The organism is Gordonia oryzae (genome assembly GCF_003797185.1).
GTDB lineage: Bacteria > Actinomycetota > Actinomycetes > Mycobacteriales > Mycobacteriaceae > Gordonia > Gordonia oryzae.
The window spans coordinates 340,404-398,074 of the sequence record NZ_RKMH01000002.1; the positions used below are offsets into that span (position 1 = coordinate 340,404).

Here is a 57,671-nt window from a genome sequence, read left to right on the forward strand (position 1 = left end):
AGACCGCACTGTTCGCCGAGCATCCGGACATCACCGAAGACGTTGCGCCGTACGCGCTTGGATTCCGCTGAGCGCCAGAAGATTTCCCTCATCACCGAGTCCGGCACGTCGAATTCGTGACGGAAACTGCGCGGCGGCACCATGATCGCGCCCAGTAGCAGACGCATCGTGATCGGTAGCGCCAGTGACAGCACGAAGCGCTGGAGACGGTTCTTCTTCGGGATCGTCTCGCGCAGGTGGTGATGGGCGAAGGAGATGTGACGCGCCTCCTCGGCGACGTGCAGCTGCATTACGGCGGCCATCGCCGGGTGCAGGGTGTCGGTGGTACGCAGGAAGTCTTTCTGCAGGTGATCGATCGGCTCCTCGCCGCCGAGAACGCCGAAGAAGAAGACCGTCGGGAAGATCGTCGACACGAGGGGAACGAACATCGAGATTCGGCGGTAGAACCTATTGGCTCCGGGAACATCCATCCCGATACGGTTCACCAGCTCCTGGAACATCAGGGTGTGGTTGCACTCTTCCTTGGATTCGTGCGTGGTGTAGCGAAACCGCTTGTCGCGGTTGTTGAGTGCGAAGCTGTACTGCATCAGTCCGCGGATCAGGATGGACTCGAACTGCAGGCCGACCTTGGCCACGTTGGCCTGGCGCCACATGCCGATCGCGATCTGCTTGTCCTGCGGCAGTGCCTGATACCAGGGGTGGCGCCCGATCGGGTCGACGTCGTAGGACAGGATCCAGCGCGGGTCGTCGGGGACGACCGCCATCTCGGGGGCGTCCCAGTCGATGTCGATGTACGGGTCGAAGTTGCGGTGCACCGACGCGGCCGATAGGTCTTCGAGGACCTGGTTGTAGTCGTTGTCCGTGTCGGACTTGTCGTGTTCGGGCACGTACTTGAGAGCCTGGGTCATCGTCGGTCTCCTCCGAGATCGGTAGGGCGTCGTACGCCGGTGGCGGCGGGCGTCACGAGACAACAATCGTTGTCATAGACGGTAAGTGCGCCGACCCGCTTGTGTCAACAGCCAATGTCACAGTCAGTGGTGTGCCACGTGTCCTCATGTTTGCCGGATGCCCGTACGGGTATTGCGCCGTTCGCCCCTGACGCAGTTCGACCCCGACGCCGGTCGACGTCTCGCCCCCGTTTGAGCCCGCCGCCGGTCGACCCCGCCTGGCTCGATCGCCGGCGTGCGGAGACGATGTGGGGCATGGAGAAGATCCTGATCGTCGTCGGAGCGATTCTGCTCATCGTGGCCGTCACCGAGATCGCTCCGCGTATTCGTGTGCCCGCGGCGCTGGCGCTGGTGGTGATCGGTGCTGCCATCGGCATCATGCCGATCGTTCCGGCGCTGCACCTGGACCCGGAGTGGATTCTCGTCGGCGTGCTCCCACCGTTGCTCTACGCGGCGGCCGTGCAGATGCCGGCGATGGAGTTCCGTCGCGACTTCGGGACGATCAGCGCGCTGTCGGTGCTGCTCGTGCTGGTCAGTGCGCTGGCCCTGGGTTTCTTCTTCTGGGCGGTGGTTCCCGGGATCGGATTGGCCACCGGGGTGGCGCTCGGGGCCATCGTCAGCCCCACCGACGCGGTGGCCACCTCGATCGCCAAGAAACTCGGCGTGCCGTCGCGGGTGACCGCGGTGCTCGAGGGCGAGAGCATGCTCAACGACGCCACCTCGCTGGTGCTGTTGCGGGCAGCGATCGCGGCCACGGCCGCGACCATCTCCTTCTGGGGAGTGCTGGTCAACTTCGTCTACGCGGTGGTGCCGGCCGTAGCGATCGGCGCGGTCGTCGGGATGCTCAATCTGCGTGTGCGGGCCCGCGTCCACGACCCGGCGGTCAACACGGCGATCTCGTTCACGGTGCCGTTCCTGGCCTATCTGCCCACCGAGGAACTGGGTGCGTCGGGGTTGGTCGCGGCCGTCACGGCCGGGCTGATCACCGGCGCGGGGGCCACCCGATTCCTCACCCCGCGCCACCGCATCTCCGACACCCAGAATTGGCGGATGGTCGCGATGCTCGCCGAGGGTGGCGTCTTCTTCCTCATGGGCCTGGAGTTGTTCGGCCTCATGGGAGACGTCGTCAACGAGCACAACGGGGTGCAGCACGCGGTGTGGCTCGGTCTGGCCGCTCTCGGGGTGGCGCTGGCGATCCGGGCCGTCTACATCGTGCCGCTGGTGTGGTGGGTCGATCGCCGACGCCAACGCGGCGAGGCGATGCGGCCGATCCTGGAGAACTACACCGCCACCGCCACCGCAGGGGCGTCGAAACACGACGACGCCCGGGTCCGCCGCCGCTTCACGCGGTGGCGGCGCCGGTTCCACCTCCGGCGCCATCCCGACCCGCACAACACGTCTCCGACGACGATGTCGCCGGAGACCGCGGGTCGGATCAACGCGCGGATCACCAGGGCGCTGGCCGACATCGACTACTACGACGACGCGCCTTTGGGGCGCAAGGAGGGCGTCATCATGGTGTGGGCAGGGCTGCGCGGCGTCGTCACCGTCGCCGCCGCCCAGACCCTGCCCGACGACACCCACTCCCGCTCACTGCTGGTGCTGACCGCGTTCGTGGTGGCGGCCGCGTCATTGCTCCTCCAAGGTGGGACGCTGTCGTGGCTAATCCGCAGACTGCGACTGCCCGACACCGTCGAGGACAAACGCGCCGAACGCCTGCGACTGCGCGCCGACATGGACGCCACCATGCAGGCCGCGATGGCGCACTCCGAGGTGGTCCGTGAGATCCCTTGGCTGCGTGCGCGTATCGAGCAGGCCACTCGTGAGGCCGAAGACGTCGGTGCGGAAGATGCCGGCGACGAAGATGTGAGCGACGGAGACAGAAGCGAGGGGGACAGAAGCGAGGGGGCCAACCCCGGGTCGGTCATCGGAACGGGCGCCACCTATGGCCTGAACCTCGCCGAGCGCGCACAGATGCGGGCGGTGCGCCGGGAGATCATCGCGGTCCAGCGTGCACGCCTGTTGAGTCTGCGCCGCGAGGGCAGCTACTCGTCGGAGGCGTTGTCGCGAGTCCTCACTCAGCTCGACGCCGAGGAGATCAGCCTCGAGCTCCAGGGCGGCTGAACCCGGCGTCAGCGTCGGGAGTCGAACGGCAACAACGCCATTTCTCGCGCATTGCGGATCGCGGTGGCGACCTGACGCTGCTGCTGTGGGGTCAGGCCGGTGACCCGACGCGGGCGGATCTTGCCGCGATCAGAGATGAACTGCCGGAGTGTTTCGATGTCCTTGTAGTCCACCGGATCCCGACCGGTCGGGTGTATGCCCATGGCGGTCAGCTTGTTTCGTGCTCGTTGCGGGGTTTCGTCGCGGCGCTTGCCGCGCTTGGTGTTCGACGGGGGCATGGATGTCCTCCTGAAGGGGTGGATGGATGTAGAAGGTGTCGGTGCGAGGTCACCAGCTGGATTTTGCGATCCCGGGCAGCTCGCCGCGATGTGTCAACTCGCGGAAGCGGACTCGGGAAAGGCCGGCCTTGCCGATGTATCCCCGGGGGCGGCCATCGACGGCGTCGCGGTTACGGATGCGCACCGGGCTGGCGTCGCGGGGCAGTGCCTGCAGGCGGCGACGGGCGTCGTCGCGCGCCTGCGGGCTCGCGGTCGGATCGGCGATGACACCCTTGAGGTGCACACGCCGCTCGGCGTAGCGGGCGACGATCTCCTTGCGCTTCTCGTTTTTGATGATCTTCGACTTCTTGGCCATCAGCGGTCCTCCTTGAAGTCGACGTGCCGACGGGCGATCGGGTCGTATTTCTTCAGGACCATGCGATCGGGATCGTTGCGGCGGTTCTTGCGGGTCACGTAGGTGTAGCCGGTGCCGGCCGTCGAGCGGAGTTTGACGATCGGGCGGATTTCGTTGCGGGCCATCAGATTTTCTCTCCGCGAGCGCGGATCTCGGCAACGACGGCCTCGATGCCGCGCCGATCGACGGTCTTGATGCCGCGGGCACTGACCCGCAGCGTGACGTGGCGGTCCTCGCTGGGTAGATAGAACCGGCGTCGTTGGATGTTGGGATTCCAGCGGCGGTTGGTCCGCTTGTGTGAGTGCGACACCGACTTACCAAAACCGGGTGTTGCGCCGGTGACCTGGCAACGCGCAGACATGCATACCTCCTTATTGAAAACGATTGGCGTTAGAACCCGTAGAAGGCTACCGTGAGAGCCCTGTAAATGAAAATTGTTACCAACAATGGAAGGGGTGATCGAGATCGACCCGCACTCGCACGGGACCGGTGGCCCGACGCGCCGCCGGACGCCGGTCACACTCGTCACCGGACTCGATTCCGCCGCGGTCGGGCGCGCAACCCACGCACTCGTGATGGCCGGCACGGTGCTGGTGCACCACGATCTCGGTGCCATCGCGTCGGGCCGGGTGATCCGCACCGTCACCTCGGTCAGCCCCGACGGCTGCGCCGTCGAGCAGATCACCGAAGTCGTTCTCGAGCACGGCTGCGTCTCCTGCACGCTGCGTGAGGACCTGCTGCCGCTGCTGCGTCGGCTGCATCAACGTGATTCGGTCGAAGAGATCGTGCTGCGTCTCGACCCACTCGTCGAGCCGGAAGCCTTGAGCTGGGCCATCGACAACGTCATCGTCGCCGACATGCCGGGTTTCGTCGACGGTCCGGCCGGGCGGGACGTGCAGATCACCGCGACGATCTCCTGCGTCTCGGAGATGGGCTGGCTTGAGGACGCCACCGGTGACGTCACCCTGGCCGAGGCGGGGATGGGTGTCGACGACGACGATCGCACCCTGGCCCAACTCGCGGTGGGACAGGTCGCCTTCGCCGACGCCCTGATCATCGCGGCCGCCGACCCGGTCATGCGTGACGCATGGCAATCGGCCCGGCTGATGGCGGTGCTGCGTCGGGTTGCACCGCGCGCACCGATCCTCATGGAACTGCCGCAGCGCCGGTTGACCGCGGTCACCGTCATGCAACTGCTGCGCGCGATCCCCGACGATGCGCGTCGCGGCCGGATCGACGGCCCGCACGATCCGCTGCTGCGCCACCAACCGCCGCTGGTGGACGAATGTGGGGTCGGCATCGTCGAATTCAACGCCGATCGTCCGTTCCATCCCGAGCGGCTACACGAGGCGCTCGACGCCCTCCTCGACGGCGTCGTGTGTGCACGCGGCCGACTGTGGCTGGCGACCCGCCCCGACCAGGCGTTCTGGTTGGAGTCGGCGGGGGAGGCGCTGAAGGTGGCCGAGGGTGGCCGGTGGCTGGCCGCGATGGACGCCGACGAACAGGACGAGCAGGACCCGGAACGACGGGCGATGGCCGCCCTTCGCTGGCATCCCGGGCACGGCGACCGGCACAGCGCACTCGTCGTGATCACCCATCGCGCCGACCCCGACCACATTCGGCACGCGCTCAACGGCGCCTGCCTGGACGACCACGAGATGGCCGCCGGGCCCCGGGCGTGGGCGCACTTCCCCGACCCCTTCGGCACCGAACACACCGATCCGTGCGACGACCTGACCCTCGGTGACCCCGCACTCGCCGACCACACCGACATCCCTCGAGAGGACCACCCATGAAACCCGGCATTCACCCCGACTACCACCCGGTCGTCTTCCGCGACGCCGCCACCGGCGCCGCGTTCCTCACCCGCTCGACAATGACGGCGGAGACCACCGTGGAGTGGTCCGACGGCAACAGCTATCCGCTGGTGGTCGTCGACGTGACCAGCGACTCGCACCCCTTCTGGACCGGGGCGAACCGTCTGGTCGACACCCAGGGTCGTGTGGAGCGTTTCCGCCGCCGGTACGGCGATCGGGCTAATCGGACGAAAGGTATGCCCGCTCCCGCGCCCGAATAGGTTCTCACCAGCGGCGACGGCGTCGTCCCCTGTTCGATTGGTTAACTCCGCTGCCACCGGCGGTCACGGGTTAGAGTGGCTGCGTCATGCAGTCGAACCCACCGGAGGACACCATGCTCCCGCGACCGGCCCGAACGTTGCGAGGCCACGCCGTCGGGGTCCTGCTGGTGACGGCGGCGTTGCTGGTGGTGGTCCTCGCGACGGGCACGCCGGCGTCCGCCGAACCCCCGGGCGGTGCGCCGTCGGCGCCGGTGGTCGACGATCCCGCCAGCGTGACCCCGTCGCCCTCCGACACGCCCTCCGACACGCCCTCGGAGACCACCGTGCCGACCACCTCTGAGCCGCCCGTGTCCGCGACACCGCCGTCCGAGCTGTCGTCGACACCGCCGTCCACCCCGAGCCGGACACCATCGACGATTTTCGTGCCGACCACGGAGCGAGAAGTCCCGCAGCAGCGTATTCCGCTGCCGCGTCGCACCGCATCGCCGGCGCCGTCGGTGATCACCCAGGACGTCATCCCGGTGGCGCAGAAGAAGTCGACGACCTCGCGGACCGGCCTTATCGCGGTCTCGGTGGTCTCGATCGTCGGTGCCGCCGCGATCCTGGCCTATCTGTTGGTCGGCCGAACGCGGAGCCGGCGATGACACCGCGGAGTCGACGATGACCGTGCAGGGCCCCGGCTACCGGCCCGGGCCGGGAGGGCCGCCTCATCAGCCCGGCGTGCGTCCGCCGGCGCCGCCGGCGAACCCGACCCGCCACGTTCCGGCGCCAGGTGCGCCCGGCCCGGTGGGGCCGTCGCCGGGTGTCGCACCGCGCCCCGGGCCTCCGGGCCACCATCCGGGCGCGCCGCAGCCCGGCCCGTACCAGCCCGGCCCGTACCTGCCCGGCCCGGCAAGTCCCGCGTATCCCGGTCCGCCGCAACCCCGCCGACCGCAACCTGCACCGCCCGCCCGGCTGGTGCCGGGTCCGCAATCGCGGGGTTTCGGCGATGCTGAACGCCGAACACGCTCGGGCCGAGGCGATCTCACGCCGGAGCTGATCGAGACCGACGTATGGACCGACGTCATGGTCGAGCAGGCCGGTATCCCGGTCGTCGACGTGCCGTTCGTGACCGTGGGGTCGGGGATAGGTTCGTTCGTCACCGTCGACTACTTGCGGATCTGCGGTGTGCCACTCGACCGGATCGTCGTGCTCGGCCCGCAGGATGTGCCGTGGCATTCCTACGAATACCTGACGCGGGTTTCGCAGATCCCGCGTGGGGAGCGGCTGCGATCGGACTCGGCGTCCACGCCGGACAACATCTGGGGCTTCCCGTCCTACGCGGTCCGGGAGGCGTGGGCGACCAGGTCGATCAAGCCGCTCTGGAATGTCGCCGTGGAACCGATCTTCGCCAACTACTACACGCCCAAGGCGGGCCACGCCTTTGAGTCGATGGAGAAGGAATGCCATCGCATCGGGTATCTGCAGTGCCTGCGGCAGGGCCAGGTGCGGATGATCCGACGCCGAGCCGGCGGCGGGTACTTCACGATCCTCACGCCGCCGAGCGGGCCCGAGGCGGGTGTGGGGGCGCCGACGAAGCGAATCGCGTTTCGTAGCCAGTGGGTGCACGTGGCGATCGGCTATCCCGGCATCAAATTGCTGCCCGACCTGCAGGCGTTCCGGGAGACCTATCGGGATGCGAGCAAGGTGGTCAATGCGTATGAGCCGCACGAGCATATCTATCAGGCGTTGCAGCGGCGGCCGGGGACGGTGATGATCCGTGGCGCGGGGATCGTCGCCTCGCGGGTGTTGCAGCGGCTGATCGACGACCGCGACGCACTCGGTCTGCAGACGCAGATCGTGCATCTGTTTCGCACCTATGTCGACAAGTCGCACGGCCCCCATATCTTCATGCGACGAAGGGGAAAAGACGGCTGGGCCTATCAGGGCTTCAACTATCCGAAGTCGGTGTGGGGTGGCCAGCTCAAGGCACGGATGCGCACACTCGAGGGTCACGAACGCGCTGAGGCGTACAAACAGATGGGCGGCACCAACACGCCGGTACGCGACTCCTGGCAGGAACAGCTCAAGCGCGGCCGTCGCGAGGGCTGGTACCGGGTGGCGGTCGGCAAGGCGGAGTCGCTGGTACCCGCCGCTGGTGGACAAGGCGTGGTGGCGACAGTTCGCGTCGACCCGCACGCCTCGATCACGCAGGAGTCCCGACCCGACGGAACCTTCGAGCTGTACGCCGACTACGTGATCGATTGCACGGGACTCGAAGCCGATGTGCGCGAACATCGGTTGCTCGCTGACCTGCTTGATCACACTGGCGCGGGTATTAATCCGGTCGGCCGGATGGACGTGGACCGCAACTTCGAGCTGATCGGTACCCGCAACGGCAACGGCCGGATTTATGCGTCCGGGTCGGCTACTCTCGGTGGCTATTTCCCCGGCGTCGACACCTTTCTCGGTTTGCAGATCGCGGCGTTGGAGATCGTCGACGACCTGGCCAAGCAGGGCTTCTGCTCACGGTTGTCGCCCTGGCGCTCGACGGCACAGTGGTGGCGCTGGGCGCGCGGGAAGGGCGTGGACTGAGATGTTGCCGACCCTGTGGGGAAGAATTCAGACGCGAATCCTGGTGCTGGGCATCGTCGGTGGGATCTGGACGCTGATCATCGGTCCGTTCCTGCCCGACGGCGCCGGGCTCGGCGCGACCTATGCGGTGGCGTTCGGTGTGCTCGCGGTGGTCATCGTACTCGGCGTCGCGTGGGAGTTCCTGTATCACCTTCTGCAGCAATTCCGTTGGGAGAAGGACTGGCCGACGTTGTTCGGGTTGCTCACCGGGATCAACGAGGGTGTCGTCGTGTGGTTCGTCGTGCAGTACGTGCCGATCGTCCCGGGCGGTCTCGGCCCGCCCCCGGCTGGTGCCTATGCGCTGCAGTTCGTGACGACCTGGCTGGTCGTGTGGGTGGTCCTCAACGGACCGTTGCGGGTGATCTTCCCGCACTGGAGGTTTCAGGGAGGGCGGTTCGTGTGAGCGTTCCTGTGCCGAACCTGGGCGTGACGCCGCTGGTGACGTTGGTGCCCGGCTCAGGGATCGTCATCCGCAAGCCCGCGTTCCTGTGTGTGCTCGGGGACAATACTCGTGCACTGCTGTCCGACATCCTCGCCATCGAGGACGCGGTGGCCACCGCCGACCGGATGCCGCGCCGCGGCCGGCACCTGGTGCGCGCGGTGGCGCAACTCGCGGCGACCGCCGATCTCGATCAGGTCGCCGACATCGGCTTTGCCGCCCCCGACAGTGTGGGGATCGCGATCTATCTGAGCGGCAATGCCTTCGGTGAAGCCGACGGTCGTCGCCTGCGCGTCGACGGGTCCCAGCCGTTCGACCGGGCGATCCCCTGGCCGTATGAGGGGCTCGGGCTCTACCTTGCCGATGCTGTTCCCGCCGAGCCCGGTGAGGAAACCTACGATCTCGTCGAGGGTTTCGTCCCGGCCGCCGGTGCCCTGCTGCACACCCCACTGGGTATGCGCGGCACGGAGGTCTTCGATCTGGGCTCGGTGGCCCCCGAGCCGCGCTCCGCGACACCCCTGCCCCCAGAACCCCAGTCCTGCGCGCCGGAACCCGAAGCACCACAACCGGGTCCCGCCCACACCGGCTCCGCGTATCCCGATCAGCCCGATCAGCCCGATCAGCCCGATCCGGCCCGGCCCGGGGCCGCGCACCCGGTGTCGATCGCCAAGACCCCGGAGCCGCCACGGGAGTTCCAGTCGTCCGCGCTCGCCCCGGACGACGCCGATGAGCCGCCACGTCCCGGTCTCGCCCGCGCCGATCGACCCGCGCCCGCGGCCCCGCAACGTGCATCGGCGCAGCGTGAGCCGGAGCAACAGCGTGAGCCGGAGCAACAGCGTGATCCCGCATCGCGTGACCGGTTGCCGCGCCGCGACCCGTCGCCACCACCGTTGCCGAATCACGATTTCCGGCTCGACTCCCTGCAGGACGCCGTGCCCGAACAACGCGAACCGTTGCCGGTGCAGAAAAAGCAGAAACCCGCCACCGAAGTCGTCAAGCTCGTCGAGTCACGCGCTCACGTCCACGGGATCCGATGCAGCCGGGGTCATCTGAATCATCCACGATCCTGGCTGTGCGGGGTCTGCGGGATTCGCATGGATCAGCTGACGGGCATTCTCGTTGAAGGGGAGCGCCCGCCACTGGGGTGGCTGCTGCTCGACAACGGCTCCACCTACCTGCTCGACGAAGACCTGGTGATCGGACGTGAGCCGGGAGCGCCGACACGTCCGGGCCGAGGCGCGCCGAAACCCATTCGGGTGCAGGACGAGTCGGGTCAGCTCTCCCGCAGGCACATCGAAATCCGGTTGGTCGAGTGGGATGTGCACCTGATCGACCTCGGCTCGGCCAACGGCACCTTCGTCAGTGACCCCGCGATGGGCAACCGGGAGATCCGGCTGACGCCTCGGCAACCCCACCTGCTGACGCCCGGATCGCACGTGCGCATCGGGGGACGGCACTTCATCTTCGAGTCCCCCCACGCCCGGGCCTGATCCGGGGAGCCAGAACGGTGACGGGATCGGACTGATGGATGCACACTCGGTAGCCTTCCTACTGATCGACGTGGCGGTGGTGATCGCTGCCGCGCGGATCGCCGGTCGTATCGCGCAGGCCTTCCGGCAGCCTGCGGTCGTCGGTGAGATCGCGGCTGGAATCGCGTTGGGCCCCAGCCTGCTCGGGCTGTTTCCGGGAAACCCGACCGAGGCGTTGTTCCCCACCGAGGTGCGACCGCTGCTCGGCGCGCTCGCCCAGATCGGGCTCGTGCTGTTCATGTTCATCGTCGGACTCGAACTCGACATGCGCTTGGTTGCCGGACGGGAACGGGCGGCCGCAACCATCTCGGTGTGCTCGATCGTGGTGCCGTTCGCGCTCGGTGTCGGTCTCGCGGTGGCGCTCTACCCGACCAACAAGGTGGTGGGCGGCAAGGAGATCGGCCTGACCGGGATGGCCTTGTTCCTGGGCATCGCGATGTCGATCACGGCGTTTCCCGTGCTGGCCCGCATTCTCACCGATCGAGGCATGCAGCGCACCCCGCCGGGTGTGTTCAGTCTGGCTGCCGCCGCCGTCGACGACATCATCGCCTGGACCGCATTGGCTTTCGTCATCGCCGTCATCGCTGGCGGCAGTCCGCTCGCGGTCGCGCGCATCGTCGGTCTGACAGCGGTCTACGTGGCCGTGATGTTTCTGATCGTGCGGCCGCTGTTGCGTGCGCTCGTCACCTGGCGTGAGGGGACCGGCCGCATGACACCCGACATCCTCGCCGTCATCCTGATCGGGTTGTTCTGCTCGGCCGCCGCGACCGACGTCATCGGCATCCACCAGATCTTCGGTGCCTTCGTGTTTGGCGCGATCATGCCCAAGGCGGGCGGCGAAGCGCTCACCCGCGAGATCCTCGAACGACTCGAGCAGGTCAGCGTTTTGCTGTTGCTCCCGATGTTCTTCGTGGTCACCGGACTCGGTGTGAATCTCGCGGGGATGGGTCCGCACGCCTGGTGGCAGCTACTCGCGGTCCTCGCGGTCGCGATCGTCGGCAAGTTCGCCGGGGCCTTCACCGGCGCGAGACTCTCGCGGATACCGTCGCGGCAGGCGTCGGCGATCGCGGTGCTGATGAACACCCGTGGACTCACCGAACTGGTGATCCTCAGCGCCGGAAAGCAACTCGGGGTCCTCTCCGACGAACTGTTCGCGATGATGGTGGTCATGGCCCTGGTCACCACGATCCTCGCCGAGCCGTTGCTGCGGGTGATCTATCCGGATTCGGTCATCGCCCGCGACATCGCCGCCGCCGAGCGGCGGGCACTGGCCGCGGGTACGGCGTCGCGCACCATGATCGTCCTGGGGGACCTCGATGCCGAGGTCACCGAACTCCTCACCCGGCACCACCGGCTACTCGCCGCCGGAGCGGGTACCGACGTGGTGATTGCCGGCGTGTTGCCCGCCGTCGGGCCCGCACAGCGTCTGGAACTCGGTGTGCCGTTGGTACCCGACCTCTCGGCGATGGCGTCGGCGGTGGAGAAGCTGACCGCGCTGGGCAACCGGCTGGAGGGCGTGTGTTCGGTATCTGTGTTGTGCCGCTTCAGTTCCGATCCCGGCGCGGATCTGGAGGAGATGGCCGCCAACTGCGCCGCCGACGTCGTCGTCATCGACACGAGCCGGCGCGAGATGGCCGCCGAGGTGACGAGTGCACCGGTGCTCGTCGTCGACGAGTCACCGGCCGCCGGCGCACTGCCGGGGACCGTGCCGCTGGTGTGCCCGGCCACCGACAGCAGATCTGGGCGCACCGCGGTGCTCTTGGCCGCTGCGTTGTCCCAACCGGCCGGCGGCGCGTTGACGGTGATCACCGCCTCGTCCCGTCGGCGCGTGGCCGCCGACCTTGCGCCGGTCGGCGACCTCGGGGTGCGCGTGACGGTGACCGGTGACGCCGACCTGCTGGTGATCCCCGGCACGCTCGTTCTCCTCGCCGACGACGCCACGACACCGGGCGCCGGACCCCCCACCCGCACGGTGGCCCCGGCGTATACCGTGATCGATCGCACCGGCACGAGCGAGCAGTCGCTCGCCGAGCGCATCGGGATTCGGTTCGCCGGACGTGGCCCGGGAGCGGCCGTGGCCGCATCACCAGACCTGCAATCAGCACAATCCTCGTCCTCGCAATCGCCGCCACCATCCACCGCATTACCGGAGAGGCACTGACATGGCAGAAGTCGATGTCCCAGAACAGCTCGCGGATTTCACTGTGCTGCGCCGACTCGGTGAGGGCGGTAACGGCACTTTCTATCTCGCGGTGCCGCCGCAACGACTCGGGCTCGCCACCGACCGCGTAGTGCTCAAGGTGTTCAGCGGTGTGTGCAGCGACGACGCCTACCGGCGCGGGGTGCGCGAGCTACGCGCTTTCGCCGCGGTGCGCTCGCCCTATCTCTCGTCTCTCTACGACGCGGTGCTGCAGGGCCAGTTCATGTATGCAATGGAGTTCTTCCCGCTCGGTTCGCTGCAGGCGCCCGCGGAGGCACTGACCCGGGAGGTGGCGCTCGCCGCGCTCGCCGACGCCGCCCGTGGCGTCGACGCGTTGCACGAGGCGGGGATCGCACACGCCAACATCACCCCGTCGAGTGTGATGCTCACCGGGGGCGAGGGGCCGAAGGTACACGGCGGCAAGATCTCCGACCTCGGTCTGGCCCGGGTGCTCGCCGCCGACGAGCCGATTACCAGCTTCGCCCAGCCCGGCGCCGTGCAATACATGGATCCCGCGCTGCTCGCCGGTGATGTACCGTCGCGGGCCACCGACATCTGGTCGCTCGGCGCAGTGCTGCATCGCGCGCTGACCGGCAAGGGCGTCTACGGTGAGGTCCCCGACGCCCAGCCATTGCTGGCGATCCGCGCGGCCCTGTCGACCCCGCCCGCGCTGTCGGAGAACCTCGAACGCGCCGAACGTGCGCTGATCGCCAATTGCCTTGCGCTGTCCGGGGAGCGGCCGGCGACCGCGGGTGAGGTGGCCGAACGGATCGACCGGCTCGCGCACGCCTGACCGGCGGCGTCAGGCGATGCCATTCGGACTGGCCGAGGGCCGGGCGCCCTATGAGCCGAAAGGTGCGTTGCGCCACCACTCGTCGAGTACCTGCTCACCGGTGTGCCCGGCCCAGGTGGCCACCACCGTGTAGGGTTCGCGGGCGGAATCGTTGAAATTGGTGATCACCCACCCGTTGGCAACGGTGGTGCGCGACACCCGAACCGGGCCCTGCGCCCACGTCCGGGGCGTGCCCGGCTGGGAACCGACAAGATCGTCGACGGTGGCGCGGTCGTCTGCGGTCGGAGTGTGCCACACCGTGTACTGCACCCCCGAGGACGCGGTGCAGCTGATCGCGTCGAGTCCGTTGCCGGTGGCCGCCGAGCACGTCGCGTCGCCGAAGCCTTGTGCCCTGGGTCCGGCCGGCAGCAACTGCGGGAACTGTTCGGCGATCGATCTGCTTGCCGCCGACCATGTTCCGGTATCGGGACGATCGAGGAAGGCCAGTGCGCCGGCGATCACGCCGATCAGCGCGAGTACCGTCGCCAGCGATACCAGGATCGTCGTCTTGCGACGTTCGTCGCGTCCGGTGGGTGGCGGCGCGACCGGCCGTCGGCCTCGGGTCTGGACCACCTGGGTTGCGCTGTCCGGGTTTCCGGCGGGGGAGAACACCCGGCCCGACATTCCACCGGTCCGGGGGTCGGAGCGCCTCGCATCGGAGAAACGCGGATCGGAGAAGCGTGGATCGGAGGACACCGACGTCGGCGCCCGCCGAGCACCGGTGTGGGCGCCGGGATTCGACGTCTGCCCGGTGATCAGGGCGGTGTGCATTCCCGACGGCAGCGGTGAGTTCGGTGACGGCGCCACCCCGACGGCGGTGGCGGCGGCATAGCAGAACTCCGCGCACGTGCGGTATCGCTGGTCGGGTTCCTTGGCCAGTGCGATCGAGAGGACCGTATCGAGTTCCGGCGGCAGCGTCGGTATCCGGTCTCGGACCGATGGCGGCGTGTCGTGTAGGTGTGCGCTCATCGCGGCGAGTCGATTGTCACGGGGGAACGGTGGTGCGCCGGTGAGTAATTCGACAAAGGTGCAGGCGAGCGCGTAGATGTCGGCGCGCCCGTCGAGATCGTAGCCGTGCAACTGCTCGGGGGAGGCGTAGGGCACCGAGGCGACAGTCAGCCCGGTGTCGGTGAGGTGCATGGCGTCGTCGACGGCGCGAGCGATACCGAAGTCGGTCAACATGATCGCGCCGGTGGTGCCGTCGTCGTCGGACTCGATCAGGATGTTGGCCGGTTTGACGTCACGATGCACCATTGCGCGCCGGTGCGCGTGATCGAGGGCGATCCCGATCTCGGAGATGATGTGCACGGCGAAGGCCGGGTCGATGCCCGTCGGGCGGCTACGGATCAGCGATGCGGCGTCGAAGCCGCGGACGTATCGCATCGCGATCCACAGCTGGCCGTTCTCGACGCCACGGTCGTAGACCGAGACGATGTTGCGGTGCTCGAGACTGCCGGCGAGGTCGGCTTCGCGTTCGAAGCGGGCACGAAAGCTCGGATCATTGGAGACCGACGGATTGAGCAACTTGATGACGTCGCGACGTGGCAGCCGCGGATGTGCCGCCACGTACACGGTGCCCATTCCGCCGTGACCCAGAACCCGATCGATGCGGTAGCCGGCGAAGACGGTTCCTGGGCTGAGTTGGCCGTAGGGTGCCGGTGCCTGCGGATGCGTGGGGGCAGACTCGGGCGGCGCGTGCAGTTCCGGCGGCGTGGTGGGGTCCTGCCCCTCCGGCACAACCTCACCCTGCGTCACGTTCTCGCTCCCGGTTGCGCTCCTGGCCCTCTGCGGTACGAGTGTAGCCGGTGCATCTGCGCCGATCCGCCGGTTGTGGGCCGATCAGCCGACCCGCGCGCGAGCCGCTCTGAACAGGACGACCACCAAGCCGGTGAGCAGAAACCACGCCGCACCCTGCCACACCTGCCGGCGCCCACCCGCGCGCCAGACGGTGTAGGTCCGCCGCAGCCCGCCGAGTGCGCCAACGCCGACGACGATCGAGGCGGCGACCACGAGTGCGGTGCGCAGTCCGTCCGAGGACGCCAACGCGACGATCAGTATCGCCGGACCGAGACGATGACCACGATCCCCGTAGGTGACGGCGGAACGCAGAGTCGACGGCGCCTCCGGTCCCGGGGGGAGGACCGGACGGGCGAGAATCCGGTGGCGCGCAAGGAGCTGCCGGAAGAACCGGGCAAGGCCGTGTTGTCGGCGGCCGAGAGCCACCACGTCGGTCTCGTCGTCGGTAGCCGGGGGCCGGGCCGGCGTCACGGGTCTGCTCCTCGGTTCGACCAGCCAGAAGACCTTTCACCAGGCGAATCTCACCGGTGGTGATCGTCGTCCGCGGATGAACCGAGCACTCTCCGGCACGGTTGCGGTGGTGATCGCCGCTCGGTGGGGCATCATCGGGTGCCATGGGCCTGAAGAAGATCGAGCTCTCCGTCGGGGAACTAGCCCTGCGAGCCGGGATCGCGACGTCTGCGGTGCGCTACTACGAGGAGCAAGGTCTCATCTTCTCCCGCCGCACCGCGGGCAACCAGCGCCGCTATCACCGCGCGATGCTGCGCCGGGTGGCCTTCATCAAAGCATCCCAGACCGCCGGAATCCCTCTCGCAGTGATCGCCGAGGTACTCGGAGAACTCGGTGACTCCGAATCACCGTCGACGGCCATGTGGGAAGCGGCGTCGAAACGCTGGATCGATGACCTCGATCACCGCATCGCGCTGCTGGAGAAGATGCGCGACATGATCGGTTCCTGCGTCGGATGCGGCTGCCTGTCGTTGAGTGCGTGTCATCTGCTCAATCCCGGCGACGAACTCCACCGGCAGGGGTCCGGGCCGCGTCGGTTGCTCGCGGAATGAGACCACTCCCCGGCAGACCGCGAGGCGCCCGGCCTAGGGTGGACACATGGCCGGAGGTTCACGGGTGGCCCTTGCCCTGGGTAGTGGAGGTGCGCGCGGGTACGCCCATATCGGAGCGATCGCCGAACTCGAGGCCCGCGGCTTCTCCCTGGTCAGCGTCGCCGGCTCGTCGATGGGCGCCCTGGTTGGCGGATTGTATTGTGCCGGTGGACTCGCCGAGTACGTCGAGTGGATCAGCGGCCTCAGCCAACTCGACGTCATGCGACTGCTCGACGTGTCGCTGACCAAGTCGGGTGGGGTCATCGGAGCCGAACGCATCATCGCGCGCGTACAGGACATCCTCGGCGACGTAGCGATCGAGGACCTGTCCATCCCGTTCACCGCAGTGGCCACGGACCTCGGTGCCGGCCGGTCGGTGTGGTTTCAGCGCGGGCGACTCGTCGACGCGATCCGTGCGTCGATCGCGATCCCCGGAGTCATCGCACCCCATCTGCTAGACGGTCGGCTGCTCGCCGACGGCGGCATCCTCGACCCGTTGCCGGTGGCGCCGACCTCCGCGGTCGCCAGCGACGTCACCATCGGCGTGGTCCTCGACGGGGAGGGCGGCTCCGTGGCACGCGCGGCCCGGGAGACCAAGGTCAAGGGCGTCATCCGACGCAATGTCGACCCCATCCTGTCAAGCGAATTCGTGCGCTCGGTACGCGACCGCATCGGTCTCGACCCGCACGCCGACACCCCGGATTCCGCCGAGACAGTTGCGTCGGGGACCGCGGACATCGGGTCGGCGGGCGAGGAGCCGGGCAGTGTACCCACGACCGGTGAGCCCAAGGCCATGGGCCGCATCGAGGTACTCAGCCGGTCCCTCGACATCATGTCGATCGCGCTGACCCGACATCAGATCGCCGGGTATCCGCCCGACATCCTCATCGAGATCCCGCGGAAGTCGGTGCGCGCGATGGACTTTCATAAGGCCTCGGAGATGATCGAACTCGGCCGATCGAAGACCGCCGAGGCACTCGACCGGCTTCCCGAACTCCCATGAGCGACCGCAGATGAAACAGATCCCCCGCGGAATCTGGGTGTTGCTGAGCGCGAATGTGGTCATCGCTCTCGGCTTCGGCCTGATCGCCCCAGCGCTACCGAGTTTCGCGCGTAGCTTCGACGTCGGCTACACGGCGGTGTCGGCGGTGGTGTCGGCATTCGCGGTGATGCGTCTGCTGTTCGCCCCGGCGACCGGACGGTTGGTCACACTGCTCGGCGCACGCCGAATCTATTTGTCCGGCCTGCTGATCGTCGCCGCGAGTACCTTCGCGTGTGCCTTCGCGCGGAGTTACGTGCAGCTGCTGATCTTCCGGGGTCTCGGTGGGATTGGGTCGACGATGTTCACCGTATCGGCGTTGGCTTTGCTGATCCGATTGTCGCCCAACGATATCCGTGGCCGGGTGGCCGGGTTCTTCTCCGCGGGTTTCTTGATGGGCAACATCACCGGCCCGCTGGTGGGTGCGGCGCTGGTCGGGTTCGGGTTGCGGATGCCGTTCGTCGTGTACGCGGTCGCTTTGGTGATCGCGTCACTGGTGGTGGCCACCCAGCTCCGCGACAGTGGTGCCCCGCCCACCGAGACCGGCGCACATCCAGTGATGACGCTGCGGACGGCGCTGCGCGACAGCGCCTATCGGGCGATCTTGGCGTCCAACTTCACCCAGGGCTGGGCGTCGATGGGCGTGCGGGTGGCGGTGGTGCCGCTGTTCATCACCGATGGTTTGGGCCAGGAACCCGCCATGGCCGGTGTGGTGCTGGCGGTATACGCCGTCGGCAACGTCGCCGCGATCCTGGCGGCCGGCCGCTTCTCCGACCGCCACGGACGCCGCAAGGTGATGCTGCCCGGCCTGCTCATCATGGCGGTCTCGACCGCAGTGCTCGGCTTCGCGCCGAATATCTGGGTGGCCTTGGGGCTCTCGGTGCTCGCCGGCGTCGGCTCCGGGTTGTTCGCGCCGACCCATCAGGCCGCGCTGGCCGACGTACTCGGTGCCCGTCAACAGGGTGGATCGGCGCTGGCCGCCTACGGCATGTCGTCTGATCTGGGCGCCATCGGCGGGCCGGTGATCGTCGGATACGTTGCCGACAGAGTCGGATTCGGGCCGGCCTTCGTCTTCACCGCCGCGGTCGCGGCGTTCGCCTTCGTGATATGGCTCTTCGCCCGGGAAACCGCCCCGGAGGTGCTCGGCGCACCGGCCACCCCGACCGACCCGAAGACACCGACCACTCCCGACTAACGTATGAGGGCATGGCGAGGAACCCCGAATCCGCCGCGCACAGTGATACCTCCGCACAGCCCGGCCCGTTCGTCCTGGGATGCACCACCGAGGTGGGCCGACTGCGTGCGGTGATGATGCATCGCCCCGGCCCGGAGCTGGCGCGGCTGACCACCGCAAACGACACCGACGACTACCTCTTTGCCCGGGTTCCCGACCTCGCACGCGCCCGCGACGAGCACGATGCCTTCGCCGACGCGCTGCGCGACCGGGGGGTCGAGGTCTTGTTACTCGGTGATCTGCTGACCGAGGCGATCGAACACAGTGGGGCGGCACGCATCCAGGGCATCTCGGCAGCCGTCGGGGTGCGCAGGCTCGGCCGGCACCTCGCCGATGAGCTCAGCCGATACTTGCGGGCCCTGCCGTCCGCCGACCTCGCCCGCGTCCTCACCGCCGGGATCACCTTCGGCGAACTGCCCGACATCAACGTCTCGACGTCGTCGTCGCTGGTGCGGCAGATGCATCGCGGCGACGAGTTCGCGATCGAACCGCTACCCAATGCGCTCTACAGCCGCGACAGTTCGTTCTGGGTGGGTTCGCGGTTCGCGATCTCGTCGCTGGCGCGTCGGGCGCGGGCCCGCGAGGCGTCGCTCGTCGACCTGATCTACGCCCATCACCCGCGATTCCTCGGGGCGCGGCGGGCCTACGAGTCCCGGGTGGCACCGGTGGAGGGCGGCGACGTCTTGCTGCTCGCACCCGGTGTCGTCGCGGTCGGCGTGGGGGAGCGCACCACCCCCGCCGGTGCGGAGGCACTCGCCCAGAGTCTGTTCGCCGATGCCCTCGCCCATACCGTCCTCGCGATCCCGATCGATCGGAACGGGGTGTTCATGCACCTGGGGACGATGTGCACCATGGTCGACGCCGAGCAGTTCCTGGTGCACCCGGTGATGGCAGAAGGCATGTCCGCCTTTGCTGTTCGTGGTGACGGCACGGGTGGGGTGAGTGTGTCGCAGGCGCGTCCGTTCGCCGAGGCCGCGGCCGAGGCGATGGGCCGGGACGCCATCACGCTGATCGAGCCCGACCTCGCGAGCGGGGTGGCCGACCCGGGCCGCTGGAACGACAGCAGCAACACTCTCGCTGTTGAGCCCGGCGTCGTCGTGTCCTACCGCCATAACTCCGACACCAACCGACGGCTGCGGGAGTCGGGCATCGAGGTCATCGAGATTGACGGTTCCGAACTCGACGCGGGGCGTGGTGGTCCACGCTGCATGGCCTGCCCGCTCGCACGTGACGAGATCTGAGGCATCGTGACCACCGACCCCAACCTCCCCATCCACCTCGCCGGGCTGCTGCGCATCGATCCCGCCGCGGCGCGCCCGCCGTACGAGCAGATCCGGCTGGGCGTGATCGAGCTGATCGGGTCGGGGAAGATCTTGGTGGGGGCGCGGATTCCGACGGTCCGGGCACTGGCGTCGGATCTGCGGCTCGCGCCCAACACGGTTGCACGCAGCTACCGCGAACTCGAGGCGGGCGGCATCATCGAGACCCGCGGACGTCACGGATCGTTTATCAAGGCCGGCCCCGACACCCGGCTCGCGGCCGCCCAGAACACCACCATCGAGCATGTGAAAAGCCTGCGTGCGCTGGGGTTCGACGACGCGGCGATCCTCGACCTGCTGCGGCGCGCTCTCGGTGGGAGATGACGTTCATTCACCACGAGTGGTGTTTGTGTGAGGTGGTGCCTGAAGGGGGCGGGTGTCGGACCGCACCGAGGAGCCCGGCACCTACCGTCGATCGGGTGCCCTCTCACGTCGATCGGGTATCAGCCCCAGCTGGGCAACCAGATCTCCTGCCGCCACATCGTCGGCGAGATGGGAGATGCGGTCAGGATCGGCCACAGCCAGACGGCGTTGGCGACGACGAGCCCCACATAGAGGGCGACGACGATGACCGCGAGCGCCTGTCTCTCCGGTCTGGTGCCCGGCACGGCGCGTCGCGATCCGCGCAGGATGTCGCCGCAGGCCAGGGCCAATCCCATCACCAGGAACGGCGCGAGCACCGTCGCGTAGAAGAAGTACATCTGACGGTCGAGTTCGATGAACCACGGCAGATAGCCGGCGGCGTAGGCGGTGACGACCGCGGCGTAGCGCCAGTCGCGTCGCACGAACCACGACCACACGCCCCAGAGGAGCATCGGTATCGACAACCACCACATCGCCGGTGAGCCGATGAGCATCTGCGCGCGAACACATTCCCCGCCGCCACATTGGTCGGGTCCGTTCTCCAGGGCATAGAGCATGGGCCGCAGGCTCATCGGCCACGTCCACGGTTTGGATTCCCACGGGTGGTGGTTGCCTGCCGAGTTGGTGAGATGCTCGTGGAAGTTCAGGACACCGGCCTCGTAGTACCAGAGTGAGCGCCACGCGCCGGGCAACCACGACCACGTGCCGCCGGTGCCGATGGTGTTGCCGACCTGATAGCGGTACACCGACGTCTCGCTGGAGAACCACGGGATGAACGTCGCCAGATAGATCGCGATCGGCATCACCGCAAGGCTCATACCCGCCGGGACGACGTCGCGACGCAGCGTGCCCAGCCACGGGCGCTGCACGTGATAGGCCTTGCGGGCGGCGACGTCGAAGCCCACCGAGAGCAGCCCGAAGAAGATGATGTAGTAGATCCCCGACCACTTGGTGCCGCAGGTCAGCCCGAGCATGACGCCCGCGGTGAAGCGATACCAGCGAAATCCCAGGCGCGGGCCGAACACCGAATCGTGAATGCGGCCTTCCAGATACACCTTGTGGATGCGGGCCCGCACCTGGTCGCGGTCGGCGATCAGCGCGGCGAAGGTCGCCACGACGAACAGTGCCTGGAAGATGTCGAGCATGCCCAGCCGTGACTGCACGACGAGTACGCCGTCGCAGATCGCGAAGATCCCGGCGATCGCGCCGATCAGGGTGGACCGGGTCAGGCGTCGTACGACGAGGTAGATCATCACCACGATCGCGATGCCCGACAGCGCCGAGATCACCCGCCACCCGAGGGGGGTGTAGCCGAACATGGCCTCGCCGGCGGCGAGCAGCCATTTGCCGACCGGTGGATGCACGACCAGCCCGTAGGCCGGGTTGTCCTCGATCCAATTGCCGCCAGTGAGGACTTGCCAGCCCTGCGGGACGTAGTGCTTCTCGTCGAAGATCGGGGTGCCGTCGTCGGTCGGCGTGTTCAGCGACCAGAAGCGTGTGATCGTCGCGAGCAACGTGACGACGAGGCCGACGATCAGTCCGCGAACCCGATCGGGAGCGCCGAATACCGGCGTCGGGATCTCCGGACCCGGCCGTGGCGCGGTCGGGTGCGCCGACGCCGTGATCTCGGCGCTGAGGTGTCGGTCGCGCTGGGCGACGTCGCCGGCGGTGAGGGTCACTCGTCCGATCGTAATGGTCGCCGGACGGCGACCGGCCGGGCCGTAGGCTTGCGGGATGACTTCGCCGTCGCCGGCGGGTGCCCTGGTGCTCGCGGCCACCCCGATGGGCCGATACGACGACGCGTCACCTCGCCTGGTCGAGGCCCTGCGCACCGCCGACATCGTCGCCGCCGAGGACACCCGCCGCGCCCGCGCGCTCGCCGCCGGGCTGGAGGTGACCATCACCGGTGAACTCATCAGCTACTACGACCAGGTCGAGGCCGCCCGCACCCCGCGCCTCGTGGAGGCCATCGCCGCCGGTTCCACGGTGCTGCTGATCACCGACGCCGGCATGCCGTCGGTCAGCGACCCCGGTTATCGCATCGTCGCGGCCTGCGCCGACGCCGGACTGAGGGTGACCGCACTGCCCGGGCCGTCGGCGGTCACCACAGCGCTGGCGGTGTCGGGGATGCCGTCGGAACGGTTCTGCTTCGAGGGGTTCGCGCCCCGCAAGCCCGGAGCGCGCCGCGACTGGCTGGGCGCGTTGTGCGACGAATCTCGCAGCGCCGTGTTCTTCGAATCGCCGCATCGACTCGCCGATTGTCTCGCCGACGCCGTCGAGGTTCTCGGCCCGCAGCGTCGGGCGGCGGTGTGCCGTGAGCTGACCAAGACCTACGAGGAGGTCCGGCGCGGAACGCTCGCCGAATTGGCCGCGTGGGCCGCCGACGGGGTCAGAGGGGAGATCACCGTGGTGGTCGCAGGCGCCGTCGCCGGCGAACCCGACCTCGACGAACTTGTCGCCCGCGCCACTGCTCTCACCGACGACGGAATGCGTTTGAAAGATGCGTGCGCGCAGGTCGTCAAGGGCACCAACGCCTCTCGACGCGATGTGTACGAGGCGGTGCTGGCGGCGCGGTCACCGGACTGACCGCGAGGTCGGACGTCCCGACTGTCTGGAGATGATACTGGCCGCCTTGTCGAGGCACTCCTGCCATTCACGTTCGGGATCGGAGTCGATGGTGATGCCGCCGCCGACGCCGAGCCCAAGCGTGCCGTCGGGGGAGATCTCGACGGTGCGGATGGCTACGTTGAGATCCAGGAGCGAATCCGGCCCGGCGAGACCTACTGCGCCGCAATACACTCCACGCGCCGACGATTCCCATTCCGCGAGCAGCTCGCGTGCCCGTAGTTTCGGGGTGCCGGTGACCGACGCCGGTGGCCAGGTGGCGTCGAGGAGCCGCGAAGTGCCGACCTCGGGTGCCACGATCGCCTCTACCCGCGACACCAGATGCCACACACCGGGTGCCGGGACTACGGTGAGCAGGTCGGCGACCCGCACTGATCCGGTGGCCGCGACGCGACCGAGATCGTTGCGGACGAGGTCGACGATCATGATGTTCTCGGCGATGTCCTTCGTCGACGCCGACAACACGCTCGGATCGGCGTGGGCGGCGATGGTGCCCTTGATCGGCGACGACGAGACGGTGGTGCCCCTCCGGCGCAGAAACGTCTCCGGCGAGAAGCTCGCGACCGCGCCCCACTCACCTTGTAGGAAGGCCGATTTAGCCGGACGGGTCGCGCCGGTGAGGTCGAGATAGAACTCCAGTGCCGACCCCTCCAGGTGGCCGGTGAAGCGGGTGCATACGCACGCCTGATAGATGTCGCCGGCGCGGATCGCCTCCAGGCACTTCACGATGGCCTCGACGTGGTGGGCGTGGTCCGGTGGCAGCCATCGTGCCGACCAGTGCGACTCCGAGCGTATCGACCCCGAACACGGCGGGTTCCCGCCGACCCGACCCAGCGCGGCGTCGTCCATCGCCCGGGTTACCCAGGCGGGCTGCGGTGAGCCGTCCACCGACACGTGTCGCCACTGCCCGCTGCGCAGCACCAGCAGGCGCTCGGTGAGTCCGCCCGCACACGCCGGCAGCGTCGCCGCGGGCGCATGTGAACCGTCGAAACCGCAGTAGCCCAACCAGAATCGATCGGTGCCATCGGGTGGAGCCGACCCGGCGCGAATCTCGATCGACGGCGCGATCACCGCGTCGGCATCCCACCAGTCGCCGATGAGTGCCGCCGGCCCTGGGACACCCGCTTTCGTCGAAGCGTGCCGCAACGACCGCAGGACGTCGAGCGCGGTGGCCGTCATGCCGGAACGATCATGCCTCGTAACGCGGGAAAACCGGTGCGGGCTTGGGAAGTTCGGTTCCCGGCACGAGTCGCTGCGCGACGGCCGCGAAGTCGCGGTGGTCGTCGACGCGCAGCAGATCGAGCAGGGTGCCGCAGGCCGTCGGCATCACCGGCTGGGCCAACAGGGCCACCACCCGTACGACCTCGGCGCACACGTAGAGCACGGTGCCGGTGCGCGCCAGATCGGTTTTGGCCAGTTTCCACGGTTCCTGTGCGGAGATGTAGCGGTTGGTCTCGGCCAGCGTCGTCCACAGCGTCTCGAGACCGAGGTGAATCGCCTGCGCGTCGAAGTGCGCACGCATCTTCGGTAGCAATTCGTCCGTGGCCGTAAGCAATCGCCGATCGTCCTCGGTGAACTCGGCCGGAGCCGGCACCGCGCCGTCGAAGTACTTGCCGATCATCGACAGGGTGCGCTGGGCGAGGTTGCCGAACTCGTTGGCCAGGTCGGCGTTGATCCGCGACACGATCGCCTCCGCCGAGTACGACCCGTCCTGCCCGTAGGACACCTCGCGGAGAAAGAAGTACCGAACCGGGTCGAGACCGAACTCGTCGATGAGGTTGTCCGGGTCGACGACGTTGCCGACGGACTTGCTCATCTTCTCGCCGCGATTGAACAAGAAGCCGTGGGCGAACACACGTTTGGGTAGCGGCAGGCCTGCGCTCATCAAAAACGCCGGCCAGTAGACGCAGTGGAAACGGATGATGTCTTTGCCGATGATGTGCAGATCGGCCGGCCAATACCGTTCGTAGGTGGCCTCGTCGTCGGGAAAACCCGCACCCGTCAGATAGTTGGTCAGGGCGTCGACCCACACGTACATGACGTGATCGGGATGCCCGGGCACCGGCACACCCCAGTCAAAAGTGGTGCGCGACACCGACAGATCGGTCAGCCCACCCTTGACGAAGCTCACCACCTCATTGCGCCGCACGTCGGGCCCGATGAAGTCCGGATGGCTCTGGTAGAGGTCGAGCAACTTGTCCTGATACGCCGACAGGCGGAAGAAGAAGCTCTGCTCCTCGGTCCAGGTCAGGACGTGACGGGTATCGGTGGCCACGCGCTGCCCGGCATCGTCGACCTCGGTGTCGCCCTCGGCATAGAACATCTCGTCGCGCACGTCGTACCACCCGGAGTACGTGTCGAGGTAGATGTCACCGGCGTCGACCATGCGCTGCCAGATCGCTGCCGAGGCCCGTTTGTGGTCCTCGTCGGAGGTACGGATGAAACGGTGATAACTCGAACCGAGACGGTCCTGCAACTGCTGAAAACGGTCGGAGTTGCGGTTGGCGAGTTCGGTGGTCGGGATGCCCTCCTTCTCCGCGGTCTGCTGCATCTTCTGCCCGTGCACGTCGGTGCCGGTGAGCAAGCGCACGTCGAAGCCATCGAGCCGCTTGAACCGGGCCAGCGCGTCGGTGGAGATGTACTCGTAGGCGTGCCCGATGTGCGGTGCGCCGTTGGGGTAGGCGATCGCGGTGGTGAGGTAGTACGGGCGGCCCGCTCCGTGCGAGGCGGACGCGTCGGAGGTGGGGGCGTCGGTGCTGGTCAGGTCACTGGGCATAGTGATGACAGGATACGGGGTCGCTCCCTGCCGCAACCCACCCCGTCACGCTCCGGTCAGCGCGAACGTCAACGAATCCCGCGAGTCACGGTGGCCGCTGAGCGGTGTACGAATACAGCTTCCACCACAGCGTGGTACCGACCCCGATTATCGGCTGTATTCACCCGATTCCGTGGAAGTTGTATTCGTACGCCGGCTCAGGCTCTGGGCTCCGGGACATGGGCGTGCCGCCAAGTCCCCGCCGGTCGCGGATGATCGGTGCGATCCGGACATCACCCGATATCCTGGCCCCATGGTGATGGCTGATCGTCCCGGGGTCGCAACCGCATCGGCACCGGTGACCGCGTTGACCATGGTCGGTTTGGCCGACAGCATGCTCATCGGCCTGGCCCGCGTGCCGTTCCGCCGGTTCTGGCAGGGGCCGGGCGGACTGCTCGACAACGTGGGGCAGTCGGTCACGCGTCAGGCTGTGCGCTCGTTCATGGGCTACATCGTCGGCCTGCCCATCGAGGAGTTCCGCTCGATGGAGAAGGTGCTCGACGAACTGTGCCGGACGGTCATCCCACCGTTCATCCACCTCACCGACGACGTCGAGGTCACCGACGACGAGATCAACGGGGTGCCCGGGCTGTGGGTGCGATCACGGGCGAGTTCGGATGCCTTCGTCGACGACGACGAGCAGAAGAAGACCATCGACGGCACCATTCTCTACCTGCACGGCGGCGGCTACATCGGGACCACCCCGATGATGTACTCGGCCTTCGCCGCATCCCTGTGCAGCGGCACCGGATGCGAGGTCTTCATCGCCGACTACCGGATGGCACCGGAGTTCCCGTTCCCCGCCGGGGTGCACGACGCAGCCGATGTCTATCGGGGACTGCTCGAGCGCGGCGTCGACGCCGATCACCTGGTCATCGCCGGTGATTCGGGCGGTGGCGGGTTGGCGACCTCGCTGGTCACCTACCTGTCGGAGATCGGGTCGCCACGCCCGGCGGCTCTGGCCCTGTTCTCCCCGGAGGTCGATCTCGATCTCGACCACCCGTCGATCACCGACAACGCCAAGACCGACATCTTGCCGTGGAACGTGCCCGTCACGCCGTATCTGCACGGCGTCTCACCCGATGACACGCGCGTGTCGATGACGAAAGCCGAACCGGACGCGCAATGGTTCCCGCCGACCTTCGTGACGTGGGGTGCCGACGAGATGTTCCGTGATCCCATCCGCGAATTCGTGGAGACGCTGCGCGCCGCCGACATCGAGGTCATGTCGCTGGAAGAACGGGGCATGTTCCACGTCTTCCCGATCCTGATGCCGTGGGCGGAGAGCTCGCACGAGGTGTACCGCGAACTCGACGAGTTCGTCGACCGCCACGTCACCCCCGCCCCGGCCGCCGCACCCACCCACTGACGAGCGCTCCAGCCGAGCGACAAGCGCTTCCGCGCACCCGGCGCCTAGGCTGGCCGCATGGTGATGGCTGATCGTTCCGAAGTCGCGACCGCATCCGGACCCGTGAGCGCGCTGGCCGTGGTGGGTCTGGCCGAGAGTGTGCTCAACGGACTCGCCCGGGTTCCGTTCCAGAAGCCGTGGAGCGGCCCTGGTGGCCTCCTGGACAACCTCGGACAATCAGTGACCCGGCAAACGGTCCGCGCGTTCATGGGCTATTCGATGGGTCTGCCGATCGAGGAGTTCCGCTCGATGGAGAAGTTCATCGACGACATCTGCAAGATCGTGCTCCCGCCGGTCGTCGGCCTGGCCGGCAAGGTCGAGATCGTCGCCGACGAGATCGCCGGAATACCAGGTATCTGGTGTCGCGCCAAGGATTCCACGGACTGCTACGTCGACGACGCCGAGCAGAAAAAGGCCATCGACGGCACCATGCTGTATCTGCACGGCGGCGGCTACATCGGCACCTCACCGATGATGTATGCCGCCTTCGCCGCCGCCCTCGTCCGTCTCACCGGGTTCGAGATCTTCATCGCCGACTACCGGATGGCGCCGGAATTCCCGTTCCCCGCCGGTGTGCACGACGCCGCGGACGTCTACCGTGGGCTACTCGAGCGGGGGGTCGACCCAGATCACCTGGTGGTCGCGGGGGACTCTGGCGGTGGCGGGCTCGCCACCTCGCTGGTGATCTACCTCCGCGATCACAATCTCCCCAAACCAGCTGCGCTGTCCCTATTTTCACCGGAGATCGACCTCGACCTCGACCACGATTCCATCGTCGAGAACGCGCCGTACGACATCCTGCCGTGGAGCATCCCGGTCGCGCCGTACCTGCGCGGGGTGCAGCCCAATGACGACCGGGTCTCGGCCGTGTACGGTCATCCCGACCCGGAGTGGTTCCCGCCGACATTCGTCTGCTGGGGTGAGGTGGAGATGTTCCGTGACGGCATCCGGCAATTCGTCGAGAACCTAGAAGCCGCCGGGGTGCCGGTGACCGGCAGGGAGGAGCGTGGCATGTTCCACGTCTTCCCGATTCTCATGCCGTGGGCGGAGTCGTCCAAACGCGTGCTGCGTGAACTCGGCGAACTCGCCGACCGCTACGTCACCTCGGATCCGCACGCGGCCCAGACACACTGACCGAAGCGCCGAGATCCGGGGCCGCCGGGTTCTCTCACATCTGACGGCGGTAGGGCTCGCATCCCGGCGGGGCCTTGGGGGGCTCGCGCAAGGCGATCTCCGGAATCGGCATGGTGACCGGTGTGCCGTCGGTGAGGGTGAACTTGTCGCCGTGATGCGCGAGGTCGATGTCGGGTCCCGAGAGCAGGCGATAGGTTGCCGAGTTCTTGTTGATGGCGACCAGCATCTTGGAGTCGCGCACCGTCATCCGGAACGACAGGTACTCCAGTCGTGTCGGCAGTCTCGGCGCGAACGTGATGTTGCCGCCGAAGTCGCGCATGCCGCCGAACCCGGCCACACAATCCATCCATGCTCCGGCCAGCGCGGCGATGTGCAGACCGCTCGCCACGTTGTCATGCAGATCGTGCAGGTCGGTGAAGACCGATTCGACGAGTAAATCGTAGGAGAGGTCGAGGTAGCCGACCTCCGCGGCGGTGACCGCCTCACAACACGCCGACAACGACGAATCCCGCACCGTCAGTGGGTAGTAGTAGTCGAAGTTCCGCAGTTTCTGTTCCGGGGTGAAGCTCTCCCCGAACAGGTACATGGCGAACACCAGGTCGGCCTGTTTGACGACCTGTTTGCGGTATAGCTCGTAGTACGGATAGTTCAGCAGCAGTGGATATTTGCCGCGTGAGGCCTCGAAATCCCATGCACCCAACAGGGTGAACGCCTCGCATTGCTGGTGCACCCCGAGTGCCTCGTCGTAGGGCATCACCATGTCGTCGGCGCAGGCTTCCCAATGCGCCGACTCGGCGTTGGTGACGCCGAACTGCTGAGCCAGATCCGGACGCCGGTGCACCGCGGCCACTGCATCCCGAAGATTCTGTTGTGCAGCGAGATTGGTGAAGATGTTGTTATTGACCACGGCGGTGTACTCGTCGGGTCCGGTGATGCCGTCGATCCGGAAGTGTCCGTTGACGTCGTGATGTCCGAGGCCGGCGAACAGACGGGCGGTCTCGACGAGTATCTCGACGCCGCATTCGGTTTCGAACTGTTCATCATGCGTGGCGCGCAGATACCGGCCGGTTGCGTTGGCGATGTCGGCGCTCACGTGCACGCCCGCGGTGCCTGCGGGCCAGTAACCCGAACACTCGTCGCCGTTGATCGAGCGCCACGGGAACATTGCGCCCCGCTGGGCGAGTTCGGCGGCACGTGCCTTGGCCTTGTCCATGGTGGCGTGGCGCCAGCGCAACTCCTCGCCGGCCGCCGCGGGCACCGTGTACGTCAGCATCGGCAGGATGAAACTCTCGGTGTCCCAGAAGGTGTGGCCATCGTAGCCCGGGCCGGTGAGGCCCTTGGCCGGGATCGCACGCGATTGGCCGCGGGCGCCCGCCTGGAGTACGTGAAACAGGGCGAACCGGATAGCCTGCTGCAGTTCGGGATCGCCGTCGAGCTCGATGTCGGCGTCGCGCCAGAAGTCCTCGAGGTAGGCGGCCTGGTTGGCCTTCAACGATTCCCAGCCGGTCTCCATCGCCATCGCCAGAGCGGCGTCGACCTGCGCGCGCAGCGCGGGTACCGATCGCCGCGCCGACCAGCCGTAGCCGATGTATTTGGTCAGGCTCAGCCGGGTGCCCTCGGGGACGTTGGCGGCTACCGTCAGTCGTGCCAGGTCACCGTCGGCGCGAATGAAAGTATCTGCGCGATCCGGGAAGTCGATCTGGTGATCCATGCCGGCGGCCATGTGCAGGCCGGAGCGCTTGGTGTGGTGAACGAGGATGCCCCAGTAGTTGCGGCAGGTTGCGAGGTCCGAGACGAGTGGCTGATCGAGGGCGGCGGCCAGACGTGGATCGTTGCCCGGCGTCGGAATGGGCTCGTTGGCGAGCAGATCCGATTGCAGTACCAGGTTCATGTCCTCGCCGACCGGTTCCACCTCGTAGTGGATCGCGGCGATGGTGCGCTTGGTGAACGACACCAGCCGTTCGGATTTGATGCGCACCGTGCGGCCGGTCGGGGAGGTCCACAGGGTGCTGCGCCGCAAGGTCCCGGTCCGGAAGTCGAGTACGCGCTCGTGCTCCTCGGTGCGACCGTAACGCAGGTCCATCGGCTCGTCCTCGACGAGTAGCCGGATGATCTTGCCGTCGGTGACGTTGACCACGGTCTGCCCGGATTCGGGGTAGCCGTAACCACTTTCGGCATACGGCAGACCGCGCTGCTCGTAAAAGCCGTTGAGATAGGTGCCCGGGTGATCGACCGGCTCACCCTCCTCGAAGGTGCCGCGCAAACCGATGTGTCCGTTGGACAGCGCAAAAAGGGTTTCGGTGCGTCCGAGCATGTCGATGTCAAGTCCACGCCAGCGCAATTGCCATGGGTGGACGTCGAATCCGTAGGCGTTGTCGGAGGTGCTCATGCGGGGAGAAACTCCTCGAGATCGTTGACGACGATGGACGCCCCGGCCGCGGTCATCGATGCGGCCTGGGTGCCACCGACCCGGTCGATACCGACGACGTAGCCGAAATGACCGGCGGCACCGGCCTGGACTCCGGAGATCGCATCCTCGAACACCGCGGCGGCGGCGGGCTCGACGCCCATCCGCTCTGCTCCGAGAAGGTACGAGTCGGGGGCGGGTTTGCCGCGCAGGCCCGCGGCGGCGGTCTCGAGACCGTCCACGCGTACCTCCACGAACTTCGACAGATCGGCGGCGTCGAGCACCGCGGCGCCGTTCTTCGACGAGGTCACCACTGCGATCCGCAGTCCGGCATCCTTGGCGGCCTGCAAATAGCGCACTGATCCCGGATACGGGTTCACCCCATCGCGTTCGAGGCTGGCGAGGAACATCTCGTTCTTCCCGCTGCCGATTGCCTCGACGGTGGCGTCGTCGACGTCGTCGATACCGCGGCTGGCGAGGAAGGCACGCACACCGTCGTCGCGCGGACGGCCGTCGACATGGTCGAGGTAGTCCTGCTCGGTGAACGGCGTGAACCCCTCGCCGTCGCGCTGACGAAGGTAGGCATCGAACGCCGCCTTCCACGCGTGGCGATGCAGGACGGCGGTACTGGTGAGGACACCGTCGAGGTCGAAGAGCGCGACGGTGACGTCATCTGGCAAACCCAACACGAGTGGTCACGCTACCCGTCTGTGGCGGCTGGGGCGCGCTATGCGAGCGACGCAGATCCGCGGGGTGTCGTGAGGTGCATAAATGTGTGGACGTGTGCGATGCGAATGATGAACCATGAGGCCATGTCTCGTGGTGTGGTACAGTCCCGTCGCTTCGCCCAGGTCGACGTCTTCGCGTCCCCACCGGTCTCCGGCAACCCGGTGGCGGTGGTCGTCGACTCCGACGGCCTCAGTGACGACCAGATGGCTGCGTTCGCGCGATGGACCAATCTGTCGGAAACCACGTTCCTGCTGCCGCCGACCGATCCCGACGCCGACTACCGGCTGCGAATCTTCACTCCCGGCTCGGAATTGCCCTTCGCCGGGCATCCGACGCTGGGGTCGGCGCATGCATGGCTCGCCACCGGGGGTGTCGCCGCGGGCGAGGACATCGTGCAGGAGTGCGGTGTCGGGCTGGTCCGCATCCGACGGACCGACGGTCGCCTCGCCTTCGCGGCCCCGCCCCTGAGCCGCTCCGGGCCGGTCGCCGACGACACCCGCGCCGAGGTGACCGCCGCCCTCGGCGTGGACCCACAGCATGTGCTCGCCGCCGAATGGGTGGTCAACGGGCCGCGGTGGATGGTGGTGCAGCTCGATTCGGCGCAGCGCGTGCTCGAGGTGACGCCCGACTTCGCCGCCCTCGGTGACCATGAGGTGGGGGTCGTCGGCGCCCACACGGAGGCGACCGCGCCCGAAGCTGGAGTGATGTTCGAGGTCCGCGCGTTTGCACCCGGCGACGGCATCAACGAGGACCCGGTCACCGGCAGTCTCAACGCGGGCATTGCGATGTGGCTGCGCGCATCCGGCCTCGCGCCGACGACGTATGTCGCTGCGCAGGGATCCGTGCTCGGCCGGTCCGGACGCGTGCACGTCACCGACGACGGGGAGACCATCTGGATCGGGGGCGAGTGCGCAACCGTCATCACCGGCAGCGTCCACCTGTAGGGGCACCGGTGCCCCCGACCCCGGTTCGCCGAGCCCTACAGTTGGCCCCATGACCGACGCCGACAGCGCCCACCACACCGCCGACAGCGCCCACCACACCGCCGACAGCGCTTCGATGAAGGCCGAGAGCGCCAAGGCGGCCAAGAAGCGGCGTCGTCGGGAGCCGCCGCCGGACCCCGAGCCCCTGCCGGGGCTGGTCGACGCGCACACCCATCTCGCCGCCTGCGGCGGGCGGGATGCGGACTCGGTCCGGGCCATCCTCGATCATGCCGAGAGGGTCGGTGTCGGGCAGGTGGTCACCGTCGCCGACGACATGATCGACGCGCGCTGGGCCCTCGACGCCGCGCACTGCGACGATCGGGCGTTCGCGGCGGTCGCGCTGCATCCCACCCATGCGGGCGAACTCGACGATGCGGCGCGCGCCGAGCTCGAACAGATGGCCGCCGATCCGCGGGTGGTGGCCATCGGCGAGACCGGTCTCGACTACTACTGGCCCGGCAAGTCCGAGTCGGCCGCGGCGCCGGAGGTGCAGAAGGATGCCTTCGCCTGGCACATCGATCTGGCCAAGCGGATCGGCAAGCCGCTGATGATCCACAACCGGGAGGCCGACCACGACCTCCTCGACATCCTGGCGGCCGAGGGCTCACCGGACGCGGTGGTCATGCATTGCTTTTCCGGTGACCTGACTGTTGCTCGCGAATGCATAGATCGCGGGTATTTTCTGAGTTTTGCTGGAACTGTGACATTCGCCAATGCCGCCGAGCTTCGTGAGGCGGCTCACCTGGTGCCCGATGGGCAGATCCTCGTCGAGACCGACGCGCCGTTCCTGACCCCGCATCCCTACCGTGGCCAGCCGAATCAGTCCTATTGCCTGCCCTATTCGGCGCGGTTGCTCGCCGATGTCCGTCGAACGGATGAGCACGCGATGGCGCAAACGCTCGGTGACAACGCACGGCGCGTGTACCGGCTGTCTTTGCAGTAATCATCCCTGCTCGTTATCGTATTGTGATCCGTCGTCTCGGCGGTGGTCTCGTTCCTCGGTACGTGGGGCCCTCGGGCCGGCCTGGGACGACCACCTCGCGCCGGTGTCGGGGGATGGCCACGTCGTCGATCAGGATGCTTGATCTTGTCTGTTTTCGCGAGAATCCATACGTTGGAGTCGATGCGCGCTCGCATCGCTCTCGGGGCCGTGCTCTGCACCGTCGCCGCGGGCGGCGTGATGGGCGTGACGATGCACAAACACGTCACCATCGACGTCGACGGCCAAAAGACCCAGGTCGCCACGATGACGATGAACGTCGACTCGTTGCTCGAGTCGCAGGGGTACCAGCCGGTCAGCGGCGACATGGTGTCGCCGTCTCCGGATTCGTCGTTCTCCGACGGTCAGACGATCACCTTCCACCGCAAGAAGCGGGTCGTCCTCGACGTGGAGGGCCAGGAGCGGGTCGTCGAGACGACCGCGGTCAACGTGAACCAACTCCTCGTCCAGCAAGGGCTCGCGGACAGTGCGGACCAGGCGAACTTCAATGCCAACGGGCCGATCCCAGTCAACGGCGCAGTCATCGACGTCACGCTCCCCAAGAAGCTGATCATCATCGACGGCGGGGTGCCCTCGATCAAGTCGGTGCCCGCCGACACCGTGTCGGAGGCACTCGAGAGCATCGGTGCGCCGTTGCAGGACGCCGACAAGGTCACCCCGGCCGCTGACGCCAAGGTCGCCGACGGCACGGTCATCAACGTGACCCGTATCCGCACCACCGAGACCACGGTCGAAGAGGACGTCAACGCTCCCGACATCACCCAGGATGACCCGACCCTGATCAAGGATCGCCGCATTGTCGTCAAGCCCGGTAAGCCGGGCCGTGCGAAGGTTCAGTACAAGGTGACCACCGTCAATGGCAAGATCACCAAGCGGGTGAAGGTCAGCCAGGACGTGCTCACCCAGCCGGTCGCGGCCACCGTTCGCGTCGGGACCAAGCCGGGCGCACCGTTCGTGCCCTTCGGTTCGGTGTGGGATGCGCTGGCCCAGTGTGAATCGACAGGTAACTGGTCGATCAACTCCGGCAACGGTTTCTACGGCGGTATCCAGTTCGACCAGAACACCTGGGATCGCTGGGGCGGCCAGGAGTACGCGCCGCGCCCGGATCTCGCCACCCGTGAGGAGCAGATCGCGATCGCCGAGAAGACCCAGGCCGCACAGGGCTGGGGTGCGTGGCCGTCCTGCTCGTCGCGGCTGGGGCTCTGATCTGACCGCCGACGACGCGCCCGCGCATTCGCGCCTACTCGGTCCTGCACAGATCCGGGCTCTGGCAACCGAACTGGGCGTTCGCCCGACCAAGACTCTCGGGCAGAACTTTGTTCACGACGCCAACACGGTGCGACGTATCGTGGCCGGCTCCGGTGTCGGGGCTGACGACATCGTGCTCGAGGTCGGCCCCGGCCTCGGCTCGCTCACCCTGGCCCTGCTCGGCACCGTCTCGCGCGTGATCGCCGTCGAGATCGACCCGGTCCTGGCCGCACGACTTCCCGCCACCGTGGCGGAGTACGCGCCGACCAGGTCCGCGGCATTCGACGTCGTCACTGCCGACGCTATGACAGTGCGCGCCGACGACCTGCCCGCCGCGCCCACTGCGCTCGTGGCGAATCTGCCCTACAACGTCGCCGTGCCCGTGCTGCTGCACCTGCTTGCGCGGTGCCCGACGCTGCAGACCGCCTTGGTGATGGTGCAGGCCGAGGTCGCCGACCGTCTGGCCGCCGGACCCGGCGGCCGCATCTACGGCGTCCCGAGCGTCAAGGCCCGCTACTTCGGTGAGGTCTCGCGGGCGGGTGCGGTGGGCCGGAACGTGTTCTGGCCGGAACCCAAGGTGGAATCCGGACTGGTTCGCGTACAACGACATTCACGTTATTCCGATGATCCTGAGGTGCGGGCGAAGGTGTTTGCGGTCATCGACGCCGCCTTCGCCCAGCGTCGCAAGACGATGCGCTCGGCGCTGGCCGGGTGGGCCGGCTCGGCCGCCGAGGCCGAGCGTCGGCTACGCGCCGCCGGCATCGACCCGCAGATCCGCGGCGAGAAGCTCGACGTCGACGACTTCGTTCGGTTGGCACAGGTCCCGGCGGGGGATTGAGCGCAGCACGTACTGCTTTCTGCCAGTCAATGCCCCTCTCGCGTAAGGAAATCGTGACGCGCGAGCGAGATCGACCAGTGCGAAGCGCTCGGGCCGACCGCAACTTCTCCGGCAACGGCCCGGTCTGTCAAGGAACCGCTCCTCCTCGGCGGTGACCTGAGCGATGAACGGGCCCAGCACTACCGCACGCTGCTACCCGAGGTGGCGCGCGCTGCCGCGTGCAGCGGACCTGGTGCGGATGCTCGCCGATGCCCGCCCTCGGAAGGCGCTCCCGTCGTCCGGGGTAGGAGGTCTCCGACGCAGTGCTGGATCTGCCGGTGGTGCGTGGTGCGGACCGGTGGTTTCGCGGCCGCGGAGTTGCTCGATGTGGGCGCGAGCGAGGTCGTCGACCACCTCGCCGTGATGGTCGAACGGGGTTGGCGACCGTGACTCGCACGGTGATTCACTACCCTGGATACTCGTGTCCCCAGCGTCCCTGACGGTGATCTCCGACTCCGTTTCCGTGCGCGTGCCCGCCAAGGTGAATCTTCACCTCGGCGTCGGCCCGCTCCGCGACGACGGCTACCACGATCTCGTCACCGTCTACCAGGCGCTCTCGTTGTACGACGACGTCACCGTCGCGCGCGCCGCCGCCCTTGGGGTGACGCTGCGCCGCGAGGGCGGGCGGGGCGCCGATGCCGCCGATGTACCCCTCGACGACGACAACCTGGCGATCAAGGCCGTCCGAGCGCTCGGCACATGGGCCGACCGCGACCCACGGGTGGCCATCGAGATCGTCAAACGTATCCCGGTCGCCGGCGGCATGGCCGGCGGTAGCGCCGACGCCGCTGGTGCTCTGGTGGCCCTCGCCGCGCTGTGGAAACTCGATCTGCCGCGCGCTGAGCTACTGGAGATCGCTGCCGGTCTCGGCAGCGACGTGCCCTTCTCGGTGCAGGGCGGCACCGCCATGGGCACCGGCCGCGGTGAGCAACTGATGCCGATGATCGCGCGCGGCGAACTGCACTGGGTGCTGGCGTTTGCGCGCGACGGACTGTCCACGCCCGCCGTCTTCGCCGAACTCGACCGTCTGCGCGCCGATCACGCCGACGCCTTCGACGCGCACAACCCGCGGCCCGACGCCCTGGTGCAGGCGCTGACTTCCGGGCAGCCGAAGCAGATCGCACCGCTGCTGCACAACGATCTGCAGCCGGCCGCACTGAGTTTGCAGCCGGGACTGCGCCGCACGCTACGCGCCGGTGTCGACGCCGGCGCGTTGAACGGCATCGTCTCCGGATCGGGGCCGACGTGCGCTTTCCTGTGCGCCGACGCCGACGCCGCGGTGGCAGTGGCCGCCGAGCTGTCCGGTGCCGGGGTGGCCCGTTCGGTACGCACCGCATCCGGGCCGGTCAGTGGTGCGACCCGACGACAGGTGCCCGGGCAATGATCACGCGACCACGACGGCCGCGCACGCGAACGCGGGGCGAATGGGTCAACGCCCGCGGTGTACCCGGGGCGTTCGCTCGGACGCTCCGCGAATGTCGTCGGCTCGGGTTCGTCGGTGTGGTTGCCTTCGTGGTCGGAGTGATGACGGTCGGCCTGGCGTCGATCGGAGCCGGCTCGGCCACCGCGACCCCGATCCCCGGGCGCGTGCTCGCCGGCACTGCGATCGGCGGCGCCGACCTGCCGCCCGGCGCGGCGTCGGGACAACGACTCACGTATGTGACCCGCGACCAGAATGATCGAATGGCGTTGTCCACCGGCGTGTTCTACGTCCCGAAGGGCACGCCGCCGTCGGGCGGCTGGCGCATCTTTTCCTGGGCGCACGGCACCACCGGGATCGCCGACGAGTGCGCGCCGAGCCGGACCCGCAACGGCTCCGGTGTCGACACCGCGATCATCGACGCTCTCAAGCGCGGATATGCGGTCACCGCAACCGATTACGCGGGTCTCGGCGCGCCCGGTGAGACCGAGTACCTCGGCGGACGGGCCGCCGCGCACTCGGTGATCGACATGATCCGCGCGGCTCGCGCCCGTGACGCGTCGTTGGGTACCGAGTGGGTGTCCGCCGGTCATTCGCAGGGCGGGCATGCGGCATTGTTCGCCGGGCACGAGGCGCCGTCCTACGCCCCTGAACTGAATCTGCGTGAAATCCTGGCCCTGGCACCGGCTTCCGGTATCGAAGGGGTACTCACCAAGTCGTTCACCCCCAGTGTGCCGAGCCTGGGGAAACTCAACACCGTCAGTGCGCTGTATCTCTACATCCTCGCCGGTCTCGACCACGCGCGACCCGATCTGCACGTCACCGATCACCTCACCCAGGCGGGCAAACGCTACCTCGATCTCGCGCGATCGGAGTGCAACGGCGAGGTGTCGGCCGCGATGCGGTCGGTGGCGCCGGGGGATCTGCTGGACTCCTCGCTGGGCGACGAGCGTTTCGTGGCCGCGCTGGCCGACTACACGCGGGTGCCGACCGGCGGGTACACGGTGCCGATCCGCATCGATCACGGCCTGCTCGACCCGGTGGTGCCGTTCCCGTTGACCGCGACGCTGGTCCGCTCGATGCGTGCCGACGGTACCGACGTCGACCTGCACACCCACACCCGTGCCGACCACACCGAGGTCGTCGCCGATTCTCTCGATCAGGTGATGGGTACCGCCGCGGCGGCATTCGGGCGGGACTGAGCACCGCACCGGCGGGGAGTCGGCGCCGCAGGAGAGCCCGACAGTCCGGGGTTGTTATCGTCTACCGGTGCCACCCGCCCCCTCCGCGCTGATCAACGCTGACCGCATCAGCAAGAGCTTCGGCATCACATCCCTGCTCGACGAGGTGAGCCTCGGCGTGCACACCGAACAGCGCATCGGGGTGGTGGGACTCAATGGCGGCGGCAAGACCACGCTGCTGGAGATCCTCGGTGGCGTCACCGAACCCGACTCGGGGCGGGTGTCGCGGGCGGGTGGGGCGCGCATTGCCGTGGTCACCCAGCGCGGTGAGTTGCCGGCCGGAAAAACGGTCGCCGAGGTCGTCGTCGGCGGTCCCGGTGTCGCCGTCCACGAGTGGGCCGGCGATCCGCGGGTCCGCGGCATCCTCGCCGGCATCGGTGTCGACGAACTGCTCGACGCTCAGGTCGATGAACTCTCCGGCGGTCAGCGTCGTCGCGTCGGGCTGGCCGCCGCGCTGGTTTCCGAGGCCGACGTGCTGCTTCTCGACGAGCCCACCAACCACCTCGACGTCGAAGGCGTGCAATGGCTCGCCGATCACCTCATGCGGCGCCGCAGCGCACTCGTCGTGGTTACCCACGACCGCTGGTTCCTCGACACCGTCGCGACCCGGACCTGGGAGGTCCACGATGGTCGGGTCGACGAGTACGAGGGCGGATACAACGATTGGGTGTTCGCCCGCGCCGAGCGGGTGCGGCTGGCCGACGCCGCCGAGGAGCGTCGACGCAACCTGGCCCGCAAGGAGCTGGCGTGGCTGCGTCGCGGACCGCCCGCCCGAACCTCCAAGCCGCGCTATCGAATCGAGGCCGCCGAGAAGCTGATCAGCGATGTGCCTCCGCCCCGCGATACGGTGTCGCTATCGACGTTCGCCAAGCGTCGGCTCGGACGTGTGGTCATCGAACTCGAAGACGCGCACATCCAGACACCTGCGGGACAGGCGTTGCTGGACTCTCTGACCTGGCGACTGGCGCCGGGGGAGCGCATCGGTCTGGTCGGGGTCAACGGATCGGGCAAGACCACGCTGCTGCGTGCGCTGGCCGGGGAAGTCGAGGTGGCCCCCGGCCGTCGCATAGAGGGCGTGACGGTGAAACTGGGATGGCTGCGTCAAGAACTCGACGACCTCGACAAGGATCAACGTGTCCTCGACGCGGTGGAGTCGGTCGCCGCGCGGATCATGTTGGGAGACAAGGAGTACTCGGCAAGCCAGCTCGCCGAGCGGCTCGGTTTCTCGCCAGCCAAACAACGTACCCCGGTCGGCGATCTCTCCGGTGGTGAGCGTCGGCGCCTGCAGTTGACGCGTGTGCTGATGGCCGAACCGAACGTGCTGTTGCTCGACGAGCCGACCAACGATCTCGACATCGACACCCTGCAACAGCTCGAGGATCTCCTCGACTCGTGGGCCGGGACCATGGTGGTCATCTCCCACGATCGCTACCTGATCGAGCGGATCTGTGACTCCACGTGGGCGTTGTTCGGCGACGGCTCGCTCACCAACCTGCCGGGCGGGATCGCCCAGTATCTCGATCGGCGTCGTGAGATGCGTTCCGGCGCCACGGGTTCGGGTTCGTCAAAGGTGGGTTCGTCGCAGGCGGCATCGGGGCAGACCGCAGACGCGCAGACCCCGGGTACGGCCGACGCTCCTGCCGGCCGACCCACGGTGAGTGCCGCCGAACATCGTGAGGCGCGCAAGGCGATGAACCGGGCCGAGCGGCAGATCGAGCAACTCTCGCGGCGCGAGGACGAGTTGCATGCCGCGCTGGTGGCCGCGGCCACCGACCCCGAGCGCCTGGTGTCACTCAATACCGAACTACGACAGGTGGTTTCCGACAAGGAGGCCGCCGAGGCCGCGTGGCTCGAGGCGGCCGAAGCCATCGAGTGAGGCGCTCAGGGCGGCGGCGTCGGCTGCGTTGCCCGCGCGGCGTCGATCGAGGCCGCGAACTCACTGATCATCGTCCCTGCCACGGCCGGCTGGATCAGCGGATACAGATGGGTGGCGCGAGGGATGACGCGTCGCTGTGCACGTGGTGAGAGTGCAACGAATCTGCGTTCGTGGAGTCGGAACTGATCCCAGCCGCCGTTGGCGAACAGCATCGGTCCCGAATACCCGGCGAGTGCGGACAACGCGTCGAACCCGGCGATCTCGTCGACCACATCGGCAATCGAGTGCAACGCGAGGCCGCCGGCCTCCATGTCGTCGCAGACCCGCGCCCCCAACGCTATTCGGGTGATCAACCGGCTGATTTCGGCGCTCTGCGCGGGCAGGAACGAGGTGGCTGCGCCGAAAACCCGGAACGGTGCGGCCAACAACCCGCTGGGCTGGGCGGTCGATCCCATCGCGACGAGCCCGGCCACCCGCTCGGGATGCGCGGCCACGGTGGCCATCGCGACATAGCCGCCCAACGACATTCCCGCGACGACCGCCGGTGCGCCGAGTTGGTCGATGGCGTCGACGACGGTAGACACCGCCTCGGTCATCGTGAAGGTCTCGGCGCTGCGCGTGCCGTGACCGGGCAGGTCGGGGTGGATCACCGGCCGGTCGGTGACGGCGCTCGCGATGCGATGCAGCGACGCACCGCTGACGCGCAGACCGTGAACGAGGACCACCGGAGTGGGCTTCTCCGACCGCGCGCTGATTCCCATGTCGGCTTCGTTGCAGCTCATCGGGAGACAGTATGACCGCTGTGACCGTCCGCGCATAGTGACGTGGGCCACTATCCGGTGGCTCCCCGCGAGACGTCGAAGGGGCCCACCAACGCCATGCCGATGACCGAAGGAGTGGGATGACATCGCTACACAGCGCAAGACCGAGACGGTCGCATGAGGCAGATACTGTGCCAGATGGGTGAGCGAGTCGCGTGGTACGTCGGCAGCGTCATGGGTGACCGCGACTACGAGCACCACCTGCAACACCATGCCGCACACGGTGATCCGACACCGCCGATGAGCGAGCGCGACTACTGGCGCCACCGGTGGGACCATGTCGAGCACAACCCGCAGGGCCGATGCTGTTAGAGCGTGTCGTTCTTAGGCGTTTCTCCCGGATGACACTCACCCGATCCGCACCGTGCGGTCGATCCCGACGCGGTCGCGGAACCCGGGGTCGTGGCTGACCAACAGCAGCGCACCGGTCCAGTCACGCAACGCCGATACCAGTTCCTCGGTGGTGTCGATGTCGAGGTTGTTGGTCGGTTCATCAAGGATCAGGAGCTTGGGTGTCGGGTCGGTGAGCAACGCCGACGCCAACGCCACCCGCAGCCGCTCACCGCCCGACAACTCGGCGAGGGCACGGTCACCGGCGTTGCCGCGGAACAGGAATCGCGCGAGATGCGCTCGAACCTGTTGCGCAGTGGCATCAGGGTGTGTCGCCGAGAGATTCTGGGCGACCGTTCGCGACGATTCGACGAAGGCGATGCGCTGCGGCACCAGGGCATACGGCACCAGTATGCGGTCGCCGGCGATGAGGTCGGTGATGAGAGTGGTCTTCCCGGATCCGTTGGCACCGACGAGCGCAACACGCTCCGGACCGTCGATGCGCAGCCGGTCGTCGGCGATCACCTGGGCATGGGTGGCGAGGTCGGGTTCGGGCATCGAGATCCGCGCGGTCCGGTCGTCACGGACGTCGGCGCGCGCCGCTTCCAGCCGACCCGCCGCCGCGGCGACGTCCTCGCGGTGCGAGGTGCGGTACTTGCCCGCCGATACCTGCGCCGCGTTCCGGCGTCCGTGCGCGACGATCTTCGGGACTCGTTTCTCGCGTTCGGCTTTCGCCGCCGTCCGGGCACGACGGTCCAGGGTGATCTGGGCGTCGGCGAGGTCGCGTTTCTGCGCGCGCAGGTCACCCGCGGCGTTGGCGACGGCAGCCTCCGCGGCGGCCTGCTCGGTATCGAGAAATTCGCGGTACAGCGTGTACGGACCGCCGAAAAGTCGCACCCTGCCCCGGTACAGCTCGATCGTGGTGTCGACGCGCTCCAGCAACTCGAGGTCGTGGCTGACCAGCAGCACAGTTCCGGAGAACGCGCCGAGCGCATCGAAAAGAGCTGTCCGCGAATCGGTGTCGAGGTTGTTGGTCGGCTCGTCGAGCAGCAGGACGTCGGGGCGGCGGAGGAGCCGGGCCGCGATCGCGAGCATCGTCGACTCGCCACCGGAGAGGGTGCCGACGGTGCGGTCCAGGTCGGCGACGAGGCCCAACGCCGACAGCTGCGCGAGCGCGCGCTCCTCGACGTCCCAGTCGTCGCCGACGGTGTCGTAGTCGTCGGGTTGGACCGATCCGCTCTCGATCCGTCGTAAGGCGTTGCGAGTCGGGGCGATTCCCAAGACGTCGGCGACGGTGTCGTCGACGTGGGCCTGCGGATGCTGGGGCACCAGAGCGCACTCGCCGGAAACCGAGATACTGCCCGTCCTCGGCGACAGTGCGCCGAGGATGAGTTGCAGCAACGTGGTCTTGCCGACGCCGTTCGCTCCGACGAGCGAGCTGACTCCCGGCGGGACGCTCATCGAGAGATCGTCGAAGACGGTGGTGCCATCAGGCCAGGCGAAGGAGACGCCCGAGAGGGTGATCGATCCGGAGAGGTGAAGAGATAGCGCCATGGGAACTCCTTGAGGTGGTGAGGATTCCGCGGCGACGTCGCGTACGGCGTCGACTCTCGCGGTGGTTTACCGACCTCAGATGTTCATGACTGGCGGATCACTCCTCGAGGTGAATCAGCTGGCTGGCGTGCACCAGGGGTGCGCGTTCACGATAGCGCGCCCCCGGGCGAGTGTGTCAACCGTTTTTGTTCGCCGGATGTTCCCGGCACTGCGGTGGCCGCAGGCTCGATGGTCCGGGGCGAGGCGCCCGGGCGTCGCACGATCACCAACGACGCTGCGCCCAGGACGAGTCCGATGACGATCCCGAGATCGGGGCGTTGGCCGAGCAGACCCCACGCCAGCAGTGCCGACACAGACCCGATGAGTGTGAACAACATCGACGTGGCCGCGGCACCGGCGGTGTTGACCAGTCTGAGGAAACAGGGTGGTGGCGATCATCGACGAGGCGATGATCATCGTCGGCAGCACCCAGGCGGCCCGGAGTGGGTCGGTGATCGACTGGGGAGTCGCGAGAGTGATTGCGGCGGTGGGAATCAGGGCCACAACCAGCTGAACGGCATTGCCGGCGACGAGATCGACTCCACCGCAGAAGCGCTGCAGATAGATGCCGCCGAGCGCGACACCGGTCAGTGCGAGCAAGGTCAGGCTCACGGCGATGCCCATCGTCGAAGCGTCGGCTATCACCCGGGGCAGGCACGCGGCCAGTACTGCGGCCGTGCCGACCGCGATGCCGATCCATTGCCGCGAGCCGAGGCGTTGACCGAGCACAGGCCATGCGAGTGTCGCGGTGGCCACCGGGTTCAAGGCAATGACCAGTGCGACGATGACGGCGGGCACCCCGAGTTGCAATGCGAGATAGGCGCAGCCGAATTGGAGGAACTGGGTCAGCAATCCGACGACTGCGACGTGGCCGAGCTGCCGTCCGCGGGGGAAGGCCCGGCGGGTCACGACGGCGATGATGCCGAGGGCTGCCGCGGATCCCGCGAATCGGATGGTCAGCAGCGCCATCGGCGACATCGCGGACACACCGAGCGCGCCGAGTGGATAGCCGAAGGCCCACAACAGGATGAATGCCGCGGCGGGTAGGGGAGGGATCTCATGTGCTCCAGCGTGCGCGGCGACCATACGCGTCGTCCAATAATGATCAGTAATCGTGATTGATCATGAATCGTGATCGCCGTAGGCTGGGTGGCATGGCCAACACGGTTCTCGACATCACCCCGCTGCGCAGCCTCGTCGCAGTGGCCACCTGCGGTGGCTTTCACCGCGCGGCGACGGCGCTGCATCTCACCCAGTCCGCGGTCAGTCAGCATGTCCGGCGACTCGAAACCGTGACCGGACTCACGCTCGTCGAGCGTGAGGGGCGGATCACCCGGTTCACCGCGGACGGGGAAGCGATGCTCGCCGAAGCGCGCAGCATCCTTGCCGCACACGACGATGCGGTGCGGCGCTTGAACATTCGTTCGGTCACTCCGACGCTGACGGTGGCGACGACCGAGCACGGCGCGGACTGGTCACTACCGTTTCTCTCGCAAATTCTGCGGAAGCAGTGCCCCGGGCATGCGGTCACCTTTCGTCTCGACCGCAGTCGTCGGGTCATCGCGGCCATCGATAACGGCGACGTCGACGTCGCGGTGTACCACGAACCGGTCGGCCCCACGACCGAACTGCTGGGCCCCCGCGTCGCGATGCGCTGGTTCGGGGCTCCGGACCTCGTCGTCGAGCCCGGCAAGCCACTGCCGCTGGTGGTGTTCGACGAACCGTGTTCGACCCGAGGTGTGGCCCTCGACATCCTTCGGCAGGCGCGGATCGATTTTGCGATCATCGTCGAGTCGGCCGACCTCGCCGGCGTCACCGCCGCGGTGCGCGCGGGACTCGGTGTGGTGCTGTTACCCGTGGTCAGCCGACCACCCGAGGGGTTGCGTGAGGTCACATCGCTGCCGCCCTCACCGTCGTGCGCCCTGCAGATACGGTTCGCGCCGACCGTCCCCGAGGCGGTGCAGGCAGCGACGCGTGCGGCCCTGGCCGAGACGACGTCGCAGGCAGAGGCAGGTGACCGACGGAGAGCCAACACGCTAGCGTGAACGTCATGTCGTACATCCGCACCAATGTTGCCAACGGGGTCGGCGAGATCGTCCTCGACCGGCCCAAGGCCCTCAACGCGCTCGACCAGTCGATGGTCGACGACATGTATGACGTGCTGTTGCGCTGGGCCGACGATGACGGCATCGACACCGTAATGCTGACCTCGGGTACCGACCGCGCCTTCTGCGCAGGCGGCGACATCCGTGCGATCCGTGACAGCGCTCTCGCCGGCGATACCGAGTCGATCACCCGCTACTTCTCCCACGAATACCGGCTCAATCAGTTGATCGCCGAGTACCCCAAGGCGCATATCGCGCTGATCGACGGTGCCGCCATGGGCGGCGGTCTGGGCATCAGCGTGCACGGAGAGATCCGGGTGGTCACCGAGAAGGCGATGATCGCGATGCCTGAGACCGCGATCGGCTTCTTTCCCGACATCGGATCCACCTACTTCCTGCCCCGGCTGCCGCAGGGCGTCGGGATGTGGTTGGCGCTCACCGGCGCTCGGGTCCACGGTGCGCAGGCGTTGTCGGTGGGTCTGGCGACGCATTTCGTGCCGTCCGCGGAACTCGGCGGCGTTGCCGACCGAATCCGTTCCGGCGCACCACTCGGCGAGATCTTGGTGCCCTCACCGGAAAAGCACACCGACCACCCCCCGCTGCCCGTGGAGCAGATCGGTGAGTACTTCTCCGACACGAATGTCGCAGGGATCGTAGGGGGACTCCGCGGTGCGGTCGGCGACGAGTGGGCCGCGCAGATGCTCGACCTCCTCGGCCACGCATCGCCGACAAGTCTCTGGGTCACCGCACGACTGCTCGAACTCGGCGCTACCGCGATGCTCGACGAATGCCTGGAGCGCGAACTGCACTCTGCCGAAAGGATCACCGCAACCCACGATTTCGCCGAAGGTGTGCGAGCGGTATTGGTCGACAAGGACCGAACTCCTGCCTTCGTCCCCGCCGGGATCGACGACGTCGATCCCGCAGAGGTCTCCCGCATCGTCGGTGTGTGACACCTCGGATCGGTAGTTTGCCCCGGGAACTGTTGTCTTGTTCAGTATTCGGGATATGGTGGCCTGGTTCCAGCTCTGCTGCAGGTGGTCTCGAGGCTCGCCGCACGCGGCTCGCACCTCGACCATCGGGGAAGGCGATGCCACCGAAGGGTGGTTGCGCTTTTCCCGCCCGACGGACGTCCCATCCCGGTGGTCGAGGTGCACGGCGCGCCAGCGACGAGTCTCGAGACCCCTTGTGCCAAAAGGATTCCGGGCCCCGGGAACGATACCTCGACCATCGGGCGGGTTTCGCTATGGAGTTCTCAAAGATCAGATCCGCTCCGGCGAGGCCGGGGGCGGGAATCAGGCTGCTGCGTCGTCGAGTCGCATGGTGCGTCGGTGATACGACGGTATCGGTCGGCGTTGCGGATCCACGCTGGCGGGTGGGATGAGCCAGGGGTGTCGGTCGAATCCCATGATGATGTCCCATCCGTGGTGGTGCACATCGTCGTGGCAGCTGGTGCACAGTAGGCAGCCGTTGTCGAGGGCGGTGGGACCACCATCGGCCCAGTGCTGCACGTGGTGTCCTTGGCAGCGTCCGGCGTGGGCACCGCATTTGATACATCCACGGTCACGGACCAACAACGCTTTCCGTTGTCCGGGGGTGAAGAAGCGTTTCTCTTCACCAACACTGAGCGGTACACCGTTGGGGTCGAGGATGATCTTGGTGATGGTGGTGTCGCACGACAACATTTTCGCGGTGGCTTCAGTGGTGGCACCCATGTTCTGCAGGTCCCCGCCGAGTGCCGGGTTGTCCGCCGACCACGTCCACAACAGGCCGTTGGTCGGTTTCGCTGAGAAGGTGGTGTCCGCCAAACCTTGTGCCGCGAGTTCGACGATGGTTTCGAATGCGGCGGCACAGATTTGTTCGGGTGTTCGCGGATCCGGCGACCCATCCGGCTGAGGCTTCGGCGCCGACAAGGTCTCCATCAACGTGCGTGTCTTTTCCCCGGCGACGATGTCGAGGTTCGCCGAGATTTCCAACCGGCCGTCGTCGGTGATGCGGTCGGTGTAGGAGTTGATGTTCTTGTCCTCGGCGGCCGGTAACCCACCCGGAGTCTCCGCGGCGAGCTCGTTACCCAACTGCCGTGCGTAGAGGTTGATCTCGGCGGGAGTGAATCCCGCGAAATAGTGCGACAGCAGTTTCCGCAGAAACTCACACCGTTGGACGGTGTCCAAAGGTTCGGGGCATCGGGTGTCGATGTGCGCCAACCCGCGGACGATGGCATCAGTGTGTTCCGACGAGATGGACCCGTCCGCAGCATGCGCCAACAACAGATCAATGTCGCTGGTGCCGGCCATCCGCACATACCGACCTGCGACCGAGGGCGCGAAGCCCATGCTGATCAACAGTTCTCGTAGCCGGGTGGTTTTGTGGTCGGCGACGCCCAGTCGGTCCAGTTCGCCGGTGAGGGTGGTGGCGTGGTGATCAACCAGGTTCCGCAACAACAGGACTTGTTTCATCGCACCGAAGGCTTGGGGTCCGGTCATGCCCGGATTCCATCTCAGGTCGCTGAGCTGGGTGACGATGGCGGTGAAGACTGCTTCGGCGTCAACGGATTCGGTGTCAAGGACTGTGGATTCGATCATGGGCCCCTCCCCGGTGGCTGATCGGTGTGATGGTTCCAGTGTACCTCGCCAGGGTGTTCGACGCAAGGGGCAGTGTGGTCAATTCTGCTTGTGGACAACGTGTTTCGGCGTCAGTTTCCTGTCGGTGGGGTGTGGTAGGGGTGCGGCTTTTGCTCGTTTCGGTTTCGATGTGGTTGGGGGGCTTGTTGTCTCGCCGGGTCTCGAGGCTCGCTGCACGCGGCTCGCACCTCGACCATCGGGGGCAGGGTTGCGATCGTCGGGGTGTCGATCGTGGGGGGTGTTGCGACCGTGGGAGGTGGGTGGCGCGACCGTGGCGAGGTGGGTGGCGCGATCGTCGGGAGGAGGGAGGTGTGACCACCGGGGGAGGAGCTACGGGGTCAGCTCGAACCAGCCGGAGAGGGTTGCGGTGTCCGAGTCCGACGGCATCGCCGGTGCCGACGAATCTTCAAAAGGGCCCTCATCATTGGGGGAGAACGGATTTGCGGTCAACACAGTGGCTTCGGGGCAGGTGAAGTGTCCGGCGGCAAGGGGGGACGACATGGCGGTCACGGTCAGCCGGCAGGTGGCTGAGGAGCGGTAAACCCCGTCCACGGAGACTCCGACGAGAGCGGTGATCGGGCCGGTCAGCGGACCGGGAGTCGGTGTGCCGGCGACCGGGGGTGGTCCGCCGCCGGTGAGATCGCCTGCAAGGAACCCCAACTGGGCGCCGTCGGTACCCGGACCGGAAAAGGTGAAGAGCAACGAGTCCGGCGGGACCTCGGGGCTTGCGTTGCCCGACTTCGCAAAAGAGTAGCAGCGTCCGGTTCCCCCGAACGGGCTGACCGCGACAAGCACGCGGCTCCAGGTGAATCGACTATCGTAGGCGACGAGATCGATCGCACCCGTCGGTGGCGTCCGTGCGCACTCGCCCGGATCGAGCCAGAGCGACTGATGTTGCACCGACGACGCCGACATCCTGCTGGGAGTCGTCGAGTGTCACAGCCGCAGATTCTTGCGTAACCGGCCAGCCCCCACAGTGTGCCCCACCGACGAGAGACGGTCACCGTGACCTGTCAATCAGCGGCCGCGACAAGCGGTTCCAGAAGGAGGTCGGGGTGTTCCTTCTCGATGTACTGCAGGCGCCACTTGTCGCTGAACAGTGCGAGGAGCACCCCGTCGCTGCTCCGGGTGAACACCTCGACGCCGCGCTGACGGTTGAGCTCGTCGGCGCTGTCGGCGTCGGTGCGTCGCGCCAGCGTATAGCCGAGCGGTTCGATGACGGTCTCGACGTTGTACTCGGCCTTCATGCGGGCGGTGACGACCTCGAACTGCATCGGACCGACAGCGGCGAGAACCGGTGCGGCGTCGCCGCGCAACTCGTTGCGCAACACCTGCACGACGCCTTCACTGTCGAGCTGGTCCATGCCCTTGCGGAACTGCTTGTACTTGTCGGCGGTGGTGGCACGCAACGACGAGAAGTGCTCGGGCGCAAACGACGGGATGGGCGGGAACTGAATGCGCGGGTCGTCATACAGTGTGTCGCCGGGTGCCAGGGCGGTCGCGTTGACCAGTCCCACGACGTCGCCGGGAAAGGCGGTGTCGACGGTCGAGCGATCACGGCCGAAGACCGCCTGCGCGTACTTGGTGGCGAACGGTTTTCCGGTCTGCGCGTGCGTGACGACCATGCCGCGTTCGAACTCGCCGGACACGATCCGCATGAACGCCAATCGATCCCGGTGACTCGAATCCATGCCGGCCTGCACCTTGAACACCACAGCGCTGAACGGGTCGGTGGGCTCGCGGACCTCGCCGTCGATACCAGTGCGCGCGATCGGCGGCGGCGCCAGCTCGACGAGGGTCTCGAGTAGTTGGCGCACACCGAAATTCAGCATCGCCGAGGCGAAGATCATCGGTGAGGTCTGCCCGCCGAGGAAGAGTTCCTGATCGTGATCCTGCCCCATCTCGGTGAGTAACTCACTCTCCTCGACAGCCTCGGTCCACGCCTGCTCCTCGCGCTCGCGCGCGGCATCGGGCTCCATCAGCTCCTCGGGTGCGATGGTGGCGCCACCGGCCGTGCGGGTGAAACGGATGTAGCGGCCCGTCCGGCGATCGAGCAATCCGCGGAAGTCGCCTGCGATGCCGACGGGAAAGAACAGCGGTGTCGGTAGCAGGCCGATGCGTTCACTGATCTCGTCGATCAGTTCCAGCGGCGTGCGGCCCGGCCGGTCCCACTTGTTGATGACGGTGATCACCGGTATACCGCGATGGCGACACACCTGGAAGAGTTTGAGGGTCTGCGGCTCGAGCCCCTTGGCGGCGTCGATGAGCATGACCGCCGCGTCGACCGCAGTCAGTACCCGATAAGTGTCCTCGGAGAAGTCGGCGTGACCGGGGGTGTCGACGAGGTTGATGACGGCGGGTTCCTCGTCGGGTCCGGCGATGGCGGGCAGATAGTTGAACTGCAACGCGGTCGAGCTGACCGAGATGCCGCGCGCCTTCTCCATCTCCATCCAGTCCGACACGGTCGATTTGCGGCCGGCCTTGCCGTGGATGGCGCCGGCCTCGCTGATCATGCGGGCATGCAGAGCCAGCGCCTCGGTCATGGTCGACTTACCGGCGTCCGGGTGGGAGATGATGGCGAAGGTACGACGCCGGCGGACCTCGTCGGCAACGGAAGAACTCACCTGTTGAGGCTATCGGGCCGGTCCGCGGGGTCCCAAACCCACGAGCCCGGACCGCCCCGACTACTCGAACGGCACCGGCGGCATCTTGACGACCTGGGCCGCATAGCTCAGGCCTGCTCCGAATCCGAGCAGCAGCGCGGTGTCGCCGGGCTTGGCCTTGCCGGTAGACAGCAGATCCTCCATCGCGAGCGGGATCGACGCCGCCGAGGTGTTGCCGGTGTACTCGATGTCGTTGGCGACAACGGTGCGCTCGGGCAGGTGCAAGCTCTTGGCGAGCAGCTCGTTGATCCGTGAGTTCGCCTGATGCGGAACAAAGACGTCGAGGTCCTCGGTGCCGATCTTGGCGGCCTCGAGGGCGCGCTGGGCGGCCTTGCCCATCTCGAACGCGGCCCACCGGAACACGGCGGTGCCCTGAAGTCGCACATAGGGGCGCTGAACGCGATCGCCGTCGAGGAAGGTGACCCAATCGATGTCCTGGCGGATCGCGTCGTACTGTGAGCCGTCGCTACCCCAGACGACCGGGCCGAGCTGCTGGTCGGCGGTCGGTCCAACGACCACGGCACCGGCGCCGTCACCGAAGATGAAGCAGTTGCCGCGGTCGGTCATGTCCAGCGTCACCGACAACTGCTCGGCGCCGATGACCAGCACGTGGGTGGCACTGCCGCCGCGCACCATGTCCGACGCCAGCGCCATCGCGTAGCCGAAACCGGCGCATCCGACGGTTACGTCGAAGGCCGGGACACCGTTGCAGCCGAGCTCGGTGGCGACCTTGGTCGCGCCGGCCGGCGTCAGTAGTAGGTGGGTGTTGGTCGCGAGGATCACCGCGTCGATGTCGGACCCCGACAGCAGCGCGTTGGCGATCGCCGTGCGGCCGGCCGCGACCGACATCTGGGTGACGTCCTCGTCGCGCCGCGCGAATCGGCGGGTTCTGATGCCGGTGCGGGTGTAGATCCACTCGTCGGAGGAATCGATGTTCTCGCAGATCTCGTCGTTGGTCACGACGCGCTCGGGGCGGTACGCGCCGATTCCGAGCATCCCGATGTTGTTCACACCGGTCTTGTCGGCGATCACGGTCATTAGTGGGTTCCTTCCGCTATGCGACTCGCCATAGACGGTCTCACATGTCGTCGCTACTGGGAAGTAGACGTGTTCGGCCGGGTCGTCGGTCGTTCGTCTCGGATGTCGCGGAATCACGGACGGTGGCTGTCCGCGATTCGGTGAATTCTCGTCGGTGGGCGGGTCAACACATGTGGCGCGTCGGAAATCGGGAAGAACCAACGACAAGACAGATGACCGCCCTGAGAATGGTCACCAGAGTCGAGAGAGGGAATCCATGATCCATGCACGAGGTCTCGTGCAGACCTTCCACACCGGACGCGGTAAACAGAAACGAGAGGTGCGCGCTGTCGACGGGGTCGACCTCGACATCGCCGAGGGAGAGGTCGTCGGCTTCCTCGGACCCAATGGTGCCGGGAAGACGACGACGCTACGAATGCTGACCACACTGCTGCGGCCCACCGCGGGCACCGCGACAGTCAACGGCTACGACGTGGTGCGTGACGCGGTGATGGTGCGGCGGAGCATTGGCTACGTGTCACAGGCCGGCGGAACGTTCAGTCAAGCGCAGGCCGGGGACGAGGTCGTCGATCACGGCATGCTGTACGGCATGTCGCGCGCCGACGCCACCCGACGCGGCCACGCGCTCTTCGAGCAGCTCCAACTCGACGGACTCTGGGAACGTATGCCCAAGAACATGTCCGGCGGCCAGAAGCGACGCCTCGACATTGCCATGGGACTCGTTCACGACCCGACCCTGGTCTTCCTCGACGAGCCGACCACCGGTCTCGACCCGCAGGCCCGGGCCAATCTGTGGGACCACATTCGGCGGCTGCGTACCGATCACGGGGCGACGATCTTCTTGACGACCCACTACCTCGACGAGGCCGACGAACTCTCTGATCGCATCCTCATCATCGACAACGGCCGGATCGTGGCGGCCGACACCGCCGACAACCTCAAGTCCCGGGTGTCCGGTGATCTCGTCGACCTCGAGATCTCCAATGCCGCGCAGGTGTCCACCGCGGCCGCCAAACTGGCGGTCATTGCGGGTTCGGTGGAGACCCTCGACCGCCACGTTCGCGGTCGGGTGCAGCACGCCGGCCGTCATGTCCCGTCGTTGCTCCGTGAATTGACCTCGGAATCCATCGAATTGGATTCCATCGAGATCATCCGACCAACCCTCGACGATGTCTTCCTCACCATCACCGGCAGATCCTTGCGCGACGCCGAAGCCACGACGGACAACGCTGCGGAGACCGAGATCGAGAACGAAGGAGTACTGCGATGACTTTCCTGCGCGAATCCCACATCGTGTTCCGCCGCCAGATCCGGATGAACCTGCGCAATCCCGCATGGGTGGTGATCGGGGTCCTGCAGCCGGTGCTCTATCTCGTGTTGTTCGGACCGCTGCTCTCACCTCTGGTGGCCCAATTCCCCGGTGGCACAGACAATCCGTATACCTTCCTGGTTCCCGGCCTGCTCGTGCAGCTCGGCATGTTTGGGGCGATGTTCGCCGGATTCAGCCTCATCGGCGAATGGCGCGAAGGTGTCATCGAGGCCGAGCGGGTGACTCCGGCGAGCCGTACCGCGTTGCTCGCGGGCCGGTTGATGCGAGACCTCCTGCAACTGTTCGTGCAGGCGCTGATCCTGGTGCTGCTCGGCTGGGCGATGGGGATGCGCGGCTCGGTGATCGGGGTGATCGTCGGCATCGTGATCACTCTGCTCATCGGCGGGGCCTGTGCGGCGGCGTCGAATGCGTTGGCGCTCACCACCAAGAGTGAAGACGTGATGGCTCCGGTGATCAACATGGTGTTGATGCCGGTGCTGCTGCTGTCGGGCATTTTGCTGCCGATGACCCTCGGTCCGGCCTGGTTGCAGCGGCTCAGCGACTTCATGCCCTTCCGCTGGATCGTCGACGGCGTCCGCGACACCTTCGGCGGTGACATCGCGACGATGGCGGTGCTGTGGTCGGTGCTCGCCGCGGCGGTGCTCGCGGCACTCGGGACCTGGTGGGGGACATCGGTGTTCCGGAAGGAGAATGCCTGACGGTGCCGGCGCGGCGTCGTAGGTCACTCTCGTCCCGAGACCTCAAGCGGAGATTCCCCGGTCATGGGCCGATCGACGAGACGCCGTCTGGACCGCCCGTACCGAAGATCAAGGAACCAGCGCTGCGCAGCGTCTGTCCGTCGCTCTGAAACTGCCACGCCTGTGCTCCGGTGGCGAGGTCGTAGGCGGTCAGGGTGGGTCCTCGACTTGTGATCAGACGTTTCCCGTCGGTGCTGAGGACGTCGGTTGTCGACTGGGTGGGACCGATCGCGACGGGTACCGAGCGGACGGCTCCGGTCAACGGATCGAACAGTTGCAGTGGGCCGTCCGGGTGAGGGTTGCCGTCGTCGGTGCTCGGTTGCGACGAATGGCCGCCAAGGCCGAGGCGTGCGCCCAACAGATCCCCGACCATCACGGCCGACAGCCGCACCCCGTTGAACTCCGAACCTGTTCGGCGCCAGATGATATGGCCGGTCCGTGGGTTGGCCGCGCCGATGATGTGCGAGGTCTTGCCGATGTCGGCCGCGATGCGTCCCAGCACAGGGGCCGCAGGTGCAGGTGATCCGGAGTCGTCGTTCTGCGCTGCCGGTGCCCAACCCTGCAACGACGCTGTCTTGGTGCCGTCGACCGAGTAGAAGTCGGTGCCGGTGCCCTGAGGATTGATCACGGCCACACCGCCCTGATAGACGGTGAAGGGGACCGCGGGAAATCGCGGGATGGACGATCGGCTCAGCGAGACGATCTGTTTGCCGTCGGAAGCGCGCAGCAGCGACACCTCATTAGTATTCGGTAACGGGGAGTCGGCTTGTACGATAACCGGCTGGTCGGCGGCGACGCCCGAGCCCTGACCCGACCAAGTCACCGTGCCGTTGGTGTCGGTGGCGATCACCGCTCCCGGTGAGGTGGACGAGCCATAGGTCACGACGAAGCGATCACCGACGGCGTGCACACCCTGAACGGCGCTCGGCTGCCACGGTAGCGGGGTGTCGGCGATACGGGTGCCGGAGTGCGCGTCGAGTACCAGGAGGGTTTCTGGCGCTGTCTCCGATGCTGCTGTGGTACAGGCGATTCGGGTGTCGGTGGCACCGCACAGGTCGACGAATCGGCCCGGTGGCACCTCCTGACGGAATCGCGTACGTCCGGTGGCCGAGTCGACCACGGTCACCGAGGGTGACCGCTCCGCGCTCCCGAGGACCAGTGCAGTTGCGCTCGCGCCCCACCATCCGGGCACGGCGGCGCCGGCCGACCACTTCGCCGACGGCTCGGCGGGCATCGAGGCCACGTCGTTTGATGATGGGCGCGGGATGGACTCGATCTCCTCTGCGTGCACGGTATCGTCGCCGGGAGCCAGTGCGGCCGTGGCGGAATCGCTGCCGCCGTCCGATCCGGCGACGACGATCACCGCCGCGATTGCGATGACGACGACGAACGCCACCGACCCCAGTGCGACCCACAGCCAGGTACGGCCCGAAGATCCGGTGAGCGTGGGACCGTCAGGGGCCGGGGGTGCGGGCCACGGGTAGCCCGGCGCCTGGTGTGCCGGTGTTTGGTAGACCTGCGCCGGATATCCCGGCCCCGGGCCGCCAGGTCCGGCGTATCCCGGCTCAAGATGGGGATGTGGAAATCCGGGCTGTGGAAATCCGGTGGCGGGATACTCGGGCTGTGGATATCCGCCAGTCGGTTGGTCGGTCGCCGGTTGGTTGGTCGCCGGTTGGTTGGGCAGAGCGGGGTGTTGCGGCGGTTCCGCAGGCGTCGTCACGCCGAAGACCATAGCCGATAGCCCATCGCTCGGTGACTCCCGCGCGTCGATTTCCCTCCTGCGCGCCGAGTTCGTTGCTCGGGAGGTAAAACGACCAGCGCGAGCCTCAACTCGGTGTCGAAGGGAACCGCACCGACGCCGACTGCGTCGAACCGTACATGACTGCATATCCACATGACCGCTACGGGCTCATTCGTAGGGATGCCGCTCTGCGGCGCGGCATTTCGGACAGTTGCCGCGCCCGCGACGTGAAAGCAGGCCAGTTGATTTCACTCATTCCGGGCGTCAACGTCGAACCCAGTGCGGATTTCGACGGGCATGAAGGCGCCCAGAAGTTGCACCGGCTCAAGGCAATCGCGGTCGCCCCCTCGGAGATCGCACGTCGGTTGCCGCTGAGTCACTCGTCAGCGGCGGCGATGCTCGGACTCCCGCTGCTCAAACCCGACCTCGCGCGAGTGCACGTCACCACCGGTTTACCCGGAGGTGGTTCGGTTCGCGTTGACCTCGGCGACGGGGCAGGCCGAAAGTGTCGGGGAGTCGTGGAGTTGCGCGCAGGTCATCGACGCCCGGTATCCGGCGCCCCGACAGCAGCATCGCATCCGGGCCGCCTCCGGATCGACCTACGTCACCGATGTCGATGAGGAGTGGCTGGTGGTCGGCGAGTACGACGGCCTGATCAAGTGCGGTCGTCTGTGCATGCCCGGTGAATCGATTGCCGATGCGGGGATCCGAGAGAAGTTGCGCGAGGACGAGATTCGCGACACCGGACCACGGTTTGTCCGCTGGACCTGGAACGACCTCGAAAGGGATGCGTTCATTCCCCGGTTGCATCGCAGACTCGCGCCACTCGGCGTTGTCGCCGCGTGACTGCTCACGACACTTCCGCTCGTCGATTTCGTTCCCGCGCAACGAATTCGCCACGCGGGAACGAAACAGTTCAGCGGTAAGCCTCAGCCCAGCTCGTCGAAGCTCGTGATCGCCGGCGCCGGTGGGAGAGTGACGATCGCGCCCGCGTAGGAGAGCCCCGCACCGAAACCGAGCAGCATCGCGGTCTGGCCGCCGCGGGCCTTGCCGGTCGCGAGCATCTCCTCCATGGCCAGCGGAATCGACGCCGCCGAGGTGTTGCCGGTGTTCTCGATGTCGTTGGCCATGGGGAGGTCGTCGGGGAATCCGAGGTTCTTCTTCATGAGCTCGTTGATGCGGGCGTTCGCCTGATGGGGGATGAACACCTCGATGTCCTCGATGCCCACACCGGAGGTTTCGATGACCGCGGCCAACGCCTTGGGCAGGGTGATCGCCGCCCAGCGGAACACGCGCGGGCCCTGCATCGTGACGACCATCCGGCCGACGGGGTCGCTCTCGGGATCCTTGTGCTGATACTCCTGCGCGCGGTCCATGTAGGCGGGGATGTCGTAGTTCTGTCCGATGGCCTCGGCATTTTCACCGTCGGAACCCCACACGGTAGGGGAGATGCCGTTGTCCTCGCTCGGCCCGACGACCACCGCGCCGGCGCCGTCGCCGAAGATGAAGGCGGTGTTGCGGTCGGTGGGTTCCATGACCACCGACATCGTCTCCACCCCGACCACCAGCACATACCGCGCCGACCCGGCCCGCACCGTATCGGCCGCGACACCCAGGGCGTATCCGAACCCGCCGCAGCCGGCGGCGATGTCGTAGGCGGGGATGCCGTTGAGGCCGATGTCGAAGGCGACGATCGGGCCGCCGTGCGGGATCTTGGTCTTCCAGCTGTTGGTCGCCAGGATCAGCGCACCGATCTCCTCCTTGGCCACACCGGAGTTGCTGATGGCGCGTTCGGCGGCGGCAGCGGCCATCGAGCGGGCGCTCTCGTCGCCACTGATCCAGCGGCGGTTACGAATACCGCTGCGCTCATAGATCCATTCGTCGGTGCTGTCGAGGACCTCGCACACCTCGTCGTTGCTGACCAGCCGCCTTGGCCGGTACGCGCCGATGCCCAGCATCGCGACGTTACGGTGTCCGGTGTTCGCTGCGAGTTTCGCCACGTGTCGTTCCCTTCGGGTTGCGCCGGGAGAGATTCTATGTGCTTCTGTTCTCACGCCTTGGCGCCGACGCGGCGATCACCAGGCGTGCACGGTGTTCTGCGCGGACTCCAGACCTGCCGAGAGCAGCAGTTCGACGGCGTCGGCGCCGTGTTCGATCAGCAGATCGACGTCGGCACGCGCGGCCGACGGAAATGGTTTCAGCACGAAATCGGCCGGATCCTGGCGTCCCGGTGGCCGCCCGATTCCCAGCCGGACCCGCAGGTAGTCGCGGGTGCCGACGGACTGGCTCACCGACCGCAGACCGTTGTGGCCGCCCTCGCCGCCGCCGCGTTTGAGCCGGACCAGACCGAAGTCGATGTCGAGTTCGTCGTGCAGCACGATCACCTCGTCCGGTGAGACCGAATAGAACTTGGCCAGCGGCCCGATCTGACGACCGACGGTGTTCATGTAGGTCCGCGCCTTGGCCACCAACACCGAACCGCCGGCGAGAGGTATCGATGCGACCTCGGCGCCGGAGCGCTTGTGCACCGAATACCGCCCACCGGCGGAGGTGACCAGATGATCGGCGACCATGGCGCCGATGTTGTGGCGTGTCTTCTCGTACTTCGGACCCGGATTACCCAGTCCGACGATGAGTTTCACGT

General features: G+C 67.2%; 52 protein-coding genes (1 of these 52 only partly in view). 30 read left to right on the plus strand and 22 right to left on the minus strand.

What is annotated here, in order from left to right; all coding sequences use genetic code 11:
* Window positions 1–908: the 5' portion of an AurF N-oxygenase family protein gene (locus EF294_RS03790; RefSeq protein ID WP_123925760.1), read on the minus strand. The gene continues 94 nt to the left of window position 1, outside the view; 908 of the gene's 1,002 nt are visible here — the first part of the coding sequence; the start codon lies at window positions 906–908; the stop codon falls past the left edge of the window.
* A gap of 294 nt (window positions 909–1,202) precedes the next feature.
* On the opposite strand from EF294_RS03790, the gene EF294_RS03795 reads away from it, so the two are divergent.
* On the plus strand, window positions 1,203–3,071 hold the full coding sequence (locus tag EF294_RS03795) for a cation:proton antiporter (protein ID WP_123925762.1): 1,869 nt from the start codon (window positions 1,203–1,205) through the stop codon (window positions 3,069–3,071).
* A gap of 8 nt (window positions 3,072–3,079) precedes the next feature.
* Here EF294_RS03795 and rpsR read toward each other — a convergent pair whose 3' ends face one another.
* From rpsR to rpmB, 4 genes are read right to left on the minus strand one after another with little or no spacing between them, the layout of a single operon-like run.
* A complete protein-coding gene (gene rpsR / locus EF294_RS03800) occupies window positions 3,080–3,349 on the minus strand; it encodes a 30S ribosomal protein S18 (protein WP_006369588.1) in 270 nt (89 codons plus the stop codon).
* Window positions 3,350–3,398: 49 nt separating this feature from the next.
* Entirely contained in the window at window positions 3,399–3,704 is a 306-nt protein-coding gene (gene rpsN / locus EF294_RS03805) for a 30S ribosomal protein S14 (RefSeq protein WP_123925764.1), read from the minus strand.
* Window positions 3,704–3,868 carry a 50S ribosomal protein L33 gene (gene rpmG, locus EF294_RS03810; protein WP_014359253.1) on the minus strand — a complete coding sequence of 55 codons (165 nt, stop codon included), beginning with the start codon at window positions 3,866–3,868 and terminating at the stop codon, window positions 3,704–3,706. The genes rpsN and rpmG overlap by 1 nt, the downstream gene beginning before the upstream one ends.
* Window positions 3,868–4,104 (minus strand): 50S ribosomal protein L28, encoded by a 237-nt coding sequence (gene rpmB / locus EF294_RS03815; protein WP_123925767.1) that lies wholly within the window; start codon window positions 4,102–4,104, stop codon window positions 3,868–3,870. Before rpmB ends, rpmG begins: the two co-directional genes overlap by 1 nt.
* A gap of 85 nt (window positions 4,105–4,189) precedes the next feature.
* Between rpmB and mrf the strand changes: the two genes are divergently transcribed.
* The 8 genes from mrf to EF294_RS03855 all read left to right on the plus strand — a co-directional run bounded on the left by mrf (window position 4,190) and on the right by EF294_RS03855 (window position 13,394).
* Entirely contained in the window at window positions 4,190–5,539 is a 1,350-nt protein-coding gene (mrf, locus tag EF294_RS03820; protein ID WP_425459390.1) for a ribosome hibernation factor-recruiting GTPase MRF, read from the plus strand.
* Window positions 5,536–5,820: a type B 50S ribosomal protein L31 gene (locus tag EF294_RS03825; RefSeq protein WP_123925771.1), complete on the plus strand. Its 285-nt coding sequence runs from the start codon at window positions 5,536–5,538 to the stop codon at window positions 5,818–5,820. The genes mrf and EF294_RS03825 overlap by 4 nt, the downstream gene beginning before the upstream one ends.
* Before the next feature lie 86 nt (window positions 5,821–5,906).
* The gene (locus EF294_RS21310) at window positions 5,907–6,464 is read left to right on the plus strand and encodes a superantigen-like protein SSL4 (RefSeq protein ID WP_185090936.1); all 558 of its coding nucleotides are present in this window, start codon (window positions 5,907–5,909) and stop codon (window positions 6,462–6,464) included.
* A gap of 313 nt (window positions 6,465–6,777) precedes the next feature.
* Window positions 6,778–8,394, plus strand: a complete 1,617-nt coding sequence (locus tag EF294_RS03835; protein ID WP_123925947.1) for an FAD/NAD(P)-binding protein — start codon at window positions 6,778–6,780, stop codon at window positions 8,392–8,394.
* Between the two features lies 1 nt (window position 8,395).
* On the plus strand, window positions 8,396–8,836 hold the full coding sequence (locus EF294_RS03840) for a hypothetical protein (protein ID WP_123925775.1): 441 nt from the start codon (window positions 8,396–8,398) through the stop codon (window positions 8,834–8,836).
* Window positions 8,833–10,362, plus strand: a complete 1,530-nt coding sequence (locus EF294_RS03845) for an FHA domain-containing protein (RefSeq protein WP_123925777.1) — start codon at window positions 8,833–8,835, stop codon at window positions 10,360–10,362. The genes EF294_RS03840 and EF294_RS03845 overlap by 4 nt, the downstream gene beginning before the upstream one ends.
* A 34-nt stretch (window positions 10,363–10,396) precedes the next feature.
* A complete protein-coding gene (locus EF294_RS03850) occupies window positions 10,397–12,562 on the plus strand; it encodes a cation:proton antiporter (RefSeq protein WP_123925779.1) in 2,166 nt (721 codons plus the stop codon).
* 1 nt (window position 12,563) lies between these two features.
* Complete coding sequence (locus EF294_RS03855; RefSeq protein ID WP_123925781.1) at window positions 12,564–13,394, plus strand: protein kinase domain-containing protein; 831 nt, start codon at window positions 12,564–12,566, stop codon at window positions 13,392–13,394.
* Window positions 13,395–13,442: 48 nt separating this feature from the next.
* Here EF294_RS03855 and EF294_RS03860 read toward each other — a convergent pair whose 3' ends face one another.
* The gene (locus EF294_RS03860; protein ID WP_246007655.1) at window positions 13,443–15,188 is read right to left on the minus strand and encodes a serine/threonine-protein kinase; all 1,746 of its coding nucleotides are present in this window, start codon (window positions 15,186–15,188) and stop codon (window positions 13,443–13,445) included.
* Between the two features lie 84 nt (window positions 15,189–15,272).
* Complete coding sequence (locus tag EF294_RS21880; protein WP_246007656.1) at window positions 15,273–15,701, minus strand: hypothetical protein; 429 nt, start codon at window positions 15,699–15,701, stop codon at window positions 15,273–15,275.
* A 143-nt stretch (window positions 15,702–15,844) separates the two neighbouring features.
* Here EF294_RS21880 and soxR point away from each other — a divergent pair, with 143 nt between their 5' ends.
* Genes soxR through EF294_RS03895 form a run of 5 tightly spaced genes read left to right on the plus strand, consistent with a single transcriptional unit; the run spans window position 15,845 to window position 20,246 of the window.
* Window positions 15,845–16,291: a redox-sensitive transcriptional activator SoxR gene (soxR, locus tag EF294_RS03875; RefSeq protein ID WP_123925785.1), complete on the plus strand. Its 447-nt coding sequence runs from the start codon at window positions 15,845–15,847 to the stop codon at window positions 16,289–16,291.
* Window positions 16,292–16,337: 46 nt separating this feature from the next.
* On the plus strand, window positions 16,338–17,333 hold the full coding sequence (locus tag EF294_RS03880; RefSeq protein ID WP_123925787.1) for a patatin-like phospholipase family protein: 996 nt from the start codon (window positions 16,338–16,340) through the stop codon (window positions 17,331–17,333).
* Window positions 17,334–17,343: 10 nt separating this feature from the next.
* Window positions 17,344–18,564: an MFS transporter gene (locus EF294_RS03885; RefSeq protein ID WP_123925789.1), complete on the plus strand. Its 1,221-nt coding sequence runs from the start codon at window positions 17,344–17,346 to the stop codon at window positions 18,562–18,564.
* Window positions 18,565–18,575: 11 nt separating this feature from the next.
* The gene (locus EF294_RS03890) at window positions 18,576–19,844 is read left to right on the plus strand and encodes an arginine deiminase (protein ID WP_123925791.1); all 1,269 of its coding nucleotides are present in this window, start codon (window positions 18,576–18,578) and stop codon (window positions 19,842–19,844) included.
* A 6-nt stretch (window positions 19,845–19,850) separates the two neighbouring features.
* Window positions 19,851–20,246 carry a GntR family transcriptional regulator gene (locus tag EF294_RS03895; RefSeq protein WP_123925793.1) on the plus strand — a complete coding sequence of 132 codons (396 nt, stop codon included), beginning with the start codon at window positions 19,851–19,853 and terminating at the stop codon, window positions 20,244–20,246.
* 119 nt (window positions 20,247–20,365) lie between these two features.
* Here EF294_RS03895 and EF294_RS03900 read toward each other — a convergent pair whose 3' ends face one another.
* Window positions 20,366–21,964: a dolichyl-phosphate-mannose--protein mannosyltransferase gene (locus tag EF294_RS03900; protein WP_123925795.1), complete on the minus strand. Its 1,599-nt coding sequence runs from the start codon at window positions 21,962–21,964 to the stop codon at window positions 20,366–20,368.
* A gap of 55 nt (window positions 21,965–22,019) precedes the next feature.
* Here EF294_RS03900 and rsmI point away from each other — a divergent pair, with 55 nt between their 5' ends.
* Window positions 22,020–22,871 (plus strand): 16S rRNA (cytidine(1402)-2'-O)-methyltransferase, encoded by an 852-nt coding sequence (gene rsmI, locus EF294_RS03905; RefSeq protein ID WP_123925797.1) that lies wholly within the window; start codon window positions 22,020–22,022, stop codon window positions 22,869–22,871.
* On the opposite strand, the gene EF294_RS03910 is transcribed toward rsmI, so the two are convergent.
* Window positions 22,860–24,089: an aminodeoxychorismate synthase component I gene (locus EF294_RS03910; protein ID WP_123925799.1), complete on the minus strand. Its 1,230-nt coding sequence runs from the start codon at window positions 24,087–24,089 to the stop codon at window positions 22,860–22,862. The two genes, rsmI and EF294_RS03910, sit on opposite strands and share 12 nt — an antisense overlap.
* Window positions 24,090–24,099: 10 nt before the next feature.
* Window positions 24,100–25,686, minus strand: a complete 1,587-nt coding sequence (metG, locus tag EF294_RS03915; protein WP_123925801.1) for a methionine--tRNA ligase — start codon at window positions 25,684–25,686, stop codon at window positions 24,100–24,102.
* A 292-nt stretch (window positions 25,687–25,978) separates the two neighbouring features.
* Between metG and EF294_RS03920 the strand changes: the two genes are divergently transcribed.
* A complete protein-coding gene (locus EF294_RS03920; RefSeq protein ID WP_123925803.1) occupies window positions 25,979–27,094 on the plus strand; it encodes an alpha/beta hydrolase in 1,116 nt (371 codons plus the stop codon).
* A 57-nt stretch (window positions 27,095–27,151) separates the two neighbouring features.
* Window positions 27,152–28,267, plus strand: coding sequence for an alpha/beta hydrolase (locus EF294_RS03925; RefSeq protein WP_123925805.1), 1,116 nt, complete (start codon window positions 27,152–27,154; stop codon window positions 28,265–28,267).
* Between the two features lie 34 nt (window positions 28,268–28,301).
* Here EF294_RS03925 and EF294_RS03930 read toward each other — a convergent pair whose 3' ends face one another.
* Together EF294_RS03930 and EF294_RS03935 are read right to left on the minus strand one after the other, a co-directional pair.
* On the minus strand, window positions 28,302–30,656 hold the full coding sequence (locus EF294_RS03930) for a glycoside hydrolase family 65 protein (protein WP_123925807.1): 2,355 nt from the start codon (window positions 30,654–30,656) through the stop codon (window positions 28,302–28,304).
* On the minus strand, window positions 30,653–31,363 hold the full coding sequence (locus EF294_RS03935) for an HAD family hydrolase (protein ID WP_123925809.1): 711 nt from the start codon (window positions 31,361–31,363) through the stop codon (window positions 30,653–30,655). Before EF294_RS03935 ends, EF294_RS03930 begins: the two co-directional genes overlap by 4 nt.
* A 105-nt stretch (window positions 31,364–31,468) precedes the next feature.
* On the opposite strand from EF294_RS03935, the gene EF294_RS03940 reads away from it, so the two are divergent.
* The 7 genes from EF294_RS03940 to EF294_RS03975 all read left to right on the plus strand — a co-directional run bounded on the left by EF294_RS03940 (window position 31,469) and on the right by EF294_RS03975 (window position 40,048).
* The gene (locus EF294_RS03940) at window positions 31,469–32,347 is read left to right on the plus strand and encodes a PhzF family phenazine biosynthesis protein (RefSeq protein ID WP_123925951.1); all 879 of its coding nucleotides are present in this window, start codon (window positions 31,469–31,471) and stop codon (window positions 32,345–32,347) included.
* 115 nt (window positions 32,348–32,462) lie between these two features.
* On the plus strand, window positions 32,463–33,329 hold the full coding sequence (locus tag EF294_RS03945) for a TatD family hydrolase (protein ID WP_246007674.1): 867 nt from the start codon (window positions 32,463–32,465) through the stop codon (window positions 33,327–33,329).
* Between the two features lie 180 nt (window positions 33,330–33,509).
* Window positions 33,510–34,592 (plus strand): resuscitation-promoting factor, encoded by a 1,083-nt coding sequence (locus EF294_RS03950; protein WP_123925813.1) that lies wholly within the window; start codon window positions 33,510–33,512, stop codon window positions 34,590–34,592.
* Window positions 34,555–35,472, plus strand: a complete 918-nt coding sequence (gene rsmA, locus EF294_RS03955) for a 16S rRNA (adenine(1518)-N(6)/adenine(1519)-N(6))-dimethyltransferase RsmA (protein WP_123925815.1) — start codon at window positions 34,555–34,557, stop codon at window positions 35,470–35,472. Before EF294_RS03950 ends, rsmA begins: the two co-directional genes overlap by 38 nt.
* Window positions 35,473–35,932: 460 nt before the next feature.
* Window positions 35,933–36,895: a 4-(cytidine 5'-diphospho)-2-C-methyl-D-erythritol kinase gene (locus EF294_RS03965; RefSeq protein WP_123925817.1), complete on the plus strand. Its 963-nt coding sequence runs from the start codon at window positions 35,933–35,935 to the stop codon at window positions 36,893–36,895.
* A 116-nt stretch (window positions 36,896–37,011) separates the two neighbouring features.
* Window positions 37,012–38,133, plus strand: a complete 1,122-nt coding sequence (locus tag EF294_RS03970; protein ID WP_123925953.1) for a lipase family protein — start codon at window positions 37,012–37,014, stop codon at window positions 38,131–38,133.
* Window positions 38,134–38,200: 67 nt separating this feature from the next.
* Window positions 38,201–40,048, plus strand: a complete 1,848-nt coding sequence (locus EF294_RS03975) for an ABC-F family ATP-binding cassette domain-containing protein (RefSeq protein ID WP_123925819.1) — start codon at window positions 38,201–38,203, stop codon at window positions 40,046–40,048.
* Window positions 40,049–40,053: 5 nt separating this feature from the next.
* On the opposite strand, the gene EF294_RS03980 is transcribed toward EF294_RS03975, so the two are convergent.
* Complete coding sequence (locus EF294_RS03980) at window positions 40,054–40,830, minus strand: alpha/beta fold hydrolase (protein ID WP_123925821.1); 777 nt, start codon at window positions 40,828–40,830, stop codon at window positions 40,054–40,056.
* Window positions 40,831–41,007: 177 nt separating this feature from the next.
* Between EF294_RS03980 and EF294_RS03985 the strand changes: the two genes are divergently transcribed.
* On the plus strand, window positions 41,008–41,181 hold the full coding sequence (locus tag EF294_RS03985) for a YbdD/YjiX family protein (protein ID WP_425459391.1): 174 nt from the start codon (window positions 41,008–41,010) through the stop codon (window positions 41,179–41,181).
* Between the two features lie 36 nt (window positions 41,182–41,217).
* Here EF294_RS03985 and EF294_RS03990 read toward each other — a convergent pair whose 3' ends face one another.
* Together EF294_RS03990 and EF294_RS03995 are read right to left on the minus strand one after the other, a co-directional pair.
* Complete coding sequence (locus EF294_RS03990; protein WP_123925825.1) at window positions 41,218–42,753, minus strand: ABC-F family ATP-binding cassette domain-containing protein; 1,536 nt, start codon at window positions 42,751–42,753, stop codon at window positions 41,218–41,220.
* 114 nt (window positions 42,754–42,867) lie between these two features.
* Window positions 42,868–43,878, minus strand: a complete 1,011-nt coding sequence (locus tag EF294_RS03995) for a DMT family transporter (RefSeq protein ID WP_246007657.1) — start codon at window positions 43,876–43,878, stop codon at window positions 42,868–42,870.
* Between the two features lie 68 nt (window positions 43,879–43,946).
* Here EF294_RS03995 and EF294_RS04000 point away from each other — a divergent pair, with 68 nt between their 5' ends.
* A complete protein-coding gene (locus EF294_RS04000) occupies window positions 43,947–44,837 on the plus strand; it encodes a LysR family transcriptional regulator (RefSeq protein ID WP_123925827.1) in 891 nt (296 codons plus the stop codon).
* Window positions 44,838–44,842: 5 nt separating this feature from the next.
* Window positions 44,843–45,850 (plus strand): enoyl-CoA hydratase/isomerase family protein, encoded by a 1,008-nt coding sequence (locus EF294_RS04005; protein ID WP_123925829.1) that lies wholly within the window; start codon window positions 44,843–44,845, stop codon window positions 45,848–45,850.
* Between the two features lie 342 nt (window positions 45,851–46,192).
* On the opposite strand, the gene EF294_RS04010 is transcribed toward EF294_RS04005, so the two are convergent.
* The 4 genes from EF294_RS04010 to EF294_RS04030 all read right to left on the minus strand — a co-directional run bounded on the left by EF294_RS04010 (window position 46,193) and on the right by EF294_RS04030 (window position 51,219).
* Window positions 46,193–47,479, minus strand: a complete 1,287-nt coding sequence (locus EF294_RS04010) for an HNH endonuclease (protein ID WP_123925831.1) — start codon at window positions 47,477–47,479, stop codon at window positions 46,193–46,195.
* 369 nt (window positions 47,480–47,848) lie between these two features.
* Window positions 47,849–48,418, minus strand: coding sequence for a hypothetical protein (locus EF294_RS04020; RefSeq protein WP_246007658.1), 570 nt, complete (start codon window positions 48,416–48,418; stop codon window positions 47,849–47,851).
* Window positions 48,419–48,531: 113 nt separating this feature from the next.
* Entirely contained in the window at window positions 48,532–50,142 is a 1,611-nt protein-coding gene (locus EF294_RS04025; RefSeq protein WP_123925837.1) for a peptide chain release factor 3, read from the minus strand.
* A 60-nt stretch (window positions 50,143–50,202) separates the two neighbouring features.
* Window positions 50,203–51,219, minus strand: coding sequence for a beta-ketoacyl-ACP synthase III (locus tag EF294_RS04030; RefSeq protein WP_123925840.1), 1,017 nt, complete (start codon window positions 51,217–51,219; stop codon window positions 50,203–50,205).
* 256 nt (window positions 51,220–51,475) lie between these two features.
* On the opposite strand from EF294_RS04030, the gene EF294_RS04035 reads away from it, so the two are divergent.
* Window positions 51,476–52,489: an ATP-binding cassette domain-containing protein gene (locus tag EF294_RS04035; protein WP_123925842.1), complete on the plus strand. Its 1,014-nt coding sequence runs from the start codon at window positions 51,476–51,478 to the stop codon at window positions 52,487–52,489.
* Window positions 52,486–53,247, plus strand: coding sequence for an ABC transporter permease (locus tag EF294_RS04040; protein WP_123925844.1), 762 nt, complete (start codon window positions 52,486–52,488; stop codon window positions 53,245–53,247). The genes EF294_RS04035 and EF294_RS04040 overlap by 4 nt, the downstream gene beginning before the upstream one ends.
* A gap of 61 nt (window positions 53,248–53,308) precedes the next feature.
* Here the strand turns inward: EF294_RS04040 and EF294_RS04045 are convergent, their stop codons facing one another.
* On the minus strand, window positions 53,309–55,006 hold the full coding sequence (locus tag EF294_RS04045) for a PQQ-binding-like beta-propeller repeat protein (protein WP_246007659.1): 1,698 nt from the start codon (window positions 55,004–55,006) through the stop codon (window positions 53,309–53,311).
* Between the two features lie 498 nt (window positions 55,007–55,504).
* Between EF294_RS04045 and EF294_RS04050 the strand changes: the two genes are divergently transcribed.
* On the plus strand, window positions 55,505–55,873 hold the full coding sequence (locus EF294_RS04050) for a hypothetical protein (protein WP_246007660.1): 369 nt from the start codon (window positions 55,505–55,507) through the stop codon (window positions 55,871–55,873).
* Between the two features lie 83 nt (window positions 55,874–55,956).
* Here EF294_RS04050 and EF294_RS04055 read toward each other — a convergent pair whose 3' ends face one another.
* A complete protein-coding gene (locus EF294_RS04055) occupies window positions 55,957–57,027 on the minus strand; it encodes a beta-ketoacyl-ACP synthase 3 (RefSeq protein WP_123925846.1) in 1,071 nt (356 codons plus the stop codon).
* Between the two features lie 75 nt (window positions 57,028–57,102).
* Window positions 57,103–57,669, minus strand: a complete 567-nt coding sequence (gene pth / locus EF294_RS04060) for an aminoacyl-tRNA hydrolase (protein ID WP_123925848.1) — start codon at window positions 57,667–57,669, stop codon at window positions 57,103–57,105.
* Between the last annotated feature and the right edge of the window lie 2 nt (window positions 57,670–57,671).

Excerpts from the sequence above, each read along its gene's own strand:
- rpsR (WP_006369588.1), bottom strand. The coding sequence starts at position 3,349 with ATGCCCCCGTCGAACACCAAGCGCGGCAAGCGCCGCGACGAAACCCCG.
- EF294_RS03950 (WP_123925813.1), top strand. The coding sequence starts at position 33,510 with ATGCGCGCTCGCATCGCTCTCGGGGCCGTGCTCTGCACCGTCGCCGCG.
- EF294_RS04030 (WP_123925840.1), bottom strand. The coding sequence starts at position 51,219 with ATGACCGTGATCGCCGACAAGACCGGTGTGAACAACATCGGGATGCTC.
- EF294_RS03930 (WP_123925807.1), bottom strand. The coding sequence starts at position 30,656 with ATGAGCACCTCCGACAACGCCTACGGATTCGACGTCCACCCATGGCAA.
- EF294_RS03825 (WP_123925771.1), top strand. The coding sequence starts at position 5,536 with ATGAAACCCGGCATTCACCCCGACTACCACCCGGTCGTCTTCCGCGAC.
- EF294_RS03980 (WP_123925821.1), bottom strand. The coding sequence starts at position 40,830 with ATGAGCTGCAACGAAGCCGACATGGGAATCAGCGCGCGGTCGGAGAAG.
- mrf (WP_425459390.1), top strand. The coding sequence starts at position 4,190 with ATGGAAGGGGTGATCGAGATCGACCCGCACTCGCACGGGACCGGTGGC.
- EF294_RS03840 (WP_123925775.1), top strand. The coding sequence starts at position 8,396 with ATGTTGCCGACCCTGTGGGGAAGAATTCAGACGCGAATCCTGGTGCTG.
- rpmG (WP_014359253.1), bottom strand. The coding sequence starts at position 3,868 with ATGGCCCGCAACGAAATCCGCCCGATCGTCAAACTCCGCTCGACGGCC.
- metG (WP_123925801.1), bottom strand. The coding sequence starts at position 25,686 with ATGCCCAGTGACCTGACCAGCACCGACGCCCCCACCTCCGACGCGTCC.
- EF294_RS03910 (WP_123925799.1), bottom strand. The coding sequence starts at position 24,089 with ATGACGGCCACCGCGCTCGACGTCCTGCGGTCGTTGCGGCACGCTTCG.
- EF294_RS03885 (WP_123925789.1), top strand. The coding sequence starts at position 17,344 with ATGAAACAGATCCCCCGCGGAATCTGGGTGTTGCTGAGCGCGAATGTG.
- EF294_RS04010 (WP_123925831.1), bottom strand. The coding sequence starts at position 47,479 with ATGATCGAATCCACAGTCCTTGACACCGAATCCGTTGACGCCGAAGCA.
- EF294_RS03995 (WP_246007657.1), bottom strand. The coding sequence starts at position 43,878 with ATGGTCGCCGCGCACGCTGGAGCACATGAGATCCCTCCCCTACCCGCC.
- EF294_RS03880 (WP_123925787.1), top strand. The coding sequence starts at position 16,338 with ATGGCCGGAGGTTCACGGGTGGCCCTTGCCCTGGGTAGTGGAGGTGCG.
- EF294_RS04040 (WP_123925844.1), top strand. The coding sequence starts at position 52,486 with ATGACTTTCCTGCGCGAATCCCACATCGTGTTCCGCCGCCAGATCCGG.
- rpmB (WP_123925767.1), bottom strand. The coding sequence starts at position 4,104 with ATGTCTGCGCGTTGCCAGGTCACCGGCGCAACACCCGGTTTTGGTAAG.
- EF294_RS04035 (WP_123925842.1), top strand. The coding sequence starts at position 51,476 with ATGATCCATGCACGAGGTCTCGTGCAGACCTTCCACACCGGACGCGGT.
- EF294_RS21310 (WP_185090936.1), top strand. The coding sequence starts at position 5,907 with ATGCAGTCGAACCCACCGGAGGACACCATGCTCCCGCGACCGGCCCGA.
- soxR (WP_123925785.1), top strand. The coding sequence starts at position 15,845 with ATGGGCCTGAAGAAGATCGAGCTCTCCGTCGGGGAACTAGCCCTGCGA.
- rsmI (WP_123925797.1), top strand. The coding sequence starts at position 22,020 with ATGACTTCGCCGTCGCCGGCGGGTGCCCTGGTGCTCGCGGCCACCCCG.
- EF294_RS03940 (WP_123925951.1), top strand. The coding sequence starts at position 31,469 with ATGATGAACCATGAGGCCATGTCTCGTGGTGTGGTACAGTCCCGTCGC.
- EF294_RS03855 (WP_123925781.1), top strand. The coding sequence starts at position 12,564 with ATGGCAGAAGTCGATGTCCCAGAACAGCTCGCGGATTTCACTGTGCTG.
- EF294_RS03925 (WP_123925805.1), top strand. The coding sequence starts at position 27,152 with ATGGTGATGGCTGATCGTTCCGAAGTCGCGACCGCATCCGGACCCGTG.
- rpsN (WP_123925764.1), bottom strand. The coding sequence starts at position 3,704 with ATGGCCAAGAAGTCGAAGATCATCAAAAACGAGAAGCGCAAGGAGATC.
- EF294_RS03850 (WP_123925779.1), top strand. The coding sequence starts at position 10,397 with ATGGATGCACACTCGGTAGCCTTCCTACTGATCGACGTGGCGGTGGTG.
- EF294_RS03795 (WP_123925762.1), top strand. The coding sequence starts at position 1,203 with ATGGAGAAGATCCTGATCGTCGTCGGAGCGATTCTGCTCATCGTGGCC.
- EF294_RS03920 (WP_123925803.1), top strand. The coding sequence starts at position 25,979 with ATGGTGATGGCTGATCGTCCCGGGGTCGCAACCGCATCGGCACCGGTG.
- EF294_RS04005 (WP_123925829.1), top strand. The coding sequence starts at position 44,843 with ATGTCGTACATCCGCACCAATGTTGCCAACGGGGTCGGCGAGATCGTC.
- EF294_RS03990 (WP_123925825.1), bottom strand. The coding sequence starts at position 42,753 with ATGGCGCTATCTCTTCACCTCTCCGGATCGATCACCCTCTCGGGCGTC.
- EF294_RS04000 (WP_123925827.1), top strand. The coding sequence starts at position 43,947 with ATGGCCAACACGGTTCTCGACATCACCCCGCTGCGCAGCCTCGTCGCA.
- EF294_RS03945 (WP_246007674.1), top strand. The coding sequence starts at position 32,463 with ATGAAGGCCGAGAGCGCCAAGGCGGCCAAGAAGCGGCGTCGTCGGGAG.
- EF294_RS03985 (WP_425459391.1), top strand. The coding sequence starts at position 41,008 with ATGGGTGAGCGAGTCGCGTGGTACGTCGGCAGCGTCATGGGTGACCGC.
- EF294_RS03890 (WP_123925791.1), top strand. The coding sequence starts at position 18,576 with ATGGCGAGGAACCCCGAATCCGCCGCGCACAGTGATACCTCCGCACAG.